The organism is Pseudomonas sp. 10-1B (assembly GCF_000935045.1).
Taxonomy (GTDB): domain Bacteria; phylum Pseudomonadota; class Gammaproteobacteria; order Pseudomonadales; family Pseudomonadaceae; genus Aquipseudomonas.
The window spans coordinates 115,344-173,014 of the sequence record NZ_JYKS01000004.1 but is presented as its reverse complement, the minus strand read 5'-3'; the positions used below and the strand labels follow the sequence as shown (position 1 = coordinate 173,014).

45 protein-coding genes and 1 pseudogene (2 of these 46 cut by a window edge) are annotated in these 57,671 nt (G+C 64.3%); 19 read left to right on the top strand and 27 right to left on the bottom strand.

All coding sequences use genetic code 11. The annotated features are described in order from the left end of the window. From TZ03_RS02695 to glgB, 3 genes are all read left to right on the top strand, one after another. Positions 1 to 1,531: the 3' portion of an alpha-1,4-glucan--maltose-1-phosphate maltosyltransferase gene (locus tag TZ03_RS02695; RefSeq protein ID WP_051095616.1), read on the top strand. 488 nt of this gene lie to the left of the window's left edge; the window shows 1,531 of its 2,019 coding nt (coding positions 489–2,019); its start codon lies beyond the left edge, outside the window; its stop codon occupies positions 1,529 to 1,531. 169 nt (positions 1,532 to 1,700) lie between these two features. Continuing rightward, positions 1,701 to 5,018 (top strand): maltose alpha-D-glucosyltransferase, encoded by a 3,318-nt coding sequence (treS, locus tag TZ03_RS02690; protein ID WP_051095615.1) that lies wholly within the window; start codon positions 1,701 to 1,703, stop codon positions 5,016 to 5,018. Continuing rightward, positions 5,019 to 7,229, top strand: a complete 2,211-nt coding sequence (glgB, locus tag TZ03_RS02685; RefSeq protein ID WP_051095614.1) for a 1,4-alpha-glucan branching protein GlgB — start codon at positions 5,019 to 5,021, stop codon at positions 7,227 to 7,229. Positions 7,230 to 7,359: 130 nt separating this feature from the next. On the opposite strand, the gene TZ03_RS02680 is transcribed toward glgB, so the two are convergent. Continuing rightward, positions 7,360 to 8,436 (bottom strand): autotransporter outer membrane beta-barrel domain-containing protein, encoded by a 1,077-nt coding sequence (locus TZ03_RS02680; protein ID WP_051095613.1) that lies wholly within the window; start codon positions 8,434 to 8,436, stop codon positions 7,360 to 7,362. Positions 8,437 to 8,626: 190 nt separating this feature from the next. Here TZ03_RS02680 and TZ03_RS31725 point away from each other — a divergent pair, with 190 nt between their 5' ends. Next, entirely contained in the window at positions 8,627 to 8,752 is a 126-nt protein-coding gene (locus TZ03_RS31725) for a hypothetical protein (protein WP_269082540.1), read from the top strand. A 132-nt stretch (positions 8,753 to 8,884) separates the two neighbouring features. Here the strand turns inward: TZ03_RS31725 and glgX are convergent, their stop codons facing one another. The 11 genes from glgX to TZ03_RS31185 form a co-directional block, all read right to left on the bottom strand. Continuing rightward, complete coding sequence (gene glgX, locus TZ03_RS02675; RefSeq protein WP_051095612.1) at positions 8,885 to 11,038, bottom strand: glycogen debranching protein GlgX; 2,154 nt, start codon at positions 11,036 to 11,038, stop codon at positions 8,885 to 8,887. A gap of 154 nt (positions 11,039 to 11,192) precedes the next feature. Next, positions 11,193 to 11,477: a DUF2934 domain-containing protein gene (locus tag TZ03_RS02670; protein WP_051095611.1), complete on the bottom strand. Its 285-nt coding sequence runs from the start codon at positions 11,475 to 11,477 to the stop codon at positions 11,193 to 11,195. A 14-nt stretch (positions 11,478 to 11,491) separates the two neighbouring features. Beyond that, positions 11,492 to 14,266 (bottom strand): malto-oligosyltrehalose synthase, encoded by a 2,775-nt coding sequence (locus TZ03_RS02665; protein WP_051095610.1) that lies wholly within the window; start codon positions 14,264 to 14,266, stop codon positions 11,492 to 11,494. Further along, complete coding sequence (gene malQ, locus TZ03_RS02660) at positions 14,263 to 16,356, bottom strand: 4-alpha-glucanotransferase (RefSeq protein WP_051095609.1); 2,094 nt, start codon at positions 16,354 to 16,356, stop codon at positions 14,263 to 14,265. Before malQ ends, TZ03_RS02665 begins: the two co-directional genes overlap by 4 nt. After that, complete coding sequence (gene treZ / locus TZ03_RS02655) at positions 16,353 to 18,095, bottom strand: malto-oligosyltrehalose trehalohydrolase (protein ID WP_051095608.1); 1,743 nt, start codon at positions 18,093 to 18,095, stop codon at positions 16,353 to 16,355. Before treZ ends, malQ begins: the two co-directional genes overlap by 4 nt. Positions 18,096 to 18,109: 14 nt before the next feature. Beyond that, positions 18,110 to 19,657, bottom strand: a complete 1,548-nt coding sequence (gene glgA, locus TZ03_RS02650) for a glycogen synthase GlgA (protein WP_051095607.1) — start codon at positions 19,655 to 19,657, stop codon at positions 18,110 to 18,112. Between the two features lie 713 nt (positions 19,658 to 20,370). Next, entirely contained in the window at positions 20,371 to 21,204 is an 834-nt protein-coding gene (locus TZ03_RS02645; protein WP_051095606.1) for an alpha/beta hydrolase, read from the bottom strand. A gap of 10 nt (positions 21,205 to 21,214) precedes the next feature. Next, a complete protein-coding gene (locus TZ03_RS02640; RefSeq protein ID WP_236692760.1) occupies positions 21,215 to 23,542 on the bottom strand; it encodes a TonB-dependent siderophore receptor in 2,328 nt (775 codons plus the stop codon). 65 nt (positions 23,543 to 23,607) lie between these two features. Then, positions 23,608 to 24,537: a DUF4880 domain-containing protein gene (locus TZ03_RS02635; RefSeq protein WP_051095604.1), complete on the bottom strand. Its 930-nt coding sequence runs from the start codon at positions 24,535 to 24,537 to the stop codon at positions 23,608 to 23,610. Further along, complete coding sequence (locus tag TZ03_RS02630; protein ID WP_051095603.1) at positions 24,534 to 25,043, bottom strand: sigma-70 family RNA polymerase sigma factor; 510 nt, start codon at positions 25,041 to 25,043, stop codon at positions 24,534 to 24,536. The genes TZ03_RS02635 and TZ03_RS02630 overlap by 4 nt, the downstream gene beginning before the upstream one ends. Before the next feature lie 128 nt (positions 25,044 to 25,171). Further along, a complete protein-coding gene (locus tag TZ03_RS31185; protein ID WP_236692759.1) occupies positions 25,172 to 25,339 on the bottom strand; it encodes a DUF6026 family protein in 168 nt (55 codons plus the stop codon). Between the two features lie 24 nt (positions 25,340 to 25,363). Between TZ03_RS31185 and gnd the strand changes: the two genes are divergently transcribed. The 6 genes from gnd (at position 25,364) to TZ03_RS02600 (ending at position 31,435) form a co-directional block, all read left to right on the top strand. Next, on the top strand, positions 25,364 to 26,527 hold the full coding sequence (gene gnd, locus TZ03_RS02625) for a phosphogluconate dehydrogenase (NAD(+)-dependent, decarboxylating) (RefSeq protein WP_269082539.1): 1,164 nt from the start codon (positions 25,364 to 25,366) through the stop codon (positions 26,525 to 26,527). After that, a complete protein-coding gene (gene zwf, locus TZ03_RS02620) occupies positions 26,524 to 28,029 on the top strand; it encodes a glucose-6-phosphate dehydrogenase (protein ID WP_051095601.1) in 1,506 nt (501 codons plus the stop codon). The genes gnd and zwf overlap by 4 nt, the downstream gene beginning before the upstream one ends. Positions 28,030 to 28,172: 143 nt before the next feature. Further along, positions 28,173 to 29,969 carry a glycoside hydrolase family 15 protein gene (locus TZ03_RS02615; RefSeq protein ID WP_051095600.1) on the top strand — a complete coding sequence of 599 codons (1,797 nt, stop codon included), beginning with the start codon at positions 28,173 to 28,175 and terminating at the stop codon, positions 29,967 to 29,969. Positions 29,970 to 30,095: 126 nt separating this feature from the next. Then, positions 30,096 to 30,374 carry a type II toxin-antitoxin system RelE/ParE family toxin gene (locus TZ03_RS02610; RefSeq protein ID WP_051095599.1) on the top strand — a complete coding sequence of 93 codons (279 nt, stop codon included), beginning with the start codon at positions 30,096 to 30,098 and terminating at the stop codon, positions 30,372 to 30,374. Positions 30,375 to 30,389: 15 nt separating this feature from the next. After that, positions 30,390 to 30,677, top strand: a complete 288-nt coding sequence (locus tag TZ03_RS02605; protein WP_051095598.1) for a HigA family addiction module antitoxin — start codon at positions 30,390 to 30,392, stop codon at positions 30,675 to 30,677. A gap of 137 nt (positions 30,678 to 30,814) precedes the next feature. Further along, positions 30,815 to 31,435, top strand: a complete 621-nt coding sequence (locus TZ03_RS02600) for a TetR/AcrR family transcriptional regulator (RefSeq protein WP_051095788.1) — start codon at positions 30,815 to 30,817, stop codon at positions 31,433 to 31,435. Between the two features lie 135 nt (positions 31,436 to 31,570). On the opposite strand, the gene preA is transcribed toward TZ03_RS02600, so the two are convergent. From preA to hydA, 3 genes are all read right to left on the bottom strand, one after another. Continuing rightward, positions 31,571 to 32,845 (bottom strand): NAD-dependent dihydropyrimidine dehydrogenase subunit PreA, encoded by a 1,275-nt coding sequence (gene preA, locus TZ03_RS02595; protein WP_051095597.1) that lies wholly within the window; start codon positions 32,843 to 32,845, stop codon positions 31,571 to 31,573. Then, positions 32,846 to 34,213, bottom strand: a complete 1,368-nt coding sequence (locus tag TZ03_RS02590) for an NAD(P)-dependent oxidoreductase (protein ID WP_051095596.1) — start codon at positions 34,211 to 34,213, stop codon at positions 32,846 to 32,848. Positions 34,214 to 34,375: 162 nt separating this feature from the next. Then, entirely contained in the window at positions 34,376 to 35,815 is a 1,440-nt protein-coding gene (gene hydA / locus TZ03_RS02585; RefSeq protein WP_051095595.1) for a dihydropyrimidinase, read from the bottom strand. A gap of 342 nt (positions 35,816 to 36,157) precedes the next feature. Here hydA and TZ03_RS02580 point away from each other — a divergent pair, with 342 nt between their 5' ends. Both TZ03_RS02580 and TZ03_RS02575 read left to right on the top strand, forming a co-directional pair. Next, on the top strand, positions 36,158 to 37,648 hold the full coding sequence (locus TZ03_RS02580) for an NCS1 family nucleobase:cation symporter-1 (RefSeq protein ID WP_051095594.1): 1,491 nt from the start codon (positions 36,158 to 36,160) through the stop codon (positions 37,646 to 37,648). A 137-nt stretch (positions 37,649 to 37,785) separates the two neighbouring features. Beyond that, positions 37,786 to 39,069, top strand: a complete 1,284-nt coding sequence (locus tag TZ03_RS02575) for a Zn-dependent hydrolase (protein ID WP_051095593.1) — start codon at positions 37,786 to 37,788, stop codon at positions 39,067 to 39,069. 251 nt (positions 39,070 to 39,320) lie between these two features. On the opposite strand, the gene TZ03_RS02570 is transcribed toward TZ03_RS02575, so the two are convergent. Next, a complete protein-coding gene (locus tag TZ03_RS02570) occupies positions 39,321 to 40,280 on the bottom strand; it encodes a ribonuclease Z (RefSeq protein ID WP_051095592.1) in 960 nt (319 codons plus the stop codon). A gap of 60 nt (positions 40,281 to 40,340) precedes the next feature. Beyond that, positions 40,341 to 40,904, bottom strand: a complete 564-nt coding sequence (locus tag TZ03_RS02565; protein WP_082056523.1) for a lipocalin family protein — start codon at positions 40,902 to 40,904, stop codon at positions 40,341 to 40,343. A 213-nt stretch (positions 40,905 to 41,117) separates the two neighbouring features. Between TZ03_RS02565 and TZ03_RS02560 the strand changes: the two genes are divergently transcribed. Together TZ03_RS02560 and TZ03_RS02555 are read left to right on the top strand one after the other, a co-directional pair. Beyond that, positions 41,118 to 42,452 carry a DUF6861 domain-containing protein gene (locus TZ03_RS02560; RefSeq protein WP_051095591.1) on the top strand — a complete coding sequence of 445 codons (1,335 nt, stop codon included), beginning with the start codon at positions 41,118 to 41,120 and terminating at the stop codon, positions 42,450 to 42,452. Positions 42,453 to 42,467: 15 nt separating this feature from the next. Beyond that, positions 42,468 to 43,091 carry a GAD-like domain-containing protein gene (locus tag TZ03_RS02555; RefSeq protein ID WP_051095590.1) on the top strand — a complete coding sequence of 208 codons (624 nt, stop codon included), beginning with the start codon at positions 42,468 to 42,470 and terminating at the stop codon, positions 43,089 to 43,091. Between the two features lie 35 nt (positions 43,092 to 43,126). Here the strand turns inward: TZ03_RS02555 and TZ03_RS02550 are convergent, their stop codons facing one another. The 6 genes and pseudogenes from TZ03_RS02550 to nhaB form a co-directional block, all read right to left on the bottom strand. Then, positions 43,127 to 43,762: a dihydrofolate reductase family protein gene (locus TZ03_RS02550; protein WP_051095589.1), complete on the bottom strand. Its 636-nt coding sequence runs from the start codon at positions 43,760 to 43,762 to the stop codon at positions 43,127 to 43,129. 300 nt (positions 43,763 to 44,062) lie between these two features. Continuing rightward, on the bottom strand, positions 44,063 to 45,022 hold the full coding sequence (locus TZ03_RS02545) for a ribonuclease Z (RefSeq protein ID WP_051095588.1): 960 nt from the start codon (positions 45,020 to 45,022) through the stop codon (positions 44,063 to 44,065). A 16-nt stretch (positions 45,023 to 45,038) separates the two neighbouring features. Further along, positions 45,039 to 45,485: an NUDIX hydrolase gene (locus TZ03_RS02540; RefSeq protein WP_177328429.1), complete on the bottom strand. Its 447-nt coding sequence runs from the start codon at positions 45,483 to 45,485 to the stop codon at positions 45,039 to 45,041. An 85-nt stretch (positions 45,486 to 45,570) separates the two neighbouring features. Further along, positions 45,571 to 45,657 (bottom strand): annotated as a pseudogene (locus tag TZ03_RS31795) (lipocalin); the annotation flags it as partial. Continuing rightward, a complete protein-coding gene (locus tag TZ03_RS02535) occupies positions 45,654 to 46,277 on the bottom strand; it encodes a dihydrofolate reductase family protein (protein WP_051095586.1) in 624 nt (207 codons plus the stop codon). The gene TZ03_RS02535 and the pseudogene TZ03_RS31795, both read right to left, overlap by 4 nt. Before the next feature lie 261 nt (positions 46,278 to 46,538). Further along, the gene (gene nhaB, locus TZ03_RS02530; protein ID WP_051095585.1) at positions 46,539 to 48,041 is read right to left on the bottom strand and encodes a sodium/proton antiporter NhaB; all 1,503 of its coding nucleotides are present in this window, start codon (positions 48,039 to 48,041) and stop codon (positions 46,539 to 46,541) included. Positions 48,042 to 48,191: 150 nt separating this feature from the next. On the opposite strand from nhaB, the gene TZ03_RS02525 reads away from it, so the two are divergent. Continuing rightward, positions 48,192 to 49,004: a crotonase/enoyl-CoA hydratase family protein gene (locus TZ03_RS02525; RefSeq protein WP_051095584.1), complete on the top strand. Its 813-nt coding sequence runs from the start codon at positions 48,192 to 48,194 to the stop codon at positions 49,002 to 49,004. 36 nt (positions 49,005 to 49,040) lie between these two features. Further along, a complete protein-coding gene (gene nudC, locus TZ03_RS02520) occupies positions 49,041 to 49,871 on the top strand; it encodes an NAD(+) diphosphatase (RefSeq protein ID WP_051095583.1) in 831 nt (276 codons plus the stop codon). Here the strand turns inward: nudC and TZ03_RS02515 are convergent. The 3 genes from TZ03_RS02515 to TZ03_RS02505 form a co-directional block, all read right to left on the bottom strand. Further along, positions 49,839 to 50,618: a TSUP family transporter gene (locus tag TZ03_RS02515; protein ID WP_051095582.1), complete on the bottom strand. Its 780-nt coding sequence runs from the start codon at positions 50,616 to 50,618 to the stop codon at positions 49,839 to 49,841. The genes nudC and TZ03_RS02515 overlap by 33 nt on opposite strands. A gap of 200 nt (positions 50,619 to 50,818) precedes the next feature. Next, complete coding sequence (locus tag TZ03_RS02510; protein WP_051095581.1) at positions 50,819 to 51,649, bottom strand: alpha/beta fold hydrolase; 831 nt, start codon at positions 51,647 to 51,649, stop codon at positions 50,819 to 50,821. A gap of 206 nt (positions 51,650 to 51,855) precedes the next feature. Further along, positions 51,856 to 53,145 carry an NAD(P)/FAD-dependent oxidoreductase gene (locus TZ03_RS02505; protein ID WP_051095580.1) on the bottom strand — a complete coding sequence of 430 codons (1,290 nt, stop codon included), beginning with the start codon at positions 53,143 to 53,145 and terminating at the stop codon, positions 51,856 to 51,858. Positions 53,146 to 53,302: 157 nt separating this feature from the next. On the opposite strand from TZ03_RS02505, the gene TZ03_RS02500 reads away from it, so the two are divergent. From TZ03_RS02500 to TZ03_RS02490, 3 genes are all read left to right on the top strand, one after another. After that, positions 53,303 to 54,190, top strand: coding sequence for a LysR substrate-binding domain-containing protein (locus tag TZ03_RS02500; RefSeq protein WP_051095579.1), 888 nt, complete (start codon positions 53,303 to 53,305; stop codon positions 54,188 to 54,190). Between the two features lie 93 nt (positions 54,191 to 54,283). Then, a complete protein-coding gene (gene aguA / locus TZ03_RS02495; RefSeq protein ID WP_051095578.1) occupies positions 54,284 to 55,393 on the top strand; it encodes an agmatine deiminase in 1,110 nt (369 codons plus the stop codon). Continuing rightward, the gene (locus TZ03_RS02490) at positions 55,393 to 56,493 is read left to right on the top strand and encodes an extracellular solute-binding protein (RefSeq protein WP_236692758.1); all 1,101 of its coding nucleotides are present in this window, start codon (positions 55,393 to 55,395) and stop codon (positions 56,491 to 56,493) included. Before aguA ends, TZ03_RS02490 begins: the two co-directional genes overlap by 1 nt. A 140-nt stretch (positions 56,494 to 56,633) precedes the next feature. Here the strand turns inward: TZ03_RS02490 and TZ03_RS02485 are convergent, their stop codons facing one another. Then, positions 56,634 to 57,671, bottom strand: the 3' portion of a protein-coding gene (locus TZ03_RS02485; RefSeq protein ID WP_051095785.1) for a DNA topoisomerase III. 921 nt of this gene lie beyond the right edge of the window; 1,038 of the gene's 1,959 nt are visible here — the last part of the coding sequence; the start codon falls outside the window, past its right edge; the stop codon is at positions 56,634 to 56,636.

The following is a 57,671-nucleotide window of genomic DNA, read 5'->3' as shown; positions in this document are numbered from 1 at the left end:
CGAGGCCGTGCAGCAGCGCCTGGCAGAACTGAATACCGACGACCAGGTGGCGCTGTTTCTCGACCCTGCCACCGCCCGCCTGATGAGCGACGCCGAGCACCGCAGCTACCTGGCCCGCAGCGCCGAATTCCCCATCGATGTCGACCGCCCGGCGGCGCAGTTCGCCAGCTGGTACGAGCTGTTCCCGCGCTCGATCACCGACGACCCGCAGCGCCACGGCACGTTCAATGATGTGCATGAACGCCTGCCGATGATCCGTGACATGGGCTTCGACGTGCTCTATTTCCCGCCCATCCACCCCATCGGCATGCAGTATCGCAAAGGGCGCAACAACGCCCTGCGGGCAGAACCTGGCGACCCGGGCAGCCCCTATGCCATCGGCAGCGCCGAAGGCGGCCACGATGCGATCCACCCGCAATTGGGCAGCCGCGACGACTTCCGCCGCCTGGTGGCCGCCGCCGCCGAGCACGGCCTGGAAATCGCCCTGGACTTCGCCATCCAGTGCTCCCAGGACCACCCCTGGCTCAAGGAGCACCCCGGCTGGTTCAGCTGGCGCCCGGACGGCACTATTCGCTATGCCGAGAACCCGCCGAAAAAGTACCAGGACATCGTCAACGTCGATTTCTACGCCCCCGACGCCGTGCCCTCGCTGTGGTTGGCCCTGCGTGACGTGGTAATGGGCTGGGTAGCGGAAGGGGTGAAGACGTTCCGCGTCGACAACCCGCACACCAAGCCGCTGCCATTCTGGCAATGGCTGATCGCCAATGTGCGCAGCCAGCACCCCGAGGTGATCTTCCTCGCCGAGGCCTTTACCAAGCCGGCGATGATGGCGCGCCTGGGCAAGGTGGGGTATGCGCAGAGCTACACCTACTTCACCTGGCGCAACAGCAAGCAGGAACTGCGCGAGTTCTACGAGCAGCTCAACCAGCCACCCTGGAGCCAGTGCTACCGGCCCAACTTCTTCGTCAACACCCCCGACATCAACCCATACTTCCTGCACACCTCCGGCCGCGCCGGTTTCCTCATTCGCGCGGCGCTGGCCACCATGGGTTCGGGCCTGTGGGGCATGTACTCGGGCTTTGAGCTGTGCGAAGGCACGCCGCTGCCGGGCAAGGAGGAGTACCTGGATTCGGAGAAGTACGAAATCCGCCCACGCGATTTCAACCAGCCCGGCAACATCATTGCCGAGATCGCCCAGCTCAACCGTATCCGCCGGCAGAACCGCGCCTTGCAAACCCACCTGGGCGTGGCGTTCTTCAACTGCTGGAACGACAACATCCTGTATTTCGCCAAGCGCACGCCGGAGCGTGACAACTACATCCTGGTGGCAGTCAGCCTCGACCCGCACAACCCCCAGGAGGCCAGCTTCGAGCTGCCGCTGTGGGAACTGGGGCTGGATGACGACGCCGACACGCTGGGCGAGGACCTGATGAACGGCCACCGCTGGACCTGGCATGGCAAGACCCAGTGGATGCGCATCGAACCCGGGCACCTGCCGTTCGGTATCTGGCGCATCGAAAAGGCCCGTTAGCGAGTTCACAGCATATCCTGTGGGAGCGGGCGTGCCCGCGAATACCGGCAGAGCCGGTGCCAACCACCGCGGTGCCTGATTCGCGGGCACGCCCGCTCCCACAGGGATTGTGTCAAGTCAGTTGCTTCTGCACAGGGCCAGAGCAACCCGCAATTGAAAGGAGTCGCACATGGCCAAGCGTTCCCGCCCGGCAGCCTTCATCGACGACCCGCTGTGGTACAAGGACGCCGTCATCTACCAGCTGCACATCAAGTCATTCTTCGATTCGAACAACGACGGCATCGGTGATTTCGCCGGCCTGATCAGCAAGCTCGACTACATCGCCGAGCTGGGCGTCAACACCCTCTGGCTGCTGCCGTTCTACCCCTCGCCACGGCGCGACGACGGCTATGACATCGCCGAGTACAAGGCCGTGCACCCCGACTACGGCAGCATGGCCGACGCCCGCCGCTTCATCGCCGAGGCGCACAAGCGCGGCCTGCGGGTGATCACCGAGCTGGTCATCAACCACACCAGTGACCAGCACCCGTGGTTCCAGCGCGCCCGCCATGCCAAGCGCGGCAGCAAGGCGCGGGACTTCTACGTGTGGTCGGACGATGACCAGAAATACGACGGCACGCGCATCATCTTCCTCGATACGGAAAAGTCCAACTGGACCTGGGACCCGGTCGCCGGCCAATACTTCTGGCACCGCTTCTACTCGCACCAGCCCGACCTCAACTTCGACAACCCGCAGGTGCTCAAGGCGGTGATCGGGGTGATGCGCTTCTGGCTCGACCTGGGCGTCGATGGCCTGCGCCTGGATGCCATCCCCTACCTGATCGAGCGCGATGGCACCAACAACGAGAACCTGCCCGAGACCCACAGTGTGCTCAAGGCGATCCGCGCCGAGATCGACGCCAACTACCCCGACCGCATGTTGCTGGCCGAGGCCAACCAGTGGCCCGAAGACACCCGCCCATATTTCGGCGAAGGCGAGGGCGACGAATGCCATATGGCCTTCCACTTCCCGCTGATGCCGCGCATGTACATGGCCCTGGCCATGGAAGACCGCTTCCCGATCACCGACATCCTGCGCCAGACCCCGGAAATCCCGGCCAACTGCCAGTGGGCGATCTTCCTGCGCAACCACGACGAGCTGACCCTGGAGATGGTCACCGACCGCGAGCGTGACTACCTGTGGAACTACTACGCCGAGGACCGCCGCGCCCGCATCAACCTGGGCATTCGCCGGCGCCTGGCGCCGCTGTTGCAGCGCGACCGCCGGCGTATCGAACTGCTCACCAGCCTGTTGCTGTCGATGCCCGGCACGCCCACCCTGTACTACGGCGACGAATTGGGCATGGGCGACAACATCTACCTGGGTGACCGCGACGGCGTGCGCACGCCGATGCAGTGGTCGCCGGATCGCAATGGCGGCTTCTCCCGCGCCGACCCGCAACGCCTGGTGCTGCCGCCGATCATGGACCCGCTGTACGGCTACCAGACCGTGAACGTCGAAGCCCAGAGCCACGACCCGCACTCGCTGCTCAACTGGACCCGGCGCATGCTGGCGGTGCGCAAGCAACAGAAGGCCTTTGGCCGCGGCACCCTGCGCAGCCTCACGCCCAGCAACCGGCGCATCCTCGCCTATATCCGCGAGTACACCGATGCCGCTGGCAACACCGAGGTCATCCTGTGCGTGGCCAACGTTTCCCGCGCTGCCCAGGCCGCAGAACTGGAATTGTCACAATACGCCGACAAAGTACCGGTGGAGATGCTCGGCGGCAGCGCCTTCCCACCCATTGGCCAACTGCCGTTCCTGCTGACCTTGCCACCCTATGCCTTCTACTGGTTCCTGCTGGCCAGCCATGACCGCATGCCCAGCTGGCACATACAGGCTACCGAGGGCTTACCCGAATTGACCACGCTGGTACTGCGCAAGCGCATGGAAGAACTGCTGGAAGCCCCCTCCAGCGACACCCTGCAAACCACCATCCTGCCGCAGTACTTGCCCAAGCGCCGCTGGTTCGCTGGCAAGGAAGGCCCCATCGACCAGGTGCGCCTGTGTTATGGCGTGCGTTTCGGTACGGCCACCACGCCGGTGCTGCTCAGCGAAATCGAAGTGCTCAGCGATGGCCTGGCCACCCGCTACCAGTTGCCGTTCGGCCTGCTGCGCGAGGAACAGATCAACACCGCGCTGCCGCAGCAGCTGGCCTTGTCGCGGGTGCGACGTGCCCACCAGGTCGGCCTGATCACCGACGCCTTCGTCCTCGAACCGTTCATCCGCGCGGTGCTGCGCGCTTGTCAGGATGGTATGCGCTTGCCTTGTGGCAATGGCGAGGGCGCGCTGTGCTTCGAAAGCACGGCGCAGTTGGCCGGCCTGGAATTGAACGATGAAAGCGAAGTGCGTTACCTCAGTGCCGAGCAGTCCAACAGCTCGGTGGTGATTGGCGACCGCATAGTGCTCAAGCTGATCCGCCGGGTCAACCCGGGCGTTCACCCGGAACTGGAAATGAGTGCCTACCTGACCGCCGCAGGCTTTGCCAATATCTCGCCGTTGCTGGCTTGGGTCAGTCGCATCGACGAACAGGGCGCCCCGCACCTGCTGATGATTGCCCAGGGTTACCTGAGCAACCAGGGCGATGCCTGGGCCTGGACTCAGAACACCCTGGAGCGGGCCATCCGCGACCAGATGGAACCCGCCAGCACCGATGCCGACGCGCACACCGACGCCTTGGCCGAGTTGACCGGCTTCGCCGCCTTGCTCGGCCAGCGCCTGGGCGAAATGCACCTGCTGCTGGCCGCGCCGAGCGCCGACCAGGCCTTCCAGCCCCGCCCCAGCGATGCCGCCGACAGCGAACGCTGGAGCGCGCAAATCAGTGCCGAACTGAACCACGCCCTCGACCTACTGGCCCAGCACCGCGAGCACCTCGACAGCGACAGCCAGGCCCTGGTAGACGACTTGCAACAGCAGCGCGATGGCCTGGCCCAGCATATCGCCGACCTCGCCAGCCAGGCCCAGGGCGGCCTGCTGATGCGGGTGCACGGCGACCTGCACCTGGGCCAGGTACTGGTGGTGCAGGGCGACGCCTACCTGATCGACTTCGAGGGTGAGCCCGCCCGCCCACTGGACGAACGGCGGGCGAAACACAGCCCGTACAAGGACGTCAGCGGCGTGTTGCGATCCTTCGACTATGCTGCTGCCATGATCCTGCGCAGCGCGTCTGCGGTCGACCTTTCCGACCCGGCGCGGCAGGCCCGGCAGCGTGTTGCCAGGCACTACCTGCACCAGTCGCGGCATGCGTTTGTCGAAGCCTACGGCCTGGCCACCGCGGCCATGCCCCACGCCTGGCAGCAGGGCGAGGGCGAGCGTGCCGCACTGGAGCTGTTCTGCCTGGAAAAAGCCGCCTACGAAATCACATACGAAGCCGAAAACCGTCCAACCTGGCTGGCCGTGCCTTTGCATGGCCTGCATGGACTGATCAGTACCTGGGGAGAGTCATAGATGAATGCAACCATGCGTGAAAACGGCGGCCTTCGGCAACGGGACCTCGATGCCCTGGCCCGCGCCGAGCACGCCGATCCTTTCGCAGTGCTAGGCCCCCATGGCGACGGGGCGGGCGGCTGGTACGTCCGCGCCTTCTTGCCCAATGCCCTGAATGTACGGGTGCTGGCGCGTCACGATGGACGCATCCTCGCCGAAATGGAGCAGGGCAGCCTGCCGGGGCTGTTCACCGCGCACCTCGATGAGGCACACCCGTACCTGCTGCAGATTGGCTGGGCCGGCGGCGAGCAGGTCTCCGAAGACCCCTACAGTTTCGGCCCGCAACTGGGCGACATGGACTTGTACCTGTTCGCCGAGGGCAACCACCGCGACTTGTCCGGGCGCTTTGGCGCCCAGCCGACCCAGGTCGATGGCATCGACGGCGTGTGCTTCTCGGTGTGGGCGCCGAACGCCAGGCGGGTGTCGGTGGTGGGTGATTTCAACAATTGGGACGGCCGTCGCCACCCCATGCGTCTGCGTCACAGCGCCGGGGTGTGGGAGTTGTTCGTGCCGCGGCTGGGTGTGGGCGAAACCTACAAGTTCGAGGTGCTGGGCAAGGAGGGGATACTGCCGCTCAAGGCTGACCCGCTGGCCCGTGCCACCGAACTGCCGCCAAGCACGGCGTCGAAAGTGGCCGCTGAACTCAGCCACGCCTGGCAGGACCACGACTGGATGGCACAGCGCGCCCAGCGCCATGCCTACAACGCGCCGCTGTCGATCTACGAGCTGCACCCAGGCTCCTGGCGCTGCGAGCTGGACGACATGGGCGAGGTGTCGCGCTACTACAACTGGCATGAGCTGGCCGAGCGCCTGGTGCCGTATGTGCAGCAACTGGGCTTTACCCATATCGAACTGCTGCCGATCATGGAGCACCCGTTCGGCGGCTCCTGGGGCTATCAGCCGCTGTCGTTGTTCGCGCCCACCTCGCGCTATGGCAGCGCCGAGGACTTCGCCGCCTTCATCGACGCCTGCCACCAGGGTGGCATTGGCGTGATCCTGGACTGGGTACCGGCGCATTTCCCCACCGACGAACACGGCCTGGCGCGTTTCGATGGCACCGCCTTGTACGAGTACGACAACCCCCTGGAGGGCTACCACCAGGACTGGAACACGCTGATCTACAACCTCGGGCGCAATGAAGTACGCGGCTTCATGCTGGCCTCGGCCCTGCACTGGCTGAAGCACTTCCACATCGACGGCCTGCGGGTCGATGCGGTGGCCTCGATGCTGTATCGCGACTATTCGCGCAAGGCCGGCGAGTGGGTGCCCAACCGCCACGGCGGGCGCGAGAACCTGGAGGCCATCGACTTCATCCGCCACCTCAACGGCGTGGCCGCCCATGAAGCCCCGGGCGCCCTGATCATCGCCGAGGAGTCCACCGCCTGGCCCGGCGTCAGCCAGCCGACCCAGCAGGGCGGCCTGGGCTTTGCCTACAAATGGAACATGGGCTGGATGCATGACACCTTGCATTACATCCAGAACGACCCTGTGCACCGCACCTACCACCACAATGAGATGAGCTTCGGGCTGATCTATGCCTATTCCGAGCACTTCATCCTGCCGATCTCCCACGACGAAGTGGTGCATGGCAAGCACTCGCTGATCGACAAGATGCCGGGCGACCGCTGGCAGAAATTCGCCAACCTGCGCGCCTACCTCACCTTCATGTGGGCGCACCCGGGCAAGAAGCTGCTGTTCATGGGCTGCGAGTTCGGCCAGTGGCGTGAGTGGGACCATGACAGTGAACTGGACTGGTACCTGTTGCAGTACCCCGAGCACCAGGGCGTGCAGCGCCTGGTGGGGGACCTCAACCGCTTGTACCGCGAGGTGCCGGCGCTGCATGAGCAGGATTGCCAGCCGCAAGGTTTCCAGTGGCTGATCGGTGACGATGCGCAGAACAGCGTATATGCCTGGCTGCGCTGGAGCAGCGATGGCGAGCCAGTGCTGGTGGTGGCCAACTTCACCCCGGTACCGCGCGAGGGGTACCGCATTGGTGTGCCGTTTAGCGAGCGTTGGCAAGAGTTGTTGAACAGTGATGCCGAGCTGTATGCCGGGTCCAATGTCGGCAACCTGGGGGCGGTGGCCAGTGACGAGGTGGCCAGCCATGGCCAGCCGCTGTCGCTGGCCCTGAACCTGCCGCCGCTTGGGGTACTGGTGATGAAGCCCGCCTGATTCGTTGCCGGTACCGGCCTCTTCGCGGGTAAACCCGCTCCTACACCGATCCCCGAAACCGGCGGTGATTTCGAAACCGGCGGTGATCCTTGTGTAGGAGTGGGTTCACCCGCGAAAGGGCCTAACCTGCCTACCAGCGCATCCGCACCCCAAGGCTGCCAATCAGCCCATTCAGGTCATTGCCATCCACGTCGCTGCTGTAATCGGCACTGACAAACATGGCCACCGAAGGCGTCACCCGCGCCACCAGCCCCAAGCCCAGTTCCACCGTGGTCGAGTAGCGCGAACTGGAGATCTTGTCGACCTGGTCCAGCTTCACACCGTCGGCATTGCTGAAGTCATACCATACGTTGGTCCGCACATAGGGCTCGATGGGCATGCCGCGCACTTCATAGCGCCCGGACAATTTGGCACCCACCCGGCCACTCCAGCTCGGCTGGCTGTCGAAGGCCTGCAAGGTCTCTTCCTGCACTTGGTTGCCAGGGAAGAACTGTTGGTTGATCAACTGTGCCTGGGGTTCGATCACCCAGTTGCCGTTCAGGCGAATCGGGTAGCCGCCCTCCACCGAGAAGGTCATCGCGTGGCCGCTATCGTCAAGGCGCTGGCCGCTCTCACCACGGCCCAGCACATCGATGCGCGAGCCCATGGCCACGGCATCCAGGTGCCAGCCCTGCTCATGGGTCATGCTCCAGTACACGCCCAGGCTTTCACCACTCAGGTTCACCGCATTGCGCTGCTTGTCGCCCAGCAGCGGGCGCATGCCGTTGAAGCTGCTTTGCAAGTTGTTGTGCCCTACGAAGATGCCCGCCCGATGCACATTCCCCGCTGACGTTTCACGCACGAACAGGTTCGGGCCGATCATCAGTTGCTGGCTGGGCGCCTCCAGGTGCTCTGGGGCGCGTGCGCCACTGCGCGCGGAGGAGGGGAAGAACTGCGTCCATTGGCTGGCGACCAGGTCCGGTGTCGCCTGCCCGTGGCGCGTGCTCATCCTTTGTGAAAACTCATTCAAGGTAGCCATGCTCAAGCCACTGGCGCTGACCGGCTCGAGCGACAACTGCGGCACTGCCGGCTGCTGCAGGAAGCTGGGCGAGGTGGGGTCATCCTGCAATTCGAACGCGAAAGTTTCCACCGGGGTTGCCAGAAGCAGCGACGTGGAAACCGCGTAGAAAATGCTGTCGAAGCGCAAGGGGTTCGAGGTGCTTTTCATGGCGGATCTCCTATGTTTTTGTGGGGTACAGCCCAAGGACCTGGCCTGTTGTCACGAGCTGTACGGCAAAAACAGTGGGCGACCCAAACCAGCGCGCCAGCCGTTCGCCAGCGCGCACGAAGGCGCGAGCTAGAGGCCCGGCGCGAGATCTTTACTACTAGATAATGTTCAGCTAAGGAGAGGTCGCGGCTTGCGTCAAGAAAACGTGAAGGCGCTGTCGATGTTTCGTGACTCTGTTCAAGCCATTGATTTTCCAGTTAAACATGATGGGTATAGCGGGGTTCGCTATTTGCCGCACGGTGGCTATGAAGAATAATTGCTACACCGGCGCTTCGCGGGTATCCGCCATGGCATTGCCAGCGCCTATGAGATCGAGCGCCGCGCGGGCGGCGCTCGATCTCATAGGCGCTGCATACCTTGTGGCAAACACCTGTCAGCACTGTCACGTTCACTCTTCATCGCGCTGCAGCACCATCAGCAACATCGACCGCCCCTTCACTTCGAAGCTGCTGTCGAACTGCAAATGCTGCCCCTTGCGCAACTCCGGCCGGTCGGTATCGACCAGGCAGCTCCAGTAATCCCCTGCGGGCACCGCCGGCAGCTTGAACGGCACGGTGTCATGGTGGGCATTGACGATCAGCAGCACCGTGGCCTCGGCGCCCGGCCGGGCAATGCCGCTGACCTGCGCGCGGCCATCGATCAGCATGCCCAGGCAACGGCCGTGGGGGTCTTCCCACTGTTCCACGCTCATCTCGCTGCCATCCGGTGCCAGCCAGGTCACGTCCTTGACCCCGATCGCCTCATTGTAATCGCCCACCAAGAAGCGCGAACGGCGCAGAACCGGGTAGGCCAGGCGCAGGCGGGTCAGGCGTTTGACGAAGGCCAGCAGATCCTCGCCTTGCTGGTCCAGGTCCCAGTTGACCCAGCCGATCTCGCTGTCCTGGCAGTAGGCATTGTTGTTGCCGTGCTGGGTACGGCTGAACTCGTCACCAGCGACGATCATCGGCGTGCCCTGGGCCAGCAGCAGGGTGGCGAAGTAGTTGCGCATCTGGCGCATGCGCAGGGCATTGATGCCTGGGTCGTCGGTCGGCCCTTCGACGCCGCAGTTCCACGACAGGTTATTGTCGGTGCCGTCCTGGTTGTTCTCGTCGTTGTCTTCGTTGTGCTTGTGGTTGTACGACACCAGGTCGCGCAGGGTGAAACCGTCATGGGCGGTGACGAAGTTGACCGAGGCATAGGGGCGCCGGCCGCGGTTGTTGAACATGTCGCCCGAGGCGGTCATGCGCGAGGCGAAGTCGGCCAACTGCCCTTCGTCGCCTTTCCAGAACGCGCGCACGGTGTCGCGGAAACGGTCGTTCCACTCCGCCCAGCCAGGGGCGAAATTGCCCACCTGGTAGCCGCCCGGGCCGCAGTCCCACGGCTCGGCAATCAGCTTGACCTGGCTCAGCATCGGGTCCTGGCGGCAGGCGACGAGGAAGCCGTGGCGCTCGCTGTAGCCGTCGTGGTAGCGGCCAAGGATGGTCGCCAGGTCGAAACGGAAGCCGTCCACGTGCATTTCGCCGGCCCAGTAGCGCAGCGAATCGGTGACCAACTGCAGCACGCAGGGGTGGCTCAGGTCCAGGGTGTTGCCGGTGCCAGAATCGTTGATGTAGTAGCGCTTGTCGTCAGGCATCAGGCGGTAGTAGGAGGCGTTGTCGATGCCGCGCATGGACAGCGTGGGGCCGCGCTCGTTGCCTTCGGCGGTGTGGTTGTAGACCACGTCCAGGATCACCTCCAGCCCGGCGTCGTGCAGGTGCGCGACCATCTCCTTGAACTCGGCGATCTTGCCACTGGCCAGGTAACGCGGGTGGGGGGCGAAGAAGGCGATGCTGTTGTAGCCCCAGTAGTTGTTCAGGCCCTTGTCCAGCAGGTGCTGGTCGTTGACGAAGGCGTGGATCGGCAGCAGTTCGATGCTGGAAACGCCCAGCTCCTTGATGTGCTTGAGCAATTCGTCGTTGGCAAGGCCGGCGAAGGTGCCGCGCAGGTTTTCCGGCACGGCCGGGTGGCGCATGCTGATGCCGCGGGTGTGGGCCTCGTAGAGGATCGTGCGTTCCCAGGGGATCAGCACGCGTTGGTCGCGGCCCCAGGTAAAGGCCGGGTCGATCACCTTGCACTTGGGCACGAAGGGCGCGCTGTCGCGCTCATCGAACGACAGGTCGCCGTCGGGGTGGCCGATGGTGTAGCCAAACAGGGCCTCGGACCATTTCAAGCTGCCGACCAGTTGCTTGGCATAGGGGTCGATCAGCAGCTTGTTGGGGTTGAAACGGTGGCCGTTTTCCGGCTCATAGGGGCCGTAGACACGGTAGCCATAGACCAGCCCGGGATGAGCATCGGGCAGGTAACCGTGGAAGATCTCGTCGGTGTATTCGGGCAGTTCGATGCGCTCGATTTCCTGCTCGCCGGTGGAGTCGAACAGGCACAGCTCGACCTTGGTGGCGTTGGCCGAGAACAGGGCGAAGTTGACCCCAAGGCCATCCCAGGTGGCGCCGAGGGGGAAGGGCAGGCCTTCGCGGATGCGCGATGGCGCGACTGAGCGGGTTTTCTTCGCGGTGCGGGGGCTCATGGCGGTCCTCAAGTGGCCGTGGTGGAAGGGAGGGTTGTGCAGTCCTGCACTGGCCTCTTCGCGGGCTCGCCCGCTCCCACAGCTACAGCACCAACCTCCAGCCTTGTGGAGATCCTGTGGGAGCGGGCAAGCCCGCGAAGAGGCCGGCCCAGGCTTAACCAGCAGTAGGCTTTTTCACCGCCCGAGGCTTTTTCGCCGCAGCCGGTTTCACCCCCGGCAAGGCGGCCACCTTGGGCTCGGCCGGGGCCTCGGGTTGCGCCGCTACCTTGGGCTTGGCTGGCGCGCGCTTGCGCGGCGCTGCCTTGGGCGCCAGCGCCTCGGCCTCGGCCAGCTTGCGGGCCATTTCCCAGTGGCGCTCCTCCTGGCCGGCGGGCTTACCTTCGGACTCCCAGATCTGGTAGGCAAATTCGCGGATACGCTTTTCATCGACACTCATCATGACGCTCCTGATGCTCAAGATTGTTGTATCAACAGGTTCACCGGAAACTCCGCCAGCACGGCGCTCAACATCAGCTCCCTAGTAGCGCTGACCACCGTGCAGGCGAAAAGTCCCGTGGAGTTGGCAGGCGACAAGGCAAACGGCAGAACCAGCCGGGTGTCGTCCCAGTTCTGTGCCGGGATCAACGGTGTTGCGGCGCCACCGAGCAGGCCGCTGGCCAGGCGCGGGACGACGACGATGGCGCGTTCATCTTCCCCCAGGCGGGCAAAGGCAAGCACCTTGTCAGCATGGCGGCCCTGCACCGTCAGCGGCAGGTAGGCGCCACGGCGAAACAGTTCGGCATGCGCCTGGCGGCAATCCAGCATCCGGGCGACCAGAGCCTGCTTGATGCGGCCGTCACGCCAGTGCGCCAGCAGCTCGGCCGTGGGCGTGGCGCTGTCCAGGGTGCGACGCCTGCAAGCGTAGTCCACGGCGCGTCGGTTGTCCGGGTCGACCAGGCTGAAGTCCCAGTATTCATTGCCCTGGTACAGGTCGGGCACACCGGGTACGGTCATGCGTAGCAGGGCCTGGGCAAGGCCATTGAGGGCGCCGGGGCAGGCGAGCAGTTGCGCGGCATCTGCCAGGGATTTGCGCAGTTGCTGGTTCTCGCTGTCCAGCAGCAGGCCGTCGATGTAGCGGGCACAGGCGCCTTCGTAGGCCTCGTTCGGCGCGCTCCAGCTGCTACGCAGCTTGGCTTCGCGCAGGGCCTTTTGCTGCCACTGGCGAACACGCTCGGCGTACTGGCGCAGGGCGTTGTCGTCGTGCAGGTCAAGCTGCAGTGGCCAGCTGCCCAGCAGGGTCTGCAACAGCATCAGCTCGTCGCCGGGGCTGGGCGCCGGGCCGTCGTCCAGTTGCTCGCGCAGCGGCGCGGCCAGCTCGCGCCAGTGTTGCACCCGGCTGGCCAGCCAGGGGCCGCGCTCGCTTAGCGCAGCCAGGCGCGCGCGGGTGTCTTCGCCGCGCTTGTGGTCGTGGGTGGCGGTGGCCAGCAGGTTGTCGGGGAAGTCGCGCAGGCGCCGCTGGGCTTCGTTGTGGAAGTGTTCTGCTGGGGCGCTGAACTGCTCCGCCTCGAAGCCCACGTCGTTGCGCGACAGCAGCCGGGCGCTGCGGTAGAACGCGGTGTCTTCCACGGCCTTGGCGGCGCTCGGCGCGGTCAGTTGCTGGAAGCGCACGCAGGCGTGGCGCAGTTGCTTGCGAGCGCGGCCCGGCGGCAGCTGGCGCCAGGCTTGTCCGCCCAGCCATCGTTCAAGCTGTTCGAGCAGCGGCCAGTCGGCTTCGCCGAGGTCCTGACGGGCATTGGCCAAGGCCTGTTGGAAAAACCCTTCGTCTTCGGCCGGGCGCCCGCAGGCGTTGAAATAGGTGCGGTACACCGGGTAATGCGCGACCAGTGCCTGCAAGGCCCGGCGGATCGCGCCCAAGGTCAGGTCGCGGGTCATCAGGTCGTTGCGCGCCACCTGCAGCAGCGCCTGGGCCACCGATTCGCAGTCGCCGGCCAGGCTGGCGTTGAGTACCAGGTGGCGCGCCTGGCGCACCTCTTCGGGGAAGTCCGGGCGTTCGCTGATGCTGGCCCACAGTTCGGTCAACGGCGTTTCGCCCGCCGGGTCGTGCTGCAGCAGCGAAACCTGGTTCATGAACTCGTAGCCGGTGGTGCCGTCGGTAAGCCAGTCGCGGTGCAGGTGTTCGCCTGGGCCAAGAATCTTTTCCACGTAGATGGGGAAGTGCTCCAGGGCAGCGTGCAGGGGGCGCCGCGCCAGCAGGCCATCGACCCGCCGGCGCAGTTTGCGGCAGTAGCCACGCGGGTCGGCCAGGCCGTCGATATGGTCGATGCGCAGGCCGTCCACCAGGCCCCGCTCGATTAGCTCGAACAGCTTGGCATGGGTGGCCTCGAACACCACTGCGCGCTCCACGCGCAGGCCGCCCAGCTCGTTGATATCGAAGAAGCGTCGCCAGTTGATGTCGTCGGCGGCGGTGCGCCAGCTGGCCAGGCGGTAGGTCTGGCGTTCGAGCAGCAGGTGCAGGCGCTTGAAGCCGTTTTCGCTGCGGCTGTCGAAGGCCACCAGGGCGGATTCGAGGTCGGCCCCTTCGCGTACCAGGCGCGCCAGCTCAGTGTGCAGGGGCAGGGCATCGGCGAGCGGGGCGGGCGAGGCGTTCAATGCTGTGAAGTGTTCGGCCAGCGCCTTCAGCGCCGGCTCCGGGCTGAAGGCGAGGATCCAGCCATAGTCGACCGGGCAGATCGGGAAGCGGTGCGCGTAATGGGCGATTTGTAGCAGGCCGTGGTGCGGGTCGAACTCAAGCGGTATCTGGCCATTTTTCAGCGCTACGCCGTAGTCGCTGGCGAGGAATGGCAGCAGCAGTTGGCCGGCCAGCAGCGGGTCGCTGGAGTGCCACTGGATGTCGAAGAATTCGGCATACGGGCTGCGCCGGCCCCAGGCCAGCAGGCTCTGCCACCAGGGGTTGTCGGCCCCGCCCACGGCCATGTGGTTGGACACGGTGTCGAGGATCAGCCCCATGCCGTGCTGGCGCAGGGCGGCGACCAGCCGTTGCAGTGCTGCCTCGCCGCCCAGCTCGGGGTTGACGCAGGTCGGGTCGACCACGTCGTAGCCGTGGCGCGAGCCGGCGCGGGCCTTGAGGATGGGCGAGGCATACAGGTGGCTGATGCCCAGCTGGGCAAAGTACGGCACCAGCGGCACGGCGTGATCGAGGGTGAAGTCACTGTGAAACTGCAGGCGCTGGGTCGCGGTCAGCGGCTTCATCGGTCACGCTCCCCGGCTTGTTCGCGGGCTTGGGCCAGTAGCTCCAGGCGCCGTGCGGCATCGTCGTCGTCGAGCAGTTCACGTACCGGCCGGGCAAAGCGTCGGCGCCAGTTGGGGTGGCCGCTGGTGGTGCCCGGCAGGTTGGGTTGTTCGTCGCAGCCCAGCAGGTCTTCCAGTGGCACCAGCACCAGCGGTGCACGGGTGTGGCCGACATAGCGGATGGCAGCGTCGATCAGTGCATCGTTGTCTTTCAGCGGGCCGTAGTTGGCTTCCAGGGTACGGCGCAGGCCGTCGTGTTCTTTCTGGCGTTCGTGGCGCCAATGCAGTTCGGTGGCGGCGTCGATCAAGTGCAGGCGGTGGCTCCAGTCGATGTCGCGGTTTTCCAGCCAGCCGGCCAGTGGTGCCAGGTCGTGGGTGCCAGTGGTGGCCAGGGCGTTGTCTGGCCAGTCGAGGATCGGCTTGAACTGGCCGGGCTGGGTCTGCTCGAACGGTAGTACGCGCATGCCCAGCACGGCCTTGGCCGCCAGTTGCTCACGCAGGCCGTCGGGCACGGTGCCCAGGTCTTCGCCGAGGATGATCGCCTGGTGGCGCACCGACTCCAGCGCCAGCAGGCGCAGCAGGTCATCCAGCGGGTAGTTCAGGTAGGCGCCTTCGCTGGGCTTGGCCCCCTGCGGAATCAGCCACAGCCGGCGCAGGCCCATGACATGGTCGATGCGCAGGCCGCCGGCATGGGCAAGGTTGGCCCGCAGCATTTCGATGAAGGCACGGTAGCCGTTGCGCTTGAGGCCTTCCGGTGAGAAGGCGCAAATACCCCAGTCCTGGCCGAGGCGGTTGAGGATGTCGGGCGGTGCGCCTACCTTCAGGCCCGCCAGCAGCTCGTCCTGGCGGCTCCAGGCCTGGCTGCCGGCACCGTCGGCGCCCACCGCCAGGTCGGCGATCAGGCCAACCGCCATGCCGTTGCCGCGGGCAGCTTCGTGGGCGCGTTGCAGGCCACGTTCGGTCAGCCATTGGCAGAAGGCATGGAACTCGACCTTGGCCGGGTAGGCATTGGCGAAGGCTTCCACCTCCGGGTGGTACGGGTCGTGCCAGGCCTTGGGCCAGTTACGCCAGTCGGCGCCCAGGCCGTGCTCCACTGCCTGGGCCTGCAGTACCTCGAAGCGGCAGTGATGCTCCAGGGCCTGGCCGCCGGCCTCGCGGAAGCTGTCGAAGTCCTTGCGCAGCGGGTGGTCGCCCTGGCTGAAACCTTGGTACAGGGCTTCGAGCAAGCGCTGGCGGGCGCTGGCGGCGCGCGGCCAGTCGACCAGTGGACGTTGCTCCAGGTCTTCGAGCAGTTGCTCCAGGCCGCAGGCTTCGATGGCCACGCGTACGGCCCGCTCGCCCAGCAGGGCGGTGGGGCTGGCGTACAGGGTGTTGAGTAACAGGCGGCTGGAGGGTGAGTAGGGGCTGTAGTGTTCCTGGTCGATGGCCGACAGGGCGTGGATGGGGCTGATGGCCAGCGCGTCGGCGCCGCGTTCGGCGGCCGAGCGCGCCAGTTGCTCCAGGGCCAGGCAGTCGCCGTAGCCGCCATCGCCGGGGCGTCGCAGGCTATACAGCTGCACGGCCAGGCCCCAGCAGCGCGGGGGTAGCTGTTGCGCACTGCCGTCCAGGCGCTGTTCAAGGCAGTCGTCAAGGCTGTGGCAGCGGGGCGGGGCCACGGCCACGGTGAAGCGGCGGCTGTCGATTTCCACCTGGTGGTAGCCGATCGGTAGCTCACCGGGCAGGCGGGCCTGGTCGTCGAGGCTGAGGCTGAGTGAGGCATGGTCTTCCAGGGTGCAGTGCGCAACGCTGGCGGCAGCGAAGTAACGCGACAACGCCAGCGGCTGGCCCAGGTCGGCGGTCAGCAGCGGCGGCAAGTGCTCGCTGTCTTCGGCGGCTTCCACGGCGCGCAGGCTGGCGGCGATGGCCGCATCATCGGCGGCGGGGTGGCCCAGGCCTTCGAGGATGGCGCGCAGTGCTTCGTCGCTGACGCGCTGGGGCCGCGCATTGGCGTCGGTCCAGTCGCGGCTCAGGCCGACGCGGCTCGCCAGGCGGTGCAGGGCGGTTTCGCTCATGGGCGCTCCTGGGCAGGGGAAAGCAGGCTGACCACGCAGCTGTACGCGGCCAGGTGGGTATCCGGGTGGCGGGTGTCGCTGCTGTCGAACAGCCGGGTGGGCGCCGCGGGCAGCTCGACCGCCTGCGCGGTGGCGCCCAGGTTCAGGTCGATGCGCAGGGTGTTGCCATCGCCCAGGCGCCAGCGCGCGGTCAGCGCCTTGTCGCCATGCACTTCAGCGCCCAGCGCGCGGCTGCCGGGCAGGTGTGGGATCACGTGGCGGCGGCGCAGGTCGAGCAACTGCTGATACAGGCCGTGCCAGCCGGCGAGCACTTCCTTGGCCTGCGGGCGGGACGCCTCGAAGGTTTGCTCGGCGTTGGGATCGGGGATGAGCGCGCGTTGCGCCGGGTCGGCGAAGGCACTGAAATGGGCGAACTCACCGCGGCGGCCTTCGCGCACAGCGTCGGCCAGTTGGTCATGAAAGTCAGTGAAGAACAGGAACGGCCGGCAGCTACCGTCGTCGTCGCCCATGAACAGCAGCGGAATCATCGGCGTCAGCAGCAACAGGCCGGTGGCAGCGCGCAGGGCCGCTGGCGGGCAGAGGCGGGTCAGGCGCTCGCCCAGGGCGCGGTTGCCGACCTGGTCGTGGTTCTGCAAGAACAATACGAAGGCGCTGGGCGGCAAATGACCGCTGGGCTCGCCACGGGGCGTGCCATGGCGATTGGCCTGGCCCTGGAAAACGAAGCCTTCGGACAGGCAGCGCGCCAATTGGTCGATGGGGCGCTGCTGGTAGTCGGCGTAATAGCCTTCGGTTTCGCCGGTCAGCAGCACATGCAGGGCATTGTGGCCGTCGTCGTTCCACTGGGCGTCGAAGCCCTGCTCCAGCAACAAGGCCTGGTTGTGCTCGTTCTCCAGCACCAGCCACACCTGCCGGCCGGGCTCCACTGCGGCGCGCACCCGCTGCGCCAGCTCGACCAGGAAGTCGGGCTGGTCGATGGCATGCACGGCATCCAGGCGCAGGCCGTCGCAACGGTAGTCGCACAGCCACATCAGGGCGTTCTGGATGAAGTACTCGCGCACCTGCGCGCGGCGGAAGTCGATGGCCGCACCCCACGGGGTCTGCCGGTCTTCGCGGAAGAACGGGCTGGCGTACTGGTGCAGGTAATTGCCGTCGGGGCCGAAGTGGTTGTAGACCACGTCCACCAGCACCATCAACCCGTGGCCGTGGGCCTGGTCGACCAGTGCGCACAACTGCTCCGGGCTGCCGTAGGTGTTGTGCGGGGCATACGGCAGCACGCCGTCGTAGCCCCAGTTGCGCTCACCGGGGAACTGCCCCAGGGGCATCAGCTCGATGGCACTGATGCCCAGCTCGGCCAGGCGCGGCAGTTGCCGGGCCACCCCGGCATAGCCGTCGAGCAGGCCGACGTGCAGCTCCTGGATCACCGCCTCGTGCCAGGGCCGGCCTTGCCAGGGGTGTTGCCAGGCATAGCTGGCCACATCCACCACCTGGCTCGGCCCCTGCACACCGTCGGGCTGGTAGCGCGACGCCGGGTCGGCCACCTGCAGTTCACCGTTTATACGGTAGTGGTAACGGTCACCGGCCTGGCACGGGGCAATGCCGCCGAACCAGCCATCCTCCTCGGGCAGCAGCTCGATGGGCGGCTGCCGCTCCAGTTCCACGCTCACGCTGCGCGCATCCGGCGCCCAGAGGGCGAAGCGCGCCGACGTGGCGTCCAGCAAATGTGCGCCATGCCTGTGCATCTTCGGGTCCCCGCTCAGTAGTGGCTCAATTGCGCCTGCTTGACCAAGTCCTCGTACAGGCGTGCGTAAGGTTCCACTGCCTGGCACCAGTTGAAAGGCTGGGTCATCGACAGGCAGCGCATGGCATTGAGCAGGTCCTTCTTGCCGTACACATAGAAGGCGCGGCCGAGCGCCTCGCGGTAGCTCTCCACGGTCGACTCGTTGAACAGGAAGCCGGTGACCCCGCACTCGATGGTGTCGGCCAGTCCGCCGGTGTTGCGCGCCACTGGCAGCGAGCCGAAGCGCTGTGCGTACATCTGGCTGAGGCCGCAGGGCTCGTAGCGCGACGGCATCAACAGGAAGTCGCTGCCGGCGAACATGCGCCGGGCGTCAGTTTCGTTGAAGCCGATGCGCACGCCGATGCGGCCCGGGTGACGCAGCGCCAGCTCGCGCATGGCCTGCTCTTCTTCTGGCTCGCCACGGCCGATGATCGCGATCTGCCCGCCTTGCTCGACGATGTAGTCGGCCACGCCTAGGGTCAGGTCCAGGCCTTTTTGGTAGACCAGGCGCGAAACCACGGCGAACAGCGGGCCTTCGCAGTCGTCCAGGCCGAACAGTTCACGTACCTCCTGGGTGTTGCGCGCCTTGCCTTCCCAGTCGTTGATGCTGAAATTGTGCTGCAGGTGCTTGTCGGTGGCCGAGTCCCAGCTTTCGTCGATGCCGTTGGGGATACCGCCGAGCAGGCCTTGCTGGGCCTTGCTGGCGAGGAAACCGTGCAGGCCGCAGCCAAATTCCGGGGTGGTGATTTCCCGGGCATAAGTGGCGCTGACCGTGGTGATGTGGCTGGAGTAGGCAAGGCCGGCCTTGAGGAACGACAGCTTGCCGTAGAACTCCATGCCTTCTTGTTGCATGGCGTGCTCGGGGATCGCCAGTTCCGGGCTGCAACCACGGCTGTACACACCCTGGTAGGCCAGGTTGTGGATGGTGAACAGGGTCGGGGTGTTCAGCCCGCGCCAGTGCATGTAGGCCGGCGCCAGGCCGGCGGGCCAGTCATGGGCGTGCACCACTTCGGGCTTCCAGTGGATCTTGCCTTCGCCAGCGGCAATTTCCGCGGCGGCCAGGCCCAGGCGAGCGAAGCGGATGTGGTTGTCGGGCCAGTCACGGCCGTTGTTGGTGCCATAGGGCGTGCCATCGCGCTGGTACAGTTCGGGGCAGATCAGCACATAGATGACCAGGCCGTCGGCCATGTCCATGCGCCCGATCTTGCACGGTGGCAAGGCCGCGTGGCCGCCTAGTTCACCGACGATATGGATGGGGTTGTCGCTTTCCATCACCTGGCGGTAGCCGGGGATCAGCACCCGCACGTCGTGCAGGTGCGCCAAGGCGCGGGGCAGGGCGGCGGACACGTCACCCAGGCCGCCGGTTTTCACCAGGTCGGCGATTTCCGAGGTAACGAACAAGATCTTGCGCTTGTTGGGGTTGTGCTGGGGTGCCTTGCCTGTCGCGGCGAAGTCCGGGGTGAGCGGTTCGCGGTTGTCCGGGTTGAATGAATCTACGTGAGGCTCGACAGCGGCACTGATCATACTTCTCTCCGTCCCTATGCTTGGCCGGGTGCTGGCACCCGTGGCGATGTTTCGTGTTGGTTCTCTCTGATTCTGAATGCTGCGTAGTGCGTTCCATGCCCCTGAGTCGTGCGCGCAGGCACAGCGCGATCGACGTTCCGGCCGAAGGCGATTGGACTGGTTGGGGTGGTGGGCCGAGGCTGGGGAAGTCCCTTTGCGTTTGGCCTACTTAGTTCCTGACCCGCCGCCTTTGCGTAAAGTTCGACTTTTTTTCGTCACTCTTCCGTTGAGCAAATGGCGGGCCGAAAACCGAGTGTAGGAGAGAAAGAGATAAAAATGTGACCCGCTGGTCACTATTGTTATGGCGCGGAATAGACGCAAACGTTGGCGTATGTGAACGGATGTGACCAAGGCTGTTGGAGGGCTAACAGGGTGGGATTTTGCGCTGCGCGTTCATGAGGCAGGATGCAAGAAGTGCACTGTTATGGTGCGTGATATGCCGCTGTGAACGAAGCGCGTGGGCGCGCCGCATAACCTGTGGAGCAACTGTCTTGTATTGCCTGGACTGGCCTCATCGCCGGCAAGCCAGCTCCCACAGGTACAGCGTAGGGCTTGAGGCCTGCACAGTACCTGTGGGAGCGGGCAAGCCCGCGAACACCGGCAAAGCCGGTGCCATCCACCGCGCTGGATTCTTCGCGGGCGAGCGCTCCCACAGGGAGTGGGGAGCGGGTGACCTAGAACCGACGGGTACTGATCAGCTCATCCAGCACCCGGGCTGACACGCGGAATGGCATCGACATATGGTCTTCCCCAGGCTCGATCTGGAAATCACTGCGCAGGCCATACTGCGACAAAGCCTCCAGTCGTATCTGCAAGGCCCGTGCATCCTGTATTTCCTGCGCCATTTCGCGCTCGCCCATCAATAGCGTCAGGCTGCTGTGAGTCAGGTCCAGTTGCCCGGCCTGCGCCTTCTTGCGGAACGCCCGCTCATGCTCCAGCAGGTAGCGGTCGCGCCACCATAGGCTCGGGCTGATGGCGATGACATGCTGGAACAGCTGCGGCCGAGTGAACAGGGCATATACGCCGAACATGCCCCCAAACGAGTGCCCGACCAGGCTGCGCTGGTCCTGGTCAACCTTGAAGCGTGCATTGACCTTGGGCATCAGGCGCTTCTCGATGAAGTCAAGAAACAGGTCCTGCCCGCCTTGCGGTGGGGTGTTGCGCTCGGCTGGTTGCGGCGGCGACAGGTCGAAGGCGCGGCGCTCGAAGTCCAGCGGCGTGTCGCTTGGGTAGCCGATGCCGACCAGGATCGCCCCGCGCAGGCGCTCCTGCGCGCGCTTGGCGGCGTGGAAGGCGGGGAAGTAGGCATTGCCGTCGAGCAGGTAGATCACCGGGTAGCCTCCGGTCCAGGGCACATCGCCCTCCGGCAGGCTGATCATGATGCGGTATTCACGCCCTTCGGCGCTTTTCATCGTCCATTGTTCGGTGCCATCCAGGCGCATCGGGCCCGCATGGGCCAGGTTGGCGAGCAGCAGTGCGCCGAGCCAGGCAAACAGTGTGCGTAGCATACTCGCCCCCTTACCAGCGATAGCTCAGGCTGGTAACCACGCTGCGCGCTTCACCCCGGTAGCAATAGCCTTGCTCGCAACTGATGTAGCGTTTGTCGAACAGGTTGCGGGCGTTCAAGGCCAGGCGCACGCCGTCCAGGCTGCCGCCGAAGTCGTAATGCACGCCGGCATCGACCAGGGTGTAGCCTTCGTTCTTCACGGTGTTCTGCGCATCGCCATAGTTGCTGCCGGTGTAGCGCGCACCACCCGCTACCCCCAGGCCCATCGGCAGGCGGTAGTCGAGCCACAGCGAGGCCAGGTGGCGGGGCACGTTCAGCGGTTGCTTGCCTTCGTTGCCGTCGTTGCTCTTGGTCACTTCCGGGTCGTTGTAGCTGTAGCTGGCGGTCATCTTCAGGCGGTCGCCGAGGTCGGACACTGCTTCCAGCTCCAGGCCCTTGGACACCTGCTCGCCGGTGGGGATGCTGTTGATCGGGTTGGCCAGGTCGCGGGTCAGCACGTTCTTCTGGGCCAGGTGGTACAGCGAAGCGGTCAGCAGGGTCGCACTGCCGGGCGGTTGGTACTTGAGGCCCACTTCATACTGCTCGCCCTCTGTGGGCTTGAACGCACCGCTGCCGCTCTGCGGCTGGAACGAGGTGGCGTAGCTGGCATAGGGCGCCAGGCCGTTGTCGAACAGGTAGAGCACGCCAACCGAACCGGTGGTGGCCGAATCACTGGTCTTGCGGTTGATACCGCTGAGGTTGTCGCTACGGCGTACATGCACGAAGTCGCGACGCAGGCCCGCCGACAGGCGCCAGCGGCCGAGGTCGAGCTGGTCCTGCAGGTACAGGCCGGTGCGTTGTTCCAGGCCGTCTTCGTCAGCCAGTGGCGTACCGGGCTTGGCCACCGGCTGGTGGTAGTTGGGTGCAAAGCGGTCGATCGAGGGGGCCGGGCCGCTGGCATACAGTAGCGAGGTGTCGATCCAGCCGTAGTCGATGCCAGTGAGCAGGGTGTGGTGCAGCGCGCCGGTGTCGAAACGGCTTACCAGGCGGGTATCGGCCGACAGCGTCGACATGTCTTCGTAAACGCCAACGGCGTAGCGGTCGAGGATGTGCCCTTCACGCTCCTGGTAGGGTTGCAGGTACTGGTTGGTGGTGTCGACCTGGCCGTAGCGCAGGTTCTGCTGGAAGCTGAACGTGTCGTTGAAGGCGTGCTCGAATTCGTAGCCGAAGGTCCATTGACGTTGCTGCAGCTTGTCGAAATATTCGTCGCCCTGCCAGAAGTTGGTCAGGTGGTCGCCTTGCTGGTACAGCATCGGTGAGGCGGCGGTTTCGCGCTCCTGGTACTGCGCCAGCAAGGTCAGACTGGTGTCGGGGTCGATCTGCCAAGTCAGCGAGGGTGCGATCAGGCGTACATCGTTGTTCAGCTGCTCTATGTAGTTTTCCGCATCGCGATACACGCCGACCACGCGGTACAGCACATCGCCCGAATCATCCAGCTTGCCGCCCAGGTCGAACTGGCCTTGCTGATGGTCGTAGTTGCCCGCCTGCACCTGTACTTCGTTCCTGGCCTGCAGGCTCGGGCGCTTGCTCACGCGGTTGACCATGCCGCCCGGGCTGATCTGCCCGTACATCACCGATGAGGGGCCCTTGAGTACTTCAATGCGCTCCAGGCCGTAGGCTTCGGTCTGGTACAGCGATAGCCAGCCGCTGCCGGGCTGGCGCAGGCCATCGAGGAAATCGGCACCGATGGTGGTTTCGAAGCCGCGGATACTGATCATGTCGAAGCGTGGGTCCAGCCCCGAGGCACCGACCCGCACGCCGGCCGTGTAGGCCACGGCATCCTCGACCCGGTCGACCTTGCGGTCGGCGATCTGCTCGGCGGTTACCACGCTGATGCTTTGCGCGGTTTCCAGGATCGGCCGGTCGCTCTTGGTAGCGCTGCTGGCGTTGCTGGCGAAGTAGCCGGGTACCGGGGCGAAGGCGCTTTGCGAGGCGCTGGCATCGATGCTGGTTGGGTCCAACTGCAGGCCAGACTCGCTGTGCGCGGGCAGCACAACATAGCCGGAGCTGGTCTTGTGCGGCGCCAGGCCACTGCCTTTGAGCAGTTGCGCAAGGCCGTCCTCCACCGAGCCACCGCCGGCAAGGCCTGGGCTGTTCAAGCCTTGTACGGCCTCTGGCGAGAACGACAGGGTGATGCCTGTGCGTTCGGCAAAGCTGCTCAAGGCTTGCCCCAAGGGGCCTGCCGGTATGCTCGGGGTGGTCGCCGTCGCGGCGTGCGTGCTGGCGGCGAGCAGGGTCAGCGCCAGGCACACGGCGCGGGACAGGGGGCGAGAGGGCAACGGCAGGCGGGCAGGTAACATGGAGGGGTCCATTCAGGGAGTGATCAGCCCTAACCGGATGAAATGGCAAAGTCCGACAATATTTTTCAGGCCTGTGCCACCACCCGCACCCACCAACGGGTGCGTTGTTCTATACGCACGGGTAGCAGGTAGGTGATGTTGCCGAGCAAGGTGGCCGGTTCGTCCAGGCGAAACACGCCGGACAGGCGCAGGTCGGCGAGCTGTGGGTCGCAGTGCAGCCAGCCGCGCCGGTAGCGTGAGGCTTCGGAAAGGAATTCGGCCAGGCGTATGTCGTTGACGATCAACAAGCCGCGCGCCCAGGCGAAAGGGTCAAGGGCGCCGCTGTGCAGAGCTGCCAACTGCCCAGGGTACAGCGCCAAGCCATGGCCGGCCTGTACGCGCTGACTGCCTGCGGCGGCGCTCACCCGCACTTCGCCGCGCTCGACATGCAGTTCGCTATAGCCTTCGCGCTCACGCAGCACCGCCCGCGCCTGGCTGGCGTCGCATACCCCGTACTTGCAGCGCACACGCCAGTCAGCGCCGTCCACCAGCACCTCGCCGCTGTGCAAAAAGATCTCGCGGCCGTGCACGTCCACGGCACTGTCGGTGTTCAGTTGCAGCTGTACACCGCCATCGACCAACAGTTGCCGGCGTTCGCCGACCTGGGTGGCAAAGTCACTGCGCCAGCCCTGCGGTGCGTTGGCCAGCAACAGCGAGGCACTGCCGGCGGCCAGCCCTACACCCAGTAGCTTCAAGGTGCGGCGGCGGGTCAAGTCGACCTCGGCATTGCGCAGCAGCGCGACGGTGCGTGTGGCGTCGGGCAAGTGGTTGCCATGGAAATGCCCGCTGACCTGCTGCATGCGTTGCCAGGCCAGCTCGTGGCGGGCATCGCCCAGGCGCCAGGCCTGGCACTGGCTGAACAGCTCGACATTGTCCGGGTTGGCGCGCAGGCGCATCTGCCATTCAATGGCCATGCGCACGATGGTTTCCGGCAGGCGCTCAGCCGAGGCCCTCATTCGAAGCACACCCGGTAGCAGTGCAGCAGGGCCTTGGCCACATGGCGCTCGACCGTGCGGCTGGACACCTGTAGCTGTTCGGCAATCTGGCTGTGCGTCAGGCCTCCGAGCTGGTACAGCAGAAAGGCCTCACGTACAGCCGGCTTGAGGCCGTCGAGCAACTGCGCGATGCGCTCCAGGCATTGCAGTGCCTCGTGGCGTACTTCGGGCGACGGATAGCTGGTATCGGGCAACTGCGCCAGGGTTTGCAGATAGGCGCGCTGCAGGGCGTCGCGCCGCCAGTGGTCGACCACCAGGCCGCGGGCGATGCGCGCCAGCAGCGCACGTGGGGCCTGGGCGCAGATGGGCTGGTTACGCACCAACAAGCGCAGGAAGGTATCCTGGGCCAGGTCTGCCGCCTGCTGGGAGCAGCCCAGAGAACGCCTCAGCCAAGCGTGCAGCCAGCCGCGCTCGCTGCGGTAAAGCGCCTCGAGCGGAATGATCGCATCCGTTTCATGGGTGGCCATGCAACGCCCCGGGAGCAAGTTTGTGGGAGAAAAGCGCGCACCATAAACGCGAATCGTTCCCAATTCAAACTTTTTCTATTGATGGGGCCGGCAGTGTGGGAGCGCCATGCTCCCACAGGGGAGGGAGATTAGAAACTGACGGTTTTACCGTCGCTACGCGCCTGTTCCAGCAGCAGGTTCAACTGGGCGACCTGCTGGCGCAACTGGTCACGTTCGTCCTTCAATTTACGCAGCTCATCACGGCGCACGGAGACATAGAGGGTCTGGGTTGGGGTTGCAGGCATCAAGGTACCCATGAGCACACCTCGCGGTTTTGGCTGGTGACAAGTCAAAGCGTAGACGCTTCACGCGGGGCGCATTTTGAATTCTTTCACCGGTCTTGGGAACTTTTTTGTTTATCGTGGTCTCGCCGTTCGTCGCTGAACCCTCGTGCGGTACGCTGGACTAATCTGAAAAGCTGGACTGTGTTGTCATCCATTTCGAAAGGGGAGCATCGGCTCATGCAACTGGGAATCATCGGGCTGGGCCGCATGGGCGGCAATATCGCAAGGCGCCTGATGCGCGCCGGCCACCGCACTGTGGTGCATGACCGTAACCGTGAGGCCATCAGCGGGTTGGAGGGCGAGGGCGCCCAGGGCGCGCACGACCTGGGCGCGCTGGTACAGAAACTGAAGGCGCCGCGTGCGGTGTGGGTGATGCTGCCGGCCGGGGAGCCGACCGAGCAGACCATCGCCCAACTGGCCGAGCTGCTGGAGCCGGGCGATGCGATCATCGACGGCGGCAACACCTTCTACAAGGACGACATGCGCCGCGCCGCTGAGCTGGCCAAGCGCGGCCTGCACTACCTGGACGTGGGTACCTCCGGTGGTGTGTGGGGCCTGGACCGTGGCTACTGCATGATGATCGGTGGCGAAAAAGACGTGTTCGAACGCCTGGAGCCACTGTTCAAGGCGTTGGCGCCAGGCGTGGGTGATATCCCGCGTACCCATGGCCGTAACGGTGAACACCAGCGCGCCGAGCATGGCTACATCCACGCCGGCCCCCCCGGCGCCGGGCATTACGTGAAAATGGTGCACAACGGCATCGAATACGGCCTGATGCAGGCCTATGCCGAAGGCTTTGACCTGCTGCGCAGCAAGGGTGGCAGCGAACTGCCGGAAGACCAGCGCTTCGACCTGAACGTGGCGGAAATTGCCGAAGTGTGGCGCCGCGGCAGTGTGGTCACCTCGTGGCTGCTCGACCTCACCGCCGACGCCCTGGTGGCCGATCCGCAGCTGTCGCAGTTCAGCGGCTCGGTGTCCGACAGTGGCGAAGGCCGCTGGACCATCGACGCTGCCGTCGAGCAGGCGGTGCCGGTGCCGGTGCTGTCCAGCGCACTGTTCGCGCGCTTCCGTTCGCGCCAGCAGCAGGGCACCTATGGTGACAAGATACTCTCGGCCATGCGCCTGGGCTTCGGTGGCCACGTCGAGAAGAAAGGCGAATGACTGAACAGACCATTCCGGCCGCGCCACCCTGTACCCTGTTCCTGTTCGGCGCCAACGGCGACCTGGTCAAGCGCCTGCTGATGCCGGCGCTGTACAACCTCGGCCGCGACGGCTTGCTGGACCGAAACCTGCGCATCGTCGGCGTCGATCACAACCCGGCCAGTGCCGAGGAGTTCGCCGAGCGCTTGCACGCATTCATGGTCGAACGCGACAAGGGTGGCGAGGGCGGGGCCAAATGCCTGGACGAAAAGCTCTGGGCACGTCTGGCCAAGCGCTTGGGTTACCAGACCGGCGACTTCCTCGATCCGGCCACTTACCAGGCCATCGCCAAACGCATCGACAAGACGGGTCACGGCAACGCCATCTTCTACCTGGCGACTTCGCCGCGCTTCTTCCCGGAAGTCGCCTTGCGCCTCGGGCAGGCCGGATTGCTCGACGAGTCCGCCGGCGGCTTTCGTCGCGTGGTGGTCGAAAAACCCTTCGGCACCGACCTGGCCAGCGCCGAGGCGCTCAACGCCTGCCTGCTGAAAGTGATGGGCGAGCGGCAGATCTATCGCATCGACCATTACCTGGGCAAGGAAACGGTGCAGAACATTCTGGTCAGCCGTTTTTCCAATGGCCTGTTCGAATCGTTCTGGAACAACCACTACATCGATCATGTGCAGATTACCGCCGCCGAAACCGTTGGCGTCGAGACCCGTGGCGCCTTCTATGACAGCACCGGCGCCCTGCGTGACATGGTGCCCAACCACCTGTTCCAGTTGCTGGCGATGGTGGCCATGGAGCCACCGGCTGCATTCGCCGCCGATGCCGTGCGCAGCGAAAAGGCCAAGGTGGTTGGCGCCATCCGCCCGTGGTCGGTGAAGATGGCCCTGAAAAATTCCGTGCGTGGTCAGTACAGCGCTGGCAAGCAGGGCCGCAAGCAACTGCCTGGCTACCGCAAGGAGGTCAACGTTGCGGCTGACAGCCAGACCGAGACCTACGTGGCGCTGAAGGTGATGATCGACAACTGGCGCTGGGCCGGTGTGCCGTTCTACCTGCGCACTGGCAAGCGCATGAGTGTGCGCGACACCGAGATTGCCATCTGCTTCAAGCCCGCGCCTTATGCTCAGTTCCGTGAGTCCGAGCTGGAGCGGCCCAAGCCCAACTACCTGAAGATCCAGATTCAGCCCAACGAAGGCATGTGGTTCGACCTGCAGGCCAAGCGCCCCGGGCCGGAGCTGGTGATGGAGAATGTAGAGCTGGGCTTTGCCTACAAGGACTTCTTCAAGATGACCCCGGCTACCGGCTACGAGACGCTGATCTACGACTGCCTGACCGGTGACCAGACCCTGTTCCAGCGCGCCGACAACATCGAGAATGGCTGGCGTGCGGTGCAGCCGTTTCTCGATGCCTGGGCGCAGGGGGGCGAGGTGCATGAGTACCCGGCTGGTGAAGATGGGCCCGAGGCCGGCAATGAGTTGCTGGCGCGGGACAAGCGGGAGTGGCATCGGTTGGGGTGAAATGTTTGTAAGTCTGTACCGGCCTTTTCGCGGGCACGCCCGCTCCCACATGCATGTCACCGGTTTAAAGGCCTGTGCTGCACCTGTGGGAGCGGGCAAGCCCGCGAAGAGGCCAGCCCAGGCAATCACACAAAGGAGGCCCAATGCCCGCTCATATCGAAGACTACGCGCTGCTGGGCAACTGCCGCAGCGCCGCCCTGGTCAGCCGCGATGGCTCGCTCGACTGGCTATGCCTGCCGCGCTTCGACGCCCCGGCGGTATTCGCGGCACTCCTGGGCAACGAAGAAAACGGCCGCTGGCGCCTGGCCCCCTGCGACACTGTCGAGCACAGCAGCCGTCAATACCTGGACGATACCCTGGTATTGGAAACCACCTGGGTCACCGCCACCGGCCGGGCCCGCATGCTCGACTTCATGCCGCTGGGCGAGGTCAATTCGGTGGTGCGCATCGTCGAGGGCATCTCCGGCGAAACCAACTTCGAAATGGACCTTGTCATGCGCTTCGACTACGGCCGCAGCGTCCCTTGGGTTGAACGGCTCGACCCGCAGACCCTCAGCGCCGTCGCCGGCCCCGACCGGTTGATCCTGTGCAGTACCGTACCGCCCCATGGTCGCGACCATCACACCGTCGCCCGCTTTCGCGTGTGCGCTGGCGAACGTCAGGTCTTCAGCCTTCGCCACCAGCCCTCGCATCTGCCAGTGCTGCCCGACTGCGATATCGACGAGGCCCTGGCTCAGACTATCGACCAATGGCAGGCTTTCGCCGCCCGCTGCCCGCAGGTGGGCCCGCACAGCGCCCTGGTTCGCCGCTCGCTGCTTACCCTCAAGGCCATGACCTATGCCCCAACGGGAGGCATCGTAGCGGCTGTCACCACTTCGCTGCCCGAGCGCATTGGCCATGAGCGCAATTGGGACTACCGCTTCTGCTGGTTGCGCGACGCCACCATGACCCTGTTGGCCTTCATGAACCTCGGCTACTTCGACGAAGCCCTGGCCTGGCGTGAATGGCTGCTGCGTTCGGTGGCTGGCAACCCCGAGCAGATGCAGATCATGTATGGCCTGGCCGGCGAGCGCGACCTGCAGGAATACACCTTGCCGTGGCTGGCCGGTTACGAGCATTCGCAGCCGGTACGGGTGGGCAATGCCGCGTCGGCACAGATGCAGCTGGACATCTATGGCGAACTGGCCGATGCCATGACCCATTCGATCAAGGGCGGCTTGCCCCGCCACCCGCGCAGCGCCGCCATCGCCCGGGTGATCCTGCCCTACGTCGAACGCATCTGGCGCGAGCCGGACGAAGGCATCTGGGAAGTGCGCGGTGGCCGGCAGCAGTTCGTGCATTCCAAGGTGATGGCCTGGGTGGCCTTCGACCGTGCGGCAGGGTTGGCCGACACTACCGAAGAAGGCCGCGAGAGTGGGCAGCATTACCGCCAGGTTGCCGACGAAATTCACCGCGAAGTGTGTGAACGAGGCCTGGATGCCAGTGGCCGCTTTTTCGTCCAGGCCTACGGCTCGAGCGAAATGGACGCCAGCCTGTTGCAGATCGCCCTGACCGGCTTTCTGCCAGCGGATGACCCACGTTTCTTGCGTACGCTGGATCAGATCGAGCGGCGCCTACTGAGAAACGGCCTGTTGCTGCGCTACGACAGCGACAGCTGCAGTGACGGCCTGACGCCAGGGGAGGGCACCTTCCTGGTGTGTTCGTTCTGGCTGGCCGACGTCTACGTACTACTGGGGCGTCAGGCAGAAGCACAGGCACTGTACGATCGCCTGACCGGCCTGTGCAACGACCTCGGCCTGCTGGCCGAACAGTACGACCCGGCCGGCCAGCGCATGCTCGGCAACTACCCCCAGGCGTTCAGCCATATCGGCATCATCAACACCGCGCTGAACCTGCACCGGGCGCAGTGCCCGGTGCGTGACCGGGCGCGTTGTGGGTAGGGGGCGAGCGAAGGCATTCCGGTCGCAATCAACATGTGACGCATAACGTCACATATGATACTTTGCTTCGTGTGATGCATGGGGTCACACTGCGCCCGTCTCCCAAATGGACGCGGCGAGCTACCCATGATCATCAGTTTTCGACACAAGGGACTGCGAATCTTTCATGAAACGGGCAATACCCGAGCGATCCAGGCCTCCCATGCGAAGCGCTTGAAACGACAATTGCAGTTTCTCGATCGTGCCATGGCTGCACAGGACTTGAGCGTACCGGGCTGGCAGTTGCATCCGCTCAAGGGTGACTTATCAGACTTCTGGTCAGTCAGTGTGTCAGGCAACTGGAGGCTGGTCTTTCGTTTCGTGGGTTCGGATGTCGAACTGGTCGATTACCTTGATTATCACTGAAAAGGAGAGCTGATCATGCCTTTGCATAATCCGCCACACCCGGGCGAGGCTTTGCGCGAGGATGTTCTGCCAGCGCTAGGCCTGACGGTGAAGGCCTTCGCATCGCACCTTGGGTTCTCCCGCGAAGCGCTTTCGCGAGTGCTGCATGGCCGTGCGGCGATGTCTCCGGACCTGGCGTTGCGGCTGGAGATGGCGGGCATCAGTACCGCCCGTCTGTGGTTGGCTATCCAGGCCGACTACGATATCTGGCAGGCGCGTCACCGCCAGCAGCCTGTGATTACCCGGTTGTTTCAAGCCGCCTGATGTAAAAGTCTGAAATGACCGGAGTAGACTAGGGCAAACACCATTCAGCACGGAGCAAACATGGGCATTCGCGGTACTGATCGGCAGATTGACAATATCGAGTTCAATGAACGGGCGGTGTGGGCGGCCCAAGCCTGATGGCCAACCACAAGATCGAAATCCGTCGGCGCAATATCGAGAAGATCCTGCACGCGGCGGAAAAGGTGTTCGCCGAGAAGGGTTATGGCGCCACCTCCATGGGTGATATCGCCGAGCAGGCCGAGTTGCCGCGCTCCAACCTGCATTATTACTTCAGCACCAAGGACGAGCTGTTCCGCGCGGTGCTGCAGGACCTGCTGGATGTGTGGAAGCAGGACGCGCTGTGCTTCGAGAACTTCGACGACCCGCGTGTGGTGCTGACCAGTTACATCCGGGCAAAGATGGGCCATTCGCGCTCGCGGCCGCTGGGTTCGAAGATCTGGGCCGAAGAGATGCTGCACGGCGCGCCGGTGCTGGGGATTAACCTGGATGAAAGCCTGGTGCCCTGGGCCAAACTGAAGGAAGCCAAGATCCGCCGCTGGGTGGAGGAGGGGCGCATTCTGCCGGTGGAGCCGTCGGCGCTGCTGTACATGATCTGGGCTTCTACCCAGCACTATGCCGACTTTGGCTACCAGGTGCAGTTGCTCAATGGCGGCGAAGTGCTGTCGGACATGGCGTTCGAGAGTGCGGTGCAGACGGTGACCAGTGTGATCTTGCGGGGGATTGGCCTGGAGCCTTGATCTGACCGATGGGTCCGCTGCGCGGCCCTTCGCGGGCTTGCCCGCTCCCACAGGTACCGCGCCGTTCTTGAGGGCGACAGCGATCCTGTGGGAGCGGGCAAGCCCGCGAAGGGCCGCGCAGCGGACCCAATTACTTCAGCTGGCTTCGCGGTAGGGGTTGCGCGGGTCCTGCGTCCAGTTCAGGTACGGCTTGCCGGTATCCTGCGCCTGCATGTCGATGCAGTTCTCCACCGGGCAGGTGATCTGGCACAGGTTGCAGCCCACGCATTCCTCCTCGATCACGCTGTAGGCATGCGTGCCGTCAGCTTTCAGCGTGCTGGCAATGGCCTGGTGCGAAGTGTCCTCGCAGGCAATGTGGCAGCGCCCGCAGCCAATGCAGGCCGCCTGGTCGATGTGCGCCACAGACTTGTAGTTGATGTCCAGGTACTTCCAGTCGGTGGTATGCCCCACCGCCTGCCCACGAAACGCCTCGATAGTGCGGTGCCCGTGCTGGTCCATCCAGCGTGCCAGGCCGTCCTTCATATCTTCGACAATGCGGAAGCCATGCAGCATCGCCGCCGTGCACACCTGCACCGCACCACTGCCCAGGGCCATGAACTCGGCGGCGTCACGCCAGCTGCCGATGCCACCAATGCCACAAATCGGCAAGCCACGCGTTTCCGGGTCGCGAGCGATTTCCGCCACCATGTTCAGGGCAATCGGCTTCACCGCCGAACCGCAATAACCGCCGTGGGTGCTCTGGTCACCGACGATGGGGTGGGCCACCATGCGGTCGAGGTCGACGCTGGTGATCGAGTTGATGGTGTTGATCAGCGACACCGCATCGGCCCCGCCCCGGTGTGCGGCGCGGGCCGACTGGCGGATGTCGGTGATGTTCGGTGTGAGCTTGACGATCACCGGCAGCGAGCAGTACGTCTTGCACCAGCGGGTGACCATTTCCACGTATTCCGGCACCTGGCCGACTGCCGCCCCCATGCCGCGTTCGGGCATGCCGTGCGGGCAGCCGAAGTTCAGTTCGATGCCATCGGCACCGGTGGCTTCCACCAGCGGCAGGATGAACTTCCACGAATCCTCCACGCACGGCACCATCAGCGACACCACCAGCGCGCGGTCGGGCCAGTCCTTCTTCACCTGGGTGATTTCGCGCAGGTTGATTTCCAGTGAGCGGTCGGTGATCAGTTCGATATTGTTGATGCCCTGCACCTGGCGGTTGGCACCGTAGTGCGCCGAGTAGCGCGACGACACGTTGACCGCCGCTGGGTCCTCGCCCAGGGTTTTCCAGACCACGCCGCCCCAGCCGGCCTCGAAGGCGCGGACCACGTTATAGGCCTTGTCGGTTGGCGGTGCGGAGGCCAGCCAGAAGGGGTTGGGTGCCTTGATACCGGCAAAATCGATGGACAGGTCGGCCATTTACGCTGCCTCCACGTTGAGCATGAGTTGGGCATGGATGGCTTCGGCGGCCAGCTTGCCGTGTTGCACGGCCTGGACGGTGAGGTCCTGGCCCAGAGCGGTGCAGTCGCCACCGGCATATACGCCCGGCAGGCTGGTGCGCAGGTGTTCGTCGACGCGGATGCGTTCGCCGTCGCGGGCCAGTTGTGCGGCCAGCGGGTCGCCGAGGCTGGTGTCGTCGAAGCGCTGGCCGATGGCCTTGAAGATGGCATCGGCGGCCAGCTCGAAGGTTTCGCCGGTGTCGCGCAGGCGGCCGTCCGCCAGTTCGGTACGGGCAAAGCGCATGCCGCGCACCTTGCCGGTGTCGTCCAGCAGCACGGCGTCGGGGCGGGCCCAGGTGTGCAGGCGTACCTGGTTGGCCTTGGCGATGTCCTGCTCGTGGCCGGTGGCACCCATGTCGGCGTGGCCGCGACGGTACACCAGGTTGACGTCGCGGGCGCCCAGGCGGCTCATCTGCACGGCCATGTCGATGGCAGTGTTGCCGGCACCGATCACCAGGCAGCGGTCGGCCAGTGGCAGTTGGCTCAGGTCATCGGCCTGGCGCAGTTCACGGATGTACTCGGTGGCGGCGAGCAGGCCGGGTGCTTCTTCATCGGGTAGGCCCAGCTGGCGCACGGCATTCAGGCCGAGGCCGAGGAACACCGCGTCGTATTGGTCGCGCAGTTCGCCCAGGCTGAGGTTGCTGCCCAGGCGCTGACCGTGGCGAATTTCGATACCGCCAATGCCGAGCAGGAACTCCACTTCACGCTGGGCGTAGTCGTCCACCAGTTTGTAGCGGGCGATGCCGTACTCGTTGAGGCCACCGGCCTTGTCACAGGCCTCGAATACCACCACCTCGTGCCCGTGCATGGCCAGGCGATGGGCGCAGGACAGCCCGGCAGGGCCGGCACCGACCACGGCGATGCGTTTGCCGGTGGCGGGGGAGCGTTTGAACGGGTGTTCGCTGAACTGGGCATTGTCCACGGCGTAGCGCTGCAACTGGCCGATCAGTACTGGTGCACATTCTTCGGCGTTGTTGCGCACGCAGGCTTGCTGGCAGAGGATTTCGGTGGGACAGACGCGGGCACAGCTGCCGCCGAGGATGTTGGCCGAGAGGATGCGCTCGGCGGCGCCTTGCAGGTTCTCGTCGCTGATGCGGTGGATGAACGACGGGATGTCGATGTCGCTTGGGCAGGCGTTGACGCAGGGGGCGTCGTAGCAGTACAGGCAGCGCGCGCTTTCGACGGCGGCCTGGCGGGCGGTGAGGGGTGGGGCCAGGTCGCTGAAGCGCTCGGCCAACTGGTCGGCGCCGGCCCGGGGGCGCGGCAAGTGGTTCAGGGCATCGATCACGGTTGTAGCCTCTCGTTCTTATATTTGGCTTGGAATGGGGGCGCTCTGCGCCCCAATCGCCGGCAAGCCAGCTCCCACAGGTACTGCACCGACCTTGAAAACAGCGCGGTCGAGGTGGGAGCTGGCTTGCCGGCGATGGGCTGCGCAGCAGCCCCAATGGCCTTAACGCGGTACAGGCATCGGGCGCTGGTGCTCGGCCCGGCGCCCCAGCACCTCGTACACCGACGGATACGCCGGCCGTTCCACATAGCGCCCCGCGCCCGCTTCCGCGCGCAGGTCGCCATCGGCCCAGAGCACCTTGCCCTGGCTGATGGTGTGGCTGGGAATGCCGCGCACTGTACGGCCTTCGAAGATGTTGAAGTCCACCCGCTGATGGTGGGTCTGGGCCGAGATCGTGCGTGTGCCCTGCGGGTCCCACAGCACCAGGTCGGCATCGGCACCGACGCGGATGGCGCCCTTGCGGGGGAACAGGTTGAAGATTTTCGCCGTGTTGGTAGAGGTCAGCGCGACGAACTCATGCATCGACAGGCGCCCGCTGTTGACCCCGGCATCCCACAGCACCGCCATGCGGTCTTCGATACCGGCGGTGCCGTTGGGAATGCGGCTGAAGTCGTCGCGGCCCATGGCCTTCTGCTCGGCGCAGAAGCAGCAGTGGTCGGTGGCGGTGGTGTGCAGGTTGCCCGATTGCAGGCCGCGCCACAGCGCTTCCTGGTGTTCGCGTGGGCGGAACGGCGGGCTCATCACATAGCCAGCGGCGGTGGCCCAGTCTGGGTCGCGGTAGACACTGTCGTCCAGCAACAGGTGGCCGGGCAACACTTCGCCGTACACCGGCTGGCCCTTGCCCCGGGCGTAGGCGATTTCATCCAGCGCTTCGCGGCTGGAAATGTGCACCAGGTACAGCGGCGTGCCGAGGGTTTCGGCAATGCGGATGGCGCGGCTGGCCGCTTCGCCCTCCACCTGGGCCGGGCGCGACAGCGGGTGGGCTTCCGGCCCGGTCAGGCCTTGGGCCAGCAGTTTTTTCTGCAGGTGGTACACCAGTTCGCCGTTCTCGGCATGCACGGTGGGCACCGCACCCAGTTGCAGGCAGCGCTCGAAGCTGGCCACCAGGGTGTCATCGGCGGCCATGATGGCGTTCTTGTAGGCCATGAAGTGCTTGAAGCTGTTCACCCCATGTTTGGCCACCAATTCGCCCATCTCTTCGGCCACCTGCTCGCTCCACCAGGTGATGGCGACGTGGAAACCGTAGTCGCTGGCGCTCTTCTGCGCCCAGCCGCGCCAGGTGTGGAAGGCCTCCAGCAGTGACTGCTGCGGATTGGGGATGACGAAATCGATGATCGAAGTAGTGCCGCCGGCCAGGCCTGCAGCGGTGCCGCTGAAGAAGTCCTCGCTGGCCACGGTGCCCATGAATGGCAATTGCATGTGGGTGTGCGGGTCGATGCCGCCGGGCATCAGGTACTGGCCGCTGCCGTCGAGGATCTCGCAGTCGGTGGGCGGTTCGAGGTTTTGCCCGATGGCGCGGATCAGGCCATCGGCACACAGGACATCGGCGGGGTAACTCTCTTCGTGGGTGACCACGGTGGCGCCACGGATCAACAGGGACATGCCGTTTTCCTCGCAGGCTGACCGGTCTGGGCCGGTTCTTGGAATTGTCACGGGTGCAGGACGAGCAGGGCGATTAATCCTGTCATACCTGACAAGATTCGAGGCTAGATGCTGATTCTGGATTCGGCAAGAAAATTTCCTATTAATTTTATTGTTTTTAACTTGTTGATATTTAACAGTTAATTTTTTCGGATGTGCTGATTACGGGGTTTTCAGGATTTTTGACTAACTTGACAAGATGAAAATCTGGTCGAGATTTCTAAGCACAATTACGCGTGTGTACTCCGGCCATCGCATTAGCCCGATGAGCGAACAACTACAAGAAAATCTGGAGAAGGCCCCATGCAACAGAGCAGATCGGAAGTGGTCGAGCACAATGGCCTGTTCGAGCTGTCCGAGGGCAGTGATGTCCTCGACAGCCCGCGCTACAACCACGACATCGCACCGACCAAGGTGCACCAGCGCACCTGGAACAAATGGCACATCACCGCCCTGTGGGTGGGTATGTCCATCTGCGTGCCCACCTATACCCTCGGCGGGGTGCTCACCGCCTATTTCGGCCTCAGCGTGGGCGAGGCCTTGCTGGCGATCCTGCTGGCCAACCTGATCGTGCTGATCCCGCTCACCCTCAACGCATTTCCTGGCACCAAGTACGGCATTCCGTTCCCGGTGCTGCTGCGTTCGTCGTTCGGCATCCTCGGTTCCAACGTGCCGTGCCTGATCCGCGCGGTGGTCGCCTGCGGCTGGTTCGGCATCCAGACCATGTTCGGCGGCCTGGCCATCCACCTGTTCCTCGGCTCGGTGTTCGAGGGCTGGAAGGCTTTGGGCGGCACCGGCGAGGTGATCGGCTTCATGATCTTCTGGTGCCTGAACCTGTGGGTGGTGTTGCGCGGCGCCGAGTCGATCAAGTGGCTCGAGACGCTGTCGGCACCGCTGCTGGTGGCGGTGGGTGTCGGCCTGTTGTTCTGGGCCTTGCCACACATGTCGATGACCGAACTGCTGGCGCAGCCGCCCAAGCGCCCGGAAGGGGCGAGCGTGGTCAGTTATTTCTGTGCCGGGCTTACTGCCATGGTCGGCTTCTGGGCCACGCTGTCGCTGAACATCCCGGACTTCAGCCGCTACGCCCGCAGCCAGAAAGACCAGATACTCGGGCAGATCTTCGGCTTGCCGCTGACCATGTTCCTGTTCGCCGCGCTGGGTGTGGTGCTGACCGCTGCCTCGGCGTCGCTGGTAGGCGAGACGGTGTCCGACCCGGTCAGCCTGATCGGCAAGATCCACAGCCCGTTCTGGGTAGCGCTGGCCATGGCGCTGATCGTGATTGCCACGCTGTCGACCAACACTGCGGCGAACATCGTGTCGCCGACCAACGACTTCCAGAACATCGCCCCACGCCTGATCGGGCGCAGCCGGGCGGTGTGGCTGACCGGCTTCATCGGCCTGGCGCTGATGGGCCATGAGTTGCTGAAGAAGCTGGGCTGGATCGTCTCTGACTTGAGCCTGGAGAGCGTGTATTCCAACTGGTTGTTGGGCTACTCCAGCCTGCTGGGGCCGATTGCCGGGATCATGGTGGTGGACTACTTCCTGATCCGCCGGCAGAAGCTGGACCTGGCCGGGCTGTACCGCGACGACGTGTATCCGGCGTGGAACTGGGCTGGGTTTGCCGCCTTTGCCTTACCGGTGGCGCTGACCGTGATGGCGATTGGCAACAGCAGTTTCAGCTGGTTCTACGACTACGGTTGGTTCACCGGCTCGCTACTGGGTGGGGCACTGTACTACGTCCTTGCCAGTTTGGCGGCGCGCAGCCCGGCGCGGTTGGCCAAGCCTTTGCCCTGAGACCGTGTCTGCCTCTTCGCGGGCTCGCCCGCTCCCACAGGTACTGCACAGCATTCAAAACCTGCGGTGAACCTGTGGGAGCTGGCTTGCCGGCGATAGGGCCCGCACAGACAACAAAAAGCCTGAAGGAGAAACCCGTGACCCCAGTCCAAGACATCCTGAAAACCACCGCCCACCACATCGACAGCACCCGCCTGTGGCAATCCCTGATGGACCTGGCCCGCCTCGGTGCCACCGCCAAGGGTGGCGTCTGTCGCCTGGCCCTTACCGACCTCGACCGCCAGGCCCGCGACCTGTTCGTGCAGTGGTGCGAGGCCGCCGGTTGTACGGTCAGCATCGACGCCGTCGGCAACATCTTCGCCCGCCGCCCCGGACGCAACCCGGCACTGCCGCCGGTGATGACCGGCAGCCACATCGACACCCAGCCCACTGGCGGCAAGTTCGATGGCTGCTTCGGGGTGATGGCCGGGCTGGAGGTGATCCGTACCCTCAACGACCTGGGCGTGGAAACCGAAGCGCCGCTGGAAGTGGTGGTATGGACCAACGAAGAAGGCTCGCGCTTTGCCCCGTGCATGATGGGCTCGGGGGTGTTCGCCGGCAAGTTCACCCTGGAAGAGACACTGGCCAAGCGCGATGCCCAAGGTGTCAGCGTCGGCGAGGCGTTGAACGCCATTGGCTACGCCGGCCCACGCGCGGTGCTGGGCCACCCGGTGGGGGCCTATTTCGAAGCGCATATCGAGCAGGGGCCGATCCTCGAAGACCAGGCCAAGACCATCGGTGTGGTGCTGGGTGCCCTGGGCCAGAAATGGTTCGACCTGACCTTGAGGGGCGTCGAAGCTCATGCCGGCCCCACGCCCATGCACCTGCGCAAGGACGCCCTGGTCGGCGCGGCGGCGGTGGTGGAAGCGGTCAACCGCACCGCCCTCGGCCACCAGCCCCATGCCTGCGGCACCGTGGGGTGCCTGCAGGCGTATCCGGGGTCACGCAACGTGATCCCGGGCGAGGTGCGCATGACCCTGGACTTCCGTCATCTGGAGGGTGAGCAACTGGATGCGATGATTGCCGATGTGCGCGCGGTGATCGAGGCGACCTGTGCCAAGCATGGTTTGAGCCACGAACTGGTGCCCACGGCCGACTTCCCGGCGCTGTACTTCGACAAAGGCTGTGTCGATGCCGTACGCGAGTCGGCGCAAGCACTGGGCCTGGCGCACATGGACATTGTCAGCGGGGCGGGGCATGACGCGATCTTCCTGGCCGAGCTGGGGCCGGCGGGGATGATTTTCGTGCCGTGCGAGAATGGCATCAGCCATAACGAGATCGAGAATGCCACGCCCGAGGACCTGGCGGCAGGCTGCGCGGTGTTGCTGCGGGCGATGCTGGCGGCGTCGGAGGCGATTGCCAGCGGGCGCCTGGCGGCCTAATCAGGCGAGCGCGGTTTTCTGTGGGAGCAACTGTCTTGTCTTGGCTGGCCTCATCGCCGGCAAGCCAGCTCCCACAGGTGCTGTGCAGGTTTCAGGCTAACGCTATACCTGTGGGAGCGGCTTTAGCCGCGAACACCGGCAACGCCGGTGCCATCCACGGCGCTGGATTCTTCGCGGGTGAATCGGATCACCGCACCGCCGCTCCCACAGGAGCTATGCAGGTTTCAGGCTCACCCGCGAAGCTCCGCGATTCATCCGGCCGGTTCAAGACAGCCATCACGCCCGATGTGATAACGCTGCAGGTCCTGCGCCAGAATCAGCTGCCCGTCATAGTGGGCGAGGGCTTCGTCGCGCACGTTGTCGATGCTCGGGCTGCGCCGTGGGTCGTTCTGGTAGCGGGCGCTGAAGTGCGTCAGCACCAGGTTACGCACGCCTGCGCTCTGGGCAAAGCGCGCCACTGCTGCAGCGGTGCTATGGCCGAAGGTAACCCCCGTGCGCTCGACCACCGCCTGGGTGAAGGTGGCTTCGTGGACCAGCACATCGGCGCCCTGGGCAGCGTTGGCCAGCAGCTCGGGGTCGTCGTTGTCGCCACACACGATCACCCGTCGTGGCGGGCGCGACGGGCGCAAGTAGTCGCGGCCATGCAGCAGTTGCCCGTCATGTTGCACCGTCAGGCCTTTGGCCAGCTCGCCCCACAACGGGCCGCGGGGTATGCCATCGGCTTCCAGGCGCTGGATGTCCAGGCGCGGTTCGGGGTTGAGCTCGGTGAACACGAAGCCGACGCTCGGCACCCGGTGCGACAGCTGCACGCTGGTCACTTGCAGGCTCTCACTGCGCCATTCGACCAGCTCTTCCACGGCCAGCAGGCGCAATTCGAACGGCAGGAACGTGTCGCTGGCCAGCAGGCCCTGGCGTACCCAGTCGTGCAGCGCGCAGGGCAGCACCACGTCCAGCGGCTGGGTGCGGCCGCTCATGCCGGCGCTGGCCAGCAGACCGGGCAGGCCGAAGCAATGGTCGCCGTGCACGTGGGTGATGAAGATCGCCCGCAGGTCGCGGACCGACAGTGGAGTATGCAGCAGCCGATGTTGGGTGCCTTCGCCGCAATCGACCAGGTACCACTGCTTGCCGCTGGCTTCGATGACAGCGGTGGCGCTGACGTTGCGGGCTTTTGTGGGCACCCCCGAGGAAGTGCCCAGAAACTGCAGGTCCAATGTTTCGCTCCATGCGTGGGGGAGCCACACCTTAGACGGATTGCTACAGGGCGTCGATGCTCATGGCACGGCAGGGGCGTCCTCGCGCCAGATCAGCTTGCTGGTGTCGTAACCCTGCTTACGGGCAATCGCCAGCAGCTGATCACGGGTCTGGTCAGTGATCGCCGGCGTGCGCGACAGCAGCCACAGGTATTCGCGGTTGGGGTGCCCGACCAGCGCCACGCGATAGTCCTTGTCGTGATACAGCACCCAGTATTCGCCTTTGGTCAGCCCCGGTGCCAGCCGGCTGAACCAGTTGTCGAAGCGCACCCAGAGCTTGTCTGTCCTGCCCGGCACCTGGGCTTCGGCGATGCCGTGGGCTTCATTCCATGCGCCGTCCTTTTCCTTGCAGCGGTTGGTCACGTCAATGCGGCCATCCTCGCGCAAGCTGTAATGGGCTTCGGACTGCACGCAGTTGCGCTGGAAGAACATCGGCAGGCGCGCCAGCTCGTACCAGGTGCCTTGGTAGCGTTGCAGGTCGACCTGTTCGGTAGCCGGCGGGGAGCGGTGATCGTCGTTTGAACCGACGCAGCCCATCAGGGCCAAGGTCATGCAGGAAAGCATCAGGGCCGTGCGCATCGCCATGGCAAACCTCCTGTCAGTGAGTGTGGGGCTCACCTTTGGTTCGATGCGGGCGGGGCGCAAAAGTTGTATTGACGATGCATGGCGTAAGGAATCGAGTGCCTTTGTCAGCTCAGAGTCAAAGCGAAAGAGACTTTTCCTACAGCTGACTCAGAAACTTCCCAAGCAAATCCATGATGGGATTTCCCCCTGTACACGCTGTCAGGGAGACACCTCATGTATCTGGATTACCTGGTGCCCTCGTGGTTCCAGATCGAATCACGTATCACCGATCAGATGGGCTATCAGGGAGGCGCCCATTTCCGTACCTACCTAAACGAACCGGTCGCCTCACTGGCCCTCAACCTGCGTCGCGTGAGGGCTGTCCAGGCGGCCTTCAACCAGGCCGAGTGGCAAGCCGGCAGCATGCTGCGCCAGCGCTTTGCCGAGCTGGAAATCGCCAGCATCCTCGACGAGCTGCTCAAGGTGGTACGGGAGATGGCGATGATCGTCGTCGGCAGCACCCTCACCGGCGGCGCGATTGGCGCCGGGATTGGGGCATTTGGCGCTGGTGCAGGGGCCATTCCTTTGGCCGGCGCTGGCGCGGCAATGGGCCTCAAGGTCAGTGGTTGGATACTTGGCGTGCTGGGGCTTGCCTCCATTGCCGAGTTTTTTCTCGAAGGCTTGCCTCGCATTGGTGAGTATTACCTCGACGGCATACGTATCGCTTGGGATGGGACACGGGACGAAGGTATTAACCCGTTCGGATCGGATGACCCGTATACCATTTCCAGAGCTGCCCATCATATCGCTCTAGGTCATGTAGAGGTCGTGGTTTTGCTGCTGGGCGCGATCGTCTCGTACCTCACCCGCGGGCGCGGCGATGCTCGGGTGCTGGCGCAGGAGATGGCGGCCAGCAGCAAAGGTGCACGGCTGGGGCAATGGATGCTCAAGCATGAAGAGGGATTGAAGAAACGGCCAGACCTACAGGTGCCGGAGCGGCGTAAGGGAGGGCTGGGTGATCCGCATCCGAATCAAAGGAATCAGCCGAAGAAGGAGCCGCCTGAACACCACCCCGGCAGGATGGCATTGCATAATGTCGAATGCTTCAAAGCTGACAAAGTGCCGGAATACAAAGTGGGAGAATTCAAGCGGCAGCTGAGTGGTCAGGAAGATGGGCTCAACTGGATGACCATCGATGAGTTTCTGGAGAAAATCGAAAACCCAGAACAGCGAAATAAAGGGCTGGCTCAGAAAGCTCGAAGAAAGGAATTGGAGATCATCCAGGAAAATTTTGAGAAGGAGCTAAGGAAGACCATGGGTCCTTTTGAAGCACAACAAGTTGCCATGGAAAAAGCTAGAAACAGAATGTCAGCCATAGCAGCGCTGCACAATCCAGACCTTGTCGCTGGAGGCAGGGACGTCATATCGGACTTCGGGGATCGCCAGATAAACTCCATAATAGGACCTCAATGGAAAACAAAGATACCCAATTTGAAGAAGGCCGCCGAAGCGGTGCCGCCCGAACATAGAAGCTCAACCCGCATGAATGTCAAATTGCACAAATGCTGAGTCAAGGACATCAAGATGGATAAAATCTATGCCAGGTTTATTGAGAATTTCGGTCATCCGATCGATCGCCGGGAAGTACCTTTCTCGACGATCGAAAAGTACAGGGGTAAGCTTCCCGCCAAGCTTCTGGAATACTGGTCTGAGCATGGGTGGGGAGGCTATGGCGAAGGGATTTTCTGGTTAGTCAATCCACAAGAATATGAGGCAGTTGTTTCATCTTGGATAGCGGGCACGAAATTCAGCTCACACGATACCTACCATTTGATCGCTCGAAGCGCTTTTGGAGACCTGTATCTATGGGGTGAAAGAACTGGTTTTTCACTGGAGATAACAGGCGTCAGCGCTCGATACGCATTTTATAAAAATGAATTCACAAAAGATCAGTTAGAAGCTGAGCTCCAAGGGTTTTTTCTGTCAAGAAAACTCGACTCAAACGATTTCAATGATCTCTTCGAACCTGCTAGCGCAAAATTCGGAAAACTCAAGAATGATGAAATGTACGGCTTTTTCCCCGCCCTCATGTTGGGTGGATCTGACCGCCTGGAGTACCTCAAGAAGGTCAGCGCCGTTGAGCATCTAGTTTTTCTTGCACAGCTGACAGACCTTCAACCTTACGCCTTCTCCAGCCGGCCAGATTGAAAGAGCTACCTGCCGTGCTCGTGTACTCGCCGGCCTCAATCGCTATGTGCTGGCAGGTCGAATGAACCGGTCTGCACTTCGCCTACACGCACATAGCGGGCGATGACCACCCCTTTGGGCGTCACTTGCGAATGCTTCAGGGTGAAAGCCCCAGGCGCAGCATCCTCCCCGAACAGGCGCTTGCCATGGCCCAGCAACACGGGGTGGGTGAGCAACTGCAGCTCATCGACCAGCCCGGCGGCGAGCAGTTGCTGCACCACGTCGGCACTGCCCTGAGTGAGCAGATCGGCACCATCCTGCTGCTTGAGGCCCCGTACCGCCGCGACGATATCCGCACCCAGCGCATGACTGTTGTGCCAATCGAGGCTGTCGGGATCATGGGTGGCGACGTGCTTGGCCACGCTGTTGAACAGGTTGGCGATGGAGAATTCCTCGGTATCGTCTTTCACCTTCGGCCAGTAGCCGGCAAAGATGTCGTAGGTGCGCCGGCCCAGCAGCAATTCGAAAGGTTGGCTGAACAGCGCCTGCATGGCCTGGCCGAACACTTCCTCGGCATGGGGCACTAGCCAACCGCCAAAGGTGAAACCGCCGCTGGTGTCTTCCTGTGGTCCGCCGGGGGCCTGCATGACGCCGTCGAGGCTGATGAAGGTGGCTACGATTAGCTTGCGCATGGGGACTCTCCTGTTGGCAGCGGGGGTGGCTGTGGGCATCGGATAGTCGAATGGCAGAAGGCAGAATCGACAGGGCCTTTCGTTCTGTCTGTAATGGCCTCATCCCCGGCAAGCCAGCTCCCACAGGTGCTGTGCAGGTTTCAGGCTAACGCTATACCTGTGGGAGCGGCTTTAGCCGCGAACACCGGCAACGCCGGTGCCATCCACGGCGCTGGATTCTTCGCGGGTGAATCGGATCACCGCACCGCCGCTCCCACAGGAGCTATGCAGGTTTCAGGCTCACCCGCGAAGCTCCGCGATTCATCCGGCCGGTTCAAGACAGCCATCACGCCCGATGTGATAACGCTGCAGGTCCTGCGCCAGAATCAGCTGCCCGTCATAGTGGGCGAGGGCTTCGTCGCGCACGTCGCCGATGCTCGGGCTGCGCCGTGGGTCGTTCTGGTAGCGGGCGCTGAAGTGCGTCAGCACCAGGTTACGCACGCCTGCGCTCTGGGCAAAGCGCGCCACTGCTGCAGCGGTGCTATGGCCGAAGGTGACGCCCGTGCGCTCGACCACCGCCTGGGTGAAGGTGGCTTCGTGCACCAGCACATCGGCGCCCTGGGCAGCGTTGGCCAGCAGCTCGGGGTCGTCGTTGTCGCCACACACGATCACCCGTCGTGGCGGGCGCGACGGGCGCAAGTAGTCGCGGCCATGCAGCAGTTGCCCGTCATGTTGCACCGTCAGGCCTTTGGCCAGCTCGCCCCACAACGGGCCGCGGGGTATGCCATCGGCTTCCAGGCGCTGGATGTCCAGGCGCGGTTCGGGGTTGAGCTCGGTGAACACGAAGCCGACGCTCGGCACCCGGTGCGACAGCTGCACGCTGGTCACTTGCAGGGTCTCGCTGCGCCATTCGACCAGCTCTTCCACGGCCAGCAGGCGTAATTCGAACGGCAGGAACGTGTCGCTGGCCAGCAGGCCCTGGCGCACCCAGTCGTGCAGCGCACAGGGCAGCACCACGTCCAGCGGCTGGGTGCGGCCGCTCATGCCGGCGCTGGCCAGCAGACCGGGCAGGCCGAAGCAATGGTCGCCGTGCACGTGGGTGATGAAGATCGCCCGCAGGTCGCGGACCGACAGTGGGGTGTGCAGCAGCCGATGTTGGGTGCCTTCGCCACAGTCGACCAGGTACCAATGGCTGCCGCTGGCTTCGATTACCGCCGTGGCGCTGACGTTGCGCGCCTTGGTGGGCACGCCGGCGGAGGTGCCGAGGAACAGCAGGTCCATGGTCTGGCTCCTTGTTTCAGCCCAACAGCGACAGGTCGCGCAGCAACACCTGTAGCCCTTGCGGTACCAGCGGGCCGATATGGTCGAAATCGGCGCTGTCGCACCAGCGGGCGCGGAACGGGCTACCGTTGGACTCGTGGCCGTCGAGCCAGGCTCGCTGGTAGAGACTGGCGTCGTCGAAGCGCGCATCGTATACCTGCACAATCTCATGCCCTGGCTTGCCGGCATAGGTGAACAGGCTCTCAAGGGTGCCGAGCAGGCGCACATTGCTGATCGGCTGGCCCAGCTCTTCGTGGATCTCGCGGGCGATGGCCTCCACGCCCAACTCACCGAACTCTATGCCGCCACCCAGCGGGCGGCACAGGGTCTGGCCGCTGGTTGGGTCGTCGAACACGTTGACCAGGATCTTGCCCTGGTGATGGAACACGCACAGGGCGAGAAAACGGATACGGGGTGCTTGCAGCGGCGCGCTACTCACGGGCTCGTTCCTTCGAGGCGATTAAAGGGCGCACACCTTAGCCTGATTGGCGCATGCCGTCGATGGCCGGCTACTCGGCCTGCCGCCAGATGAGTTTGCTGGTGTCATAGCCTTGTTCGCGGGCAATCGTCAGCAACTTCCATTGGCCGTCGGTTACGCCTCGTCGAACGAACCGGTCTGCACCTGGCCTGCGCGCACGTAGCGGGCGATGACCACGCCTTTGGGTGACACCACCGAGTGTTGCAGGGTGAAGGCTGCGGCAGCCGCATCGTTGCCGAACAGGCGTTTACCGTGGCCGAGCAGCAGCGGATGGATCAGCAACTGCAGCTCGTCGACCAAGTCCGCTGCCAGCAGTTGCTGCACCAGTTCGGCGCTGCCCTGGGTCAGCAGGTCGGCGCCATCCTGCTGTTTCAGGGTGCGCACCGCAGCAGTGATGTTCGCGCCCAGGGCGTGGCTGTTGTGCCAGTCGAGGGTGGCGGGGGTGTGGGTGGCCACGTGCTTGGGCACGCTGTTGAACAGGTTGGCGATGGAGAAGTCCTGCGAGTCGTCTTTTATCTTTGGCCAGTAGCCGGCGAAGATGTCATAGGTGCGCCGGCCCAGCAGCAGCTCGAAGGGCTGGCTGAACAGCGCCTGCATCGCCTGGCCGAACACTTCCTCGGCGTAGGGCACGATCCAGCCGCCGTAGCTGAAGCCGCCGCTGGTGTCTTCCTGTGGTCCGCCGGGGGCCTGCATGACGCCGTCGAGGCTGATGAAGGCGGCTACGATGAGCTTGCGCATGGGGACTCTCCTGTTGGCAGCCGGGGTGGCTGAGCATCGGATAGTCGGATGGTAGAAGGCAGAATCGACAGGGCCTTTCGTTCTGTCTGTAATGGCCCTATCGCCGGCAAGCCAGCTCCCACAGGTATTGCGTTGCAGCGGAGGACTGTGGAGTACCTGTGGGAGATTCTATGGTTTGTGGCAAGAGCATCAGGGTTACCAGCCCTGATGCGGTCCCTGTGGGAGCTGGCTTGCCGGCGATAGGGCCAGTGCCGGCTTACATCAAAGCCAGTAAGTCACCGCCCACCACCCCAGCCCGCCCATTACCACGGTATAGGGCAAGGCCATCCACACCATCCGCCCATACGACAGCCGGATCAGCGGCGCAATCGCCGAGGTCAGCAGGAACAGGAACGCCGCCTGCCCATTCGGCGTCGCCACGCTGGGCAGGTTGGTGCCGGTGTTGATCGCCACCGCCAGCGTCTCGAAGTGCTCGCGGCTCATGCCGCCATCGAGAAATGCCTGCTTCACCTCGGTGATGTAGATGGTGGCGACGAACACATTGTCGCTGATCGCCGACAGCAGGCCATTGGCCAGGTACAGCATGCCCGGCTGCTGTTCGGCCGGCAGCGTCAGCACCCAGCTGATCAGCGGGCTGAACAGTTGCTGCTGGTGAATCACCGCGACCACGGCGAAGAACACCACCAGCAAGGAGGCGAACGGCATGGCATCCTGGAAGGCGCGGCCCAGGCGGTGTTCGTCGGTGATGCCGGTAAACGCCGTGATCAGCACGATCACCATCAGGCCGATCAGGCCGACCTCGGCAACGTGCAACCCCAGGCAGACGATCAGGAGCAACGCCGCGAACCCCTGCACCCACAGCGCGACACGTTGGGCCTGGGTGCGCGTGGCATTGTCTTCGGCGGCGTGCGCGGCTAGCACCTGGCGCACAGGTTCAGGCATCAGCGTGCCGTAGCCGAACAGTCGCAGCTTCTCCAACAGCACGCAGGTCAGCAGGCCAGCGCCCAGCACAGGCAGCGAAACCGGCGCCACCTTGAAGAAGAAGTCGGCGAAGTGCCAACCCATCTCATGGCCGATCAGCAGGTTCTGCGGCTCGCCCACCAGCGTGCACACGCCACCCAGGGCAGTACCCACCGCACCATGCATCAGCAGGCTGCGCAGGAAAGCGCGGAACTGATCGAGGTCTTCTCGGTGCAGCTGGGCGACCTGCTGGTCGCTGTCCAGCGCACTGTCTTCGCGCGGGTTGGCCCCGGAAGCGACGCGGTGGTACACCGCATAGAAGCCGACCGCGGCGCTGATGATCACGGCAGTCACGGTCAGCGCATCGAGAAACGCCGAAAGGAACGCCGACAGCACGCAGAACAGCAGCGCCAGGATCGCCTTTGAGCGCACCCCAAGCAGGATGCGCGAGAACAGGAACAGCAGCAGCTCCTTCATGAAGTGGATGCCGGCGACCATGAACATCAGCAGCAGGATCACCGGGAAGTTGTGTTGCAGTTCTTCGTACAGTGCCTGTGGCGTGGTCATCTGCAACAGCAGGGCTTCGATCAGCAACAGGCCGCCAGGCATCAGCGGGTAGCATTTCAGCGCCATGCCGAGGGTGAAGATGAATTCGAGCACCAGCGCCCAGCCGGCCGCGACCGGGCCAACGGCCATCAGCAGCAGTGGGTTGAGTACTAGGAACAGGCAGATGACTGCCTTGTACCAAAGCGGCGACTGGCCCAGAAAACCATGGGCGAGGGCGCCGGTCAGGGAGCGGGACATGAATTTGTATCCTTATAATTCGGCGATGGCGCACGGTGCCGGATCAGCGCGTCTTAGGCAAGGCGTACAGTCCCGTTTTTGGCACAAGTGCAGTCATCGGGCTGGGTTACCATCCGCGCTATGAACCCTTAACCCGCAGGAGTGCCGCCCGTGACCGAGTACAGCGCATTCAAGGTCGAACTGACCGATAACATCGCCCACGTTCAGATCAACCGCCCCGAGAAGGTCAACGCGATGAACGCGGCCTTCTGGGAAGAGATCGTGGACATCTTCCAGTGGGTCGACGATACCGATGCCGTACGCGCGGTGGTGATCAGCGGCGCGGGCAAGCATTTCTCCGCCGGTATCGACCTGATGATGCTGGCTTCGCTGGCCGGGCAGATGGGCAAGGACGTTGGCCGCAATGCACGCTTCCTGCGCAAGACCATCCTGCGCCTGCAGGCATCGTTCAATGCCGTGGACCAATGCCGCAAGCCAGTACTGGCCGCGGTGCAGGGTTATTGCATCGGTGGCGCCATCGATCTCATCTCCGCTTGCGACATGCGCTATTGCAGCCGCGATGCGCAGTTCTCGATCAAGGAAATCGACATGGGCATGGCTGCCGATGTCGGCACGTTGCAACGTTTGCCACGTATCATCGGCGACGGCATGATGCGTGAGCTGGCCTTCACCGGGCGTAACGTCGAGGCCGACGAGGCGCTGCGCATCGGCCTGGTCAACCGGGTCTATGCTGATCACGCCGCGCTGCTGGACGGGGTCTTTGCCATTGCCCGCGAGATTGCCGCAAAATCGCCGATCGCCGTGGCCGGCACCAAGGAAATGCTCAGCTACATGCGCGACCACCGCATCGACGATGGCCTGGAATACATCGCCACCTGGAACGCCGCGATGTTGCAGTCCGAAGACCTGCGCGTGGCTGTGGCGGCGCACATGAGCAAACAGAAACCGACGTTCGCCGACTGATCAGACCGGGGGACGCGCAGTAAAGGAACCCCCGACATGTCAGCACGCTGGACTACCGCAGTACTCGACCCGCAGATCACCGGGGGGCTGGCCGTGGCCCGCAGCCCGGAAGGGTTCCTGGTGGATGCCAACGGCGCGCTGTTCCCGCGTGACTGGCTCAAGCGCCAGGACCTCGACGTGCTGTGCGAGCACGGCATCGGCCATTTCGATGGCCAACCGGTGTTCCTGCTGGAGCTGCGCAGCTCCAGCGACGTGCCCGGCTGCAGCTGGCGCGGCCTGCGTGCGTTCATGCTCGAAGGCGACTTCGACAGCTACAAAGTGCTGGGTTATGCCGCGCAGATCGGCACCTGGGCCCGCGAGCACCGCTTCTGCGGCAGCTGCGGCCAGGCGATGACGCAGATTCGCTGGGAGCGGGCGATGTACTGCCAGCCGTGCGACCTGCGCAGCTACCCGCGTATCTCGCCGAGCATGATCGTGCTGGTGACCCGCGGCGACGAGATTCTGCTGGCGCGCTCGCCGCGCTTCGTCACCGGGGTGTACAGCACCCTGGCCGGTTTTGCCGAGCCGGGCGAGTCGGCCGAAGACTGCCTGGTGCGCGAGGTGCGTGAAGAAGTGGCGGTGGAGGTGCAGAACATCCAGTACGTCGGCAGCCAGTGCTGGCCGTTCCCGCACTCGATGATGCTGGGCTTCCATGCCGAGTACGCCGGGGGCGACATCGTCATGCAGCCGGACGAGATCGAGGATGCCAAGTGGTTCAGCGTCCACGACCTGCCGCCGCTGCCGGCCGGGCGCTCCATTGCCCGCTATCTGATCGACCTTTATGTGGCCAGGCGCTTAGGCTTGCCCGAACCAGTGCTGCCACACTAGGCGCACGGTCAGCGCCAGCACCACGGTGATGAACACCGGGCGGATGAACTTGCTGCCACCGCTGATCGCCGTGCGTGCGCCGAAGAACGCGCCGACCATCACCGACAGGCCCATGCACAGGCCGACGATGTAGTCCACCTGCCCGGAAATGATGAACACCGTCAGCGCCGCGATGTTGCTGACGAAGTTCATGCTGCGCGCCACACCGCTGGCGCGGACCAGGTCGATGGGGTACAGCAGCAGCGTGCTGACGGTCCAGAACGCCCCGGTGCCCGGGCCGGCCACGCCATCGTAGAAGCCCAGGGTGAAGCCTTGGGGCATCTGCCATTTCTTCTTGATCGGTGCATCGGCATCCAGCGGCGCCTTGGGCGTGCCGCCGAACAGCAGGTACACGCCACAGGCGAAGACGATGACCGGCAGCATCTTGTTCAGCCATTCGGCAGGCATGTAGTGGGCCACTACCGCGCCGATCAATGCCCCGACCAGGGTGGCGAACAGTGCCGGGCGCCACTGCGCCGGGTGGAACAACTTGCGCTTGTAGTAGGTAAAGCCGGCCGTGGCCGAGCCGAAGGTGGAGCTGAGCTTGTTGGTGCCCAGCACCAGGTGCGGCGGCATGCCGGCGGTGAGCAGTGCCGGGGTGGTGAGCAGGCCGCCACCGCCGGCGATGGCATCGATGAAACCGGCGACGAAGGCGACCAGGGCCAGGATTAGCAGGGTGAGGGGTTCTACGGTGAGTTCGAAGGGCATGGGGTTTTGGCAGGCGGGAGGCAAGGGGCGGCAAAGGGCCGCGTTAGAAGGGAGACATGGTAATCCTGAGGGGAATGTGTTGCCAGTGCCGGCCCTTTCGCGGGCTCGCCCGCTCCCACAGGTTAAATGCACATCTCAATACCTGTGCAGTACCTGTGGGAGCGGGCAAGCCCGCGAAGAGGCCGGTACAGGCGATCACATCAACTGCGGATAAACGCCAGCAAATCCGCATTGATCACATCGGCATGGGTAGTCGGCATGCCATGCGGGTAGCCCTTATAGGTCTTCAGCGTACCGTTGGGCAGCAGTTTCGCCGACAGCACGCCGGAGTTTTCATAAGGCACGATCTGGTCGTCGTCGCCATGCATCACCAGCACTGGCTGGGTGATGCCCTTCAGGTCTTCGGTGAAGTCGGTCTGGGAAAACGCCACGATGCCATCGTAATGGGCCTTGGCGCTGCCGATCATGCCCTGGCGCCACCAATTACCGATGATGCCTTCACTGGCTTCGACACCGGGGCGGTTGTAGCCATAGAACGGCCCCGCTGGCACATCCCGGTAGAACTGCGCACGGTTGCTGGCCACTTGGGCCTGGAAGCCGTCGAACACCGACTTGGGCAGGCCGCCGGGGTTGGTTGGGGTTTGCACCATCAGCGGTGGTACGGCAGCTATCAGCACGGCCTTGGCCACCTTGTCTTCAGGGTGACGCGCCATGTAGCGCACCACTTCGCCGCCGCCGGTCGAGTGCCCGACATGCACGGCACCCTGGGTGCCCAGGTGGGTGACCACGGCCGCCACATCGTCGGCGTAGTGGTCCATGTCGTGGCCGTCCCATACCTGGCTGGAGCGCCCATGGCCACGGCGGTCGTGGGCGACCACGCGGTAACCCTGGGCGAGGAAGAACAGCATCTGCGCATCCCAGTCGTCGGCGCTCAGCGGCCAGCCGTGGTGGAAGTGGATGACGGGCGCATCGCGCGGGCCCCAGTCTTTGTAGAAGATCTGTACGCCGTCCTTCGTGGTTACATAGCTCATGGTCGTGTCTCCTGTGCGCAGGAACCGATGGGAGCTATTGAGGTTAGGAGAGATTTCGGCGAGTAGCGGGAAGTTGTGCTGCCAGTGCGGGCCTCTTCGCGGGTGAACCCGCTCCCACAGGTACCACACAGCATTCAAAATCTGTGAGTTCCCTGTGGGAGCGGGTTTACCCGCGAAGAGGCCCGCACAGACAACACAAATGCCCTTCAGACGCGGTCCCGCATCCGGTACCAGGCCTTGGCGGCGGCTTCCAGCGGTGCCGCCAGTAGGTCCCCGCCGGGGAAGCGGCCGTTGTCGATGCCTTGGTACAGCGTCAGCAGGTCGTCATCGCCAAGGATGGCGTCGCTGACTGCCCGTGCCGCTGCCAGGGTCGGCAGCACGCCGTGGCCGGAGAAACCCTGCAGCCAGTAGCGTTGGTCCGCGCGGCCGACGTCCGGGGTGCGCTGGATGCTGCAGTCGATATGGCCGCCCCAGGCATAATCGATGGCCACCCCGGCCAGTTGCGGGAACACCCGTTCCAGGTAGGGGCGGGTGGCGCTGGCGACATCCTTGGGAATACCGCCCAGGTAGGTGCAGCCGCCGCCGAACAGCAGGCGGTGGTCCGGGGTCAGGCGGAAGTAGTCGGGGACGAACTGGTTGTCGATCACGCAGCTGTTGCGCGGCAGCAGTGAGCGGGCGAGGTCGGCGTCCAGCGGTGCCGTGGCCACCTGGTAGGAACCAACCGGCAGGAGGCGGCGCGCCAGGCCGCGGTCGAGGCGGTCGATATAGGCGTTGCAGGCCAGCACCAACACGTCGCAGCGTACTTCGCCTTGTTCGGTACGGGCGACGTAGCCGCTGCCGGCCTGCTGGTAGTCGAGCACCTGGCTCTGCTCGTAGATGCGCCCGCCAGCGGCCTCGATGGTGCTGGCCAGGCCCTGGGCCAGCTTCAGCGGGTTGAGGTGAGCACCTTTGGCGTCGTACAGCGCGGCTTGGTAGCGCGGGCTGTCGATCCATTGCGGCAGCTCGTCGCGACCGATCAGGCGCAGGGCGTCGTAGCCCCATTTGTGCTCGGCGTCGTGCAGGGCTTCTTCGAGCATCTTCACCCGGCGCGGCAGCACGGCGGTCCACAGGCTGCCCAGCCGGTAATCGATGTCGAAGCCATGGCGCTCGGGCAGTTCGCGCATTTCGTCGGCGGCCCAGCACATGCTGGCCCACAGCCGCCGGGTGCGTTCGATGCCCAGGGCCTTTTCCAGCGGCGGCATATCGCAGGACCAGCCCAGTAGCGCCTGGCCACCGTTGCGACCGGACGCGGCCCAGGCCACGCGGCTGGCTTCCAGCAGCGTCACGCGCTTGCCGGCCTGGGTCAGGCGCAGGGCGGTGTGCAGGCCGCTGAAACCGGCGCCGATGATCAGCACATCGGTGTCGTGGGGGCCTTGCAGGGTAGGGCGCAGAGGGATGCTGGCGGGGTAGGTCTGGGCATAGTAGCTGGCGACGTGCTGAGCGGATTGCTTGAACATGCATGGGCCTCGTGAAATTTATTGTGATTATTTTCATGAAAATCTAGCATCGTATTTTCATGGTGCCAACCTGTTCGTTTTTCCACCGTGGTTGGATATATGATCGGACGCCGCTTTGCGGCCCTTCCGCGACACAAGGCCCTATCAGGAAAACACCATGCGCCGCCTGCCTTCATTGACTGCCTTGCGCACCTTCGAATGCGCCGCCCGCCACGGCCACTTCGGTCGCGCCGCCGCCGAACTGTGTGTCACCGACAGCGCTGTCAGTCACCAGATCCGCCAACTCGAAGACCAGCTCGGCGTTGCCCTGTTCGAGCGTGTTGGCCGTCAGGTACGCCCCAGTGCCGAAGCTGAGCGCCTGCTGCATCACCTGCAACAGGCCTTCGAACTGATCGGCAAGGCCTGCGACGAACTGCGTGACCCTGCCTCCCAGGCGGTGTTGCGGGTGGCGGTGACCGCTGAATTGGCACAGAAATGGCTGGTGACGCGCCTGGCTGACTTCAGCAGCCGTTACCCGCACATCACCTTGCACCTGCACGATCAGCCGATCGATGCCGGCGCTCCGGCACTGGATGTCGACCTGGCCATCACCTACGGCACCAGCGCCCTCGACGCCAGCACCCACTTCGTCCGGCCCTTGCCGCTGCTGCAGTTCTTCCCGGTGTGCAGCCCGGGGTTGTTCAACCAGGGCGGCCTCAAGCGCCCGCGCGACCTGGTGCGCCACTGCCTGCTGCATGATGACCAGGATGGCCGCACCTGGACCACCTGGTTGGCCACCCACGCCGAAGACGCCTTGCCCACCCGCCAGTTGTATTTCCCTCACGCCGCCCTGGCCCTGGAGGCTGCGTTGCTGGGGCAGGGCATCGCGATGGGGGACAACCTGACCTGCCAGGCTGACTTGCAGAGCGGCCGGCTGGTGCGCCCGTTCAGTGCCAGCGTGACGGCTCAGGGGCAGTACGCGCTGGTGTGCGAGCGGCTGCGCCTGGAGAGGGCGCCGGTGGCCGAATTCATCGACTGGTTCATCGAACAGCTGGGTGATAGTTGAATTAAATTCAGTTATCGCTGAGTTTTCATCGTTGGATGCCCAGAGCGGGGCGGCGTAGCGTGCAGTCATCACTCACCGACACGAGGTTGACCCATGGCACGTTCGCTCACCACCACCCCCAAGGCCGATGGTTTCCGCTTGCCTGGCGAATTCGAGCGCAAGACGGGATGCTGGCTCGGTTGGCCCGAGCGCCCGGACGTATGGCGCAATGGCGCCAAGCCTGCGCAGAAAGTCTGGGTCGATATCGTCAGCGCAATCGCGTCCAGTGAGCCTGTCACGGTCTGTGCCTCTGCTGCCCAGTACGCCAACGCCCGGCGCCTGCTGCCGCCGCAGGTGCGAGTGGTGGAAATGACCTGCAACGACACCTGGTTTCGCGACAGCGGTGCTTGCTTCGTGGTCAACGACAGCAGTGGCGAGGTGCGCGGGGTCGACTTCGAGTTCAACGCCTACGGTGGGCTCGACGGCGGCCTCTACTATCCGTGGGACAAGGACGACCAGATCGCCCAGAAAATTCTCGAAATCGAAGGCCTGGACCGTTATCGCGCCCCATTGATCGCCGAGCTTGGCGGCATTCAGAGTGACGGCCAGGGCAGCCTGCTGACCACCGAGCAGTGCCTGCTCAACCGTAATCGCAATGCGCACCTGGGCAAAGCCGAGGTCACCCGCCGCCTGGAGGATTATCTGGGCGCGGACCAGGTGATCTGGTTGCCCCGTGGCTGCAAGTTCGACGAGACCGATGGCCATGTCGACGACCTGGCGTGCTTCGTGCGCCCGGGCGAAGTGGTGCTGCAGTGGACCGATAACCGCGATGACCCGCAGTGGGAGATCTACCAGGAGGCCTACGACATCCTGCGCAGCACCCGCGATGCCCGCGGCCGAGAGCTGAAGGTACACAAACTGCCCCAGCCCGACGTATTGCAGTGGACTGCCGAGGAGGCGGCAGGGCTGGACCAGGTCGAAGGGACTCACCTGCGTGAGGCCGGGACCCGCATCTGCGCGTCGTACATCAACTACTACGCCGGCAACTCGGCTATCGTCTTGCCGTTGTTCGGTGACCGCAACGACAGCGTCGCCCAGGCGACCCTTGCCGAGTTGTTCCCCGACCACCGCATCATTGGCATCGACAACTCCCGCGAAATCCTGCTCGGTGGCGGCAACGTCGCCTGTATCACCATGCCGCAATACGCCGGAGGCCGCCGCTGATGAAACAATTGGTCACGTTGGCGGCTGCGGCCGCCCTGGGCTGCACGGCATCGGTGGCCCTGGCTGCCGACGCACAACAGCCCAGCGTCAATCTGTATATCTGGGGCGAATACCTCGCCCCGGATACCCTGCGCAATTTCGAGAAGGAAACCGGCATCCGCGTGGTCGCAGACCATTTCGACTCGCTGGAAACCGCCGAGACCAAGCTGCTGACCGGGGGTAGCGGGTACGACGTGGTGCTCAGTGCCGGCCAGCACCTGAGCCGGGCGATCGCCAGCGGCGCCTTGCAGCCGCTGGACAAAGCCAAGTTGCCGCACCTGGCGGGCATCGGCGAGGAGTTTCTCCAGCACATGGCCGTGTTCGACCCAGGCAACCGCTACGCCGGGACCTATGCCTGGGGCACCACCGGCGTGGGTTACCAGCAGCAGGCCGTGACCATGCGCATGGCCGACGCACCGCTGGGCAGCTGGGCGATGCTGTTCGACCCGCAAGTGGTGGCGAAATTCGCCGACTGCGGGGTAAGCCTGCTCAACGACCCCAATGAGGTGTTCGCCGCGGTGATGCGCTACATGGGCCTGGACATCAACCAGCAGCGCCTTGAAGACCTGAAGGCGGCAGAAGCACAGTTGCGCAAGGTCCGCCCGTACATTCGTTACTTCGACAACGATCGCAACATCAACGACCTGGCCAATGGCGAAACCTGCGTGGCGATGTCGTGGAACGGCAATGTGGCTATCGCCCAAGGGCAGGCGCAGCAGGCGGGCAAGGCGTTCGTGCTGGATTACAGCATTCCGCAGGAAGGCACGTTGATTTGGCTGGATGCGCTGGTGGTGCCCAAGGATGCGCCGCATCCCGAGGCGGCCTGGAAGCTGATGGATTACCTGATGCGCCCGGAAGTGATCGCGCCGATTACCGATACCATTCACTACGCCAATGCGATCACCGCGGCTGATGACCTGGTGGATGCGAATATTCGCAATGCACCGGGGACCTACCCACCGGCTGAGGTAAGGGCGCGGTTGTATAGCAAGAATGACAATGGCAAGGCATTCAACCGCGAGCTCACCCGGGCGTTCAGCCGGTTGAAAAGCGGTACATGACGGGGTGGTTTGCAGTGGCTGTACTGGCCTCTTCGCGGGCTCGCCCGCTCCCACAGGTACTGCACAGGGCTTGAGGCCTATGCGGTTGAGGTGGGAGCGGGCGAGCCCGCGAAGAGGCCGGTACTGACACTGCAAAAAATTCAGGTTGCCGCTTTTTTCCGCGGCTGCCTTGGCTTGCCAGCCGCTGCTTTGCCCCCGGTCGCTTTGCTTTTCCCGCTACCCCGGCGCTTCTTTTTCCACGGTGGTGCCGCCCCGGCCGCCGGCCCGCTGATGGTCATGCGCATTCCCTGGCAACGCTCCACCAGCTTGCCCATCCACGCCGACTGCCGGGCGACGAACTCTTCCAGGCTCATCTCGCCGCTCTGCACCATATCCAGCGCTTGCTCCCAGATGGCCGTGGTGCCCGGGTCGGCAATGGCGCGCGGTACGGCGTCGATCAGGCTGAAGGCCGCTGGCGTGGCCGACAAGGCCTTGCCGTTCTTCACTAGATAACCGCGATCGAGCAGGCCCTGGATGATGCTGGCGCGGGTGGCTTCGGTGCCGATACCGGTGGTTTCCTTGAGCTTCTGTTTCAGCCGTGGGTCGTCCACCAGCTTGGCAACGTTCTTCATCGCCTTGATCAGGTCGCCTTCGGTAAACGGCTTGGGCGGCTGGGTCCATAGGTCTTTCAGCTGCAGGCCCTGCACGTTGCAGTCCTGGCCTTCGCGCAGCACAGGCAGTACCTGGGCGGGTGGTGCCTCACGGCCCTTGGTTGGGGTCAGCGCCTCGGGTAGCGCGCGGCGCCAGCCCGGTTCGACGATCTGCTTGCCCACCGCGCGCAGGGCATGGCCCGCGCAGTCGAAGTCGGCCTGGGTGCGGTCGTACTCGTGATTGGGCAGGAACTGCGCCAGGTAGCGGGCGCGGATCAGGGTATACACCGCCTTGTGCTTGGCCGGCAGACGCGACGGGTCGCTGGCTGCGGCGGTGGGGATGATGCCGTGGTGGGCGCTGACCTTGCCATCGTTCCACGCCCGTGAGCGGCGCTGCGGCTCCAGGTAGGGCTGCAGCGGCGCCAGGCTGGCATCGGCCCGCTGCAGGGCGGCGAGGATGGCTGGCGCCTCGGCGTGCTGGCTCTGGGGCAGATAGCCGCAGTCGCTGCGTGGGTAGGTGATCAGCTTGTGGGTCTCGTACAGGGCCTG

Bases quoted from the DNA above. Each gene is read 5' to 3' on its own strand.
- aguA (WP_051095578.1), top strand. From the start codon at position 54,284: ATGGCACGTTCGCTCACCACCACCCCCAAGGCCGATGGTTTCCGCTTG.
- TZ03_RS02565 (WP_082056523.1), bottom strand. From the start codon at position 40,904: ATGGCGATGCGCACGGCCCTGATGCTTTCCTGCATGACCTTGGCCCTG.
- glgX (WP_051095612.1), bottom strand. From the start codon at position 11,038: ATGAGCCCCCGCACCGCGAAGAAAACCCGCTCAGTCGCGCCATCGCGC.
- TZ03_RS02505 (WP_051095580.1), bottom strand. From the start codon at position 53,145: ATGTTCAAGCAATCCGCTCAGCACGTCGCCAGCTACTATGCCCAGACC.
- TZ03_RS02550 (WP_051095589.1), bottom strand. From the start codon at position 43,762: ATGCGCAAGCTAATCGTAGCCACCTTCATCAGCCTCGACGGCGTCATG.
- TZ03_RS02670 (WP_051095611.1), bottom strand. From the start codon at position 11,477: ATGATGAGTGTCGATGAAAAGCGTATCCGCGAATTTGCCTACCAGATC.
- TZ03_RS02510 (WP_051095581.1), bottom strand. From the start codon at position 51,649: ATGAGCTATGTAACCACGAAGGACGGCGTACAGATCTTCTACAAAGAC.
- treZ (WP_051095608.1), bottom strand. From the start codon at position 18,095: ATGCACAGGCATGGCGCACATTTGCTGGACGCCACGTCGGCGCGCTTC.
- TZ03_RS02640 (WP_236692760.1), bottom strand. From the start codon at position 23,542: ATGTTACCTGCCCGCCTGCCGTTGCCCTCTCGCCCCCTGTCCCGCGCC.
- TZ03_RS02500 (WP_051095579.1), top strand. From the start codon at position 53,303: ATGCGCCGCCTGCCTTCATTGACTGCCTTGCGCACCTTCGAATGCGCC.
- TZ03_RS02610 (WP_051095599.1), top strand. From the start codon at position 30,096: ATGATCATCAGTTTTCGACACAAGGGACTGCGAATCTTTCATGAAACG.
- nhaB (WP_051095585.1), bottom strand. From the start codon at position 48,041: ATGTCCCGCTCCCTGACCGGCGCCCTCGCCCATGGTTTTCTGGGCCAG.
- TZ03_RS02545 (WP_051095588.1), bottom strand. From the start codon at position 45,022: ATGGACCTGCTGTTCCTCGGCACCTCCGCCGGCGTGCCCACCAAGGCG.
- TZ03_RS02665 (WP_051095610.1), bottom strand. From the start codon at position 14,266: ATGAAGCCGCTGACCGCGACCCAGCGCCTGCAGTTTCACAGTGACTTC.
- treS (WP_051095615.1), top strand. From the start codon at position 1,701: ATGGCCAAGCGTTCCCGCCCGGCAGCCTTCATCGACGACCCGCTGTGG.
- preA (WP_051095597.1), bottom strand. From the start codon at position 32,845: ATGGCCGACCTGTCCATCGATTTTGCCGGTATCAAGGCACCCAACCCC.
- TZ03_RS02630 (WP_051095603.1), bottom strand. From the start codon at position 25,043: ATGGCCACCCATGAAACGGATGCGATCATTCCGCTCGAGGCGCTTTAC.
- nudC (WP_051095583.1), top strand. From the start codon at position 49,041: ATGTCAGCACGCTGGACTACCGCAGTACTCGACCCGCAGATCACCGGG.
- TZ03_RS02515 (WP_051095582.1), bottom strand. From the start codon at position 50,618: ATGCCCTTCGAACTCACCGTAGAACCCCTCACCCTGCTAATCCTGGCC.
- TZ03_RS02555 (WP_051095590.1), top strand. From the start codon at position 42,468: ATGGATAAAATCTATGCCAGGTTTATTGAGAATTTCGGTCATCCGATC.
- hydA (WP_051095595.1), bottom strand. From the start codon at position 35,815: ATGTCCCTGTTGATCCGTGGCGCCACCGTGGTCACCCACGAAGAGAGT.
- TZ03_RS31185 (WP_236692759.1), bottom strand. From the start codon at position 25,339: ATGGGTACCTTGATGCCTGCAACCCCAACCCAGACCCTCTATGTCTCC.
- TZ03_RS02535 (WP_051095586.1), bottom strand. From the start codon at position 46,277: ATGCGCAAGCTCATCGTAGCCGCCTTCATCAGCCTCGACGGCGTCATG.
- TZ03_RS02605 (WP_051095598.1), top strand. From the start codon at position 30,390: ATGCCTTTGCATAATCCGCCACACCCGGGCGAGGCTTTGCGCGAGGAT.
- TZ03_RS02580 (WP_051095594.1), top strand. From the start codon at position 36,158: ATGCAACAGAGCAGATCGGAAGTGGTCGAGCACAATGGCCTGTTCGAG.
- TZ03_RS02680 (WP_051095613.1), bottom strand. From the start codon at position 8,436: ATGAAAAGCACCTCGAACCCCTTGCGCTTCGACAGCATTTTCTACGCG.
- TZ03_RS02635 (WP_051095604.1), bottom strand. From the start codon at position 24,537: ATGAGGGCCTCGGCTGAGCGCCTGCCGGAAACCATCGTGCGCATGGCC.
- TZ03_RS02615 (WP_051095600.1), top strand. From the start codon at position 28,173: ATGCCCGCTCATATCGAAGACTACGCGCTGCTGGGCAACTGCCGCAGC.
- TZ03_RS02490 (WP_236692758.1), top strand. From the start codon at position 55,393: ATGAAACAATTGGTCACGTTGGCGGCTGCGGCCGCCCTGGGCTGCACG.
- TZ03_RS02600 (WP_051095788.1), top strand. From the start codon at position 30,815: ATGGCCAACCACAAGATCGAAATCCGTCGGCGCAATATCGAGAAGATC.
- glgA (WP_051095607.1), bottom strand. From the start codon at position 19,657: ATGATCAGTGCCGCTGTCGAGCCTCACGTAGATTCATTCAACCCGGAC.
- glgB (WP_051095614.1), top strand. From the start codon at position 5,019: ATGAATGCAACCATGCGTGAAAACGGCGGCCTTCGGCAACGGGACCTC.
- TZ03_RS02645 (WP_051095606.1), bottom strand. From the start codon at position 21,204: ATGCTACGCACACTGTTTGCCTGGCTCGGCGCACTGCTGCTCGCCAAC.
- zwf (WP_051095601.1), top strand. From the start codon at position 26,524: ATGACTGAACAGACCATTCCGGCCGCGCCACCCTGTACCCTGTTCCTG.
- TZ03_RS02560 (WP_051095591.1), top strand. From the start codon at position 41,118: ATGTATCTGGATTACCTGGTGCCCTCGTGGTTCCAGATCGAATCACGT.
- malQ (WP_051095609.1), bottom strand. From the start codon at position 16,356: ATGAGCGAAACCGCCCTGCACCGCCTGGCGAGCCGCGTCGGCCTGAGC.